We start from the raw sequence: 50,705 nt of genomic DNA, 5'->3' as shown, positions 1-50,705 counted from the left end.
CGGCTGGCCGGGTGAGGTCGCGGGACGGCTGGGGGAGGCTGCCGGGGCCGGCTGGCCGGGTGAGGTCGCGGGACGGCTGGGGGAGGCTGCCGGACGACTGGGACCCGCAAGCGTGCCGTTGGATACGGAGAGCCCGGTTATCGATACCCAGCGGCCCTTGGACCGCCAGGAGCGCTCCGCCGCAACTTCCACCTCTAGGGTATGGACGCCTGCCACTAGGGGGCGACTGGTCCACAGGGTGGTGTTCAGCCGTGACGGCCGGTAAAGGTCCACCCTGCTGCCCGGCCGCCCGTCCACACTGACCACGCCGATGCCATGGTTTGAGGCCTTGAATCCTCGCCAAGAAACGGTGCCCCCTCCGGGGCCGATCGTGAAAGTGAATGATGCCGTGGCACCCCGGGTGCGGGACGAGCGCTCGGAGGGCCCACCAGGCCACTTTCCCGAGTAGACGATCGACGAACTGCCGGAGTGGACGGCGGGAACGCCATCCGAGCGAGCCGGGGCGGCCGACGCAGGCGACAGGACGGCCCACCCCGCGACCATGGTCGCCACGGGCAGAACAACGCCGAGCAATGCCAACCATCGGCGATGTAGAACGCGATACACAACGGACTCCTGTCGCGCGGACGGCTGCCGACCAGGTGGATGGCCGTCCGCGGGCTTGAACTAGGGGGGTCAGCGGAGGGACAGGCGTCGGCCACGACGTGTTGCTCTGTGGCCGTGAGCCAACAGCGACGCTCGTCGCTACTTGATGTAACTGTCCCACAGCTCTGTGGTGATGACGACTATGCGGTCTGCAGAGCAGCCTGTCTAGCCTTGGCTCGGATTGCCGCCGCCCGGACGCGGCTGGCCGGCGTCACGCCCACCGCGGCGGCGATCCGTCGTCGCGATGCCGAGCTTGCCGCGCGCACTCGCGCGGAAGGGCGCCGCGTAACCACCGCGCGCTAGGCCGCTGGCTGCGTCAGCCCCGTTAAGGCGGCCGGCCGTCGACACCGCCACGGTCTGCGGCGAGGCCCGGCTGGACGGCAAGTACCTGCGGGGCACCTTCGACCCCGACCGCTCGGCCGAGACGTCGCGCTGGGCTAGCTAGCGGACGACGGAGCGGGCGTGCCCGTCCTGCTCGACGAGCCGCTCGCGCTGGGGGACGACGGTGTACTTCGGGTCCTTGGCCGACGCCATCCCGGCTTCGTAGACACCGAAGCGGGTCAGCAGCGATCCGGCCGCCAACAGCGCACCTGACGCAACGGCTCCCAGCCGGCGGCGGCCGGCCAGCAGGGTCAGCCCAGCCCCTGCCGCGGTGCACGTCCGCGCCGCCTTGAGGTACTTCCCCGCCTTGTCCTCCCGGTAGGGCTCGCTGACGATCCCGTGGTCGTGCTCCACCTTCTGCATCACCGCGAGCTCCACCGCCGCCCCGGCCACCGCCATCGCCCGCGACGGCGCCGCCTCCTCCACCGGCGCGAACACCATCGTCAGGCCGCCACCCGCGGCCAGCGCCGACCCGGCGAACACGAACGGCAGCTGCTTGCCCGGCTCCTTCCACGACGGCACCGCGGTGTTCGCGAACAGCACCGCGGTGTAGGTCGCCATCGGCGCACCGAACAGCGCCGCCACCGCGCCGCCGAACTGCTTCAGCCGCGGGAACCAGCCGAGCAGTTCCACCGCCGCCGTCGCCCCGGTCGCCGCGCTGAACGGCGCCAGGATCCACGACCCCACCGACAGCGGCGAGGTCGGCTTGAGCACCCGCAGCATGTTCAGGAACCGCTCCGGCCGACCCAGGTCGTGGATCAGCCAGCCCACCGACAGCACCGACCCGCCTCCGGACACCAGCCGCGACACCCGCGCCAGCACCGGGCGCCCGGTCAGCTCCGAGAACGCCCCCAGGATCGCCGACGTCCCCGCCGCCCCACCCAGGAACAGGTACAGCGGGACGTCGGGCGTCTTCCACACCGGCGCCTTGATCACCGGCCGCCCGTAGTAGGAGGAGAACTCGACGTCCTGCACGACGGGCGCCCCGTCGGCCGCCGCCGCGCGGAAGCCCACGCCGCCGCCCGATCCGTGGCCGTTCCCCCGGCGGCGGCGCCGCTTCTCCCGGTCGTGCGCCGCCGGGCCGTCGGCCCGCCGCCAGCCGGCTCCCGGGGACGCCGTCACTTCCGCCCCCGCGACCCGAGCACCGCCGTGCCGATCACGCCGACGATCATCGCCGCGGCAGCCCCCGCCGACTTCCACAGCGACGGCAGATCCCGGGTGGGCACCACCGGGTCCGGCGGCAACCCGTACACCTCGGGCTCGTCGAGCAGCAGGAAGAACGCCCCCGCTCCGCCGACGCCGTCGTTCTCGTCTCGCCCGTAGAGCCGGGCCGACTCGACGCCCTGCTCACGCAGCGTCGCCAGCCGTGCGTCGGCCCGCGCCTGCAGTTCGTCGAGGTTGCCGAACTGGATCGACTGGGTCGGGCACGCGGTGGCGCACGCCGGCATCAGCCCGTCCAGCGTCCGGTCGTAGCACAGGGTGCACTTGAACACCCGGCCGTCGCCCTCGCGCTTGTCGATCACCCCGTACGGGCAGGCCGGCACGCAGTACCCGCAGCCGTTGCAGATGTCGCCCTGGACGACGACCGTGCCGAACTCGGTGCGGAACAGCGCCCCGGTCGGGCAGACGTCCAGGCAACCCGCGTGCGTGCAGTGCTTGCACACGTCCGAGCTCATCAGCCAGCGCACCTCGCGGTCGGCCGACCGCCCGGTCTGCGGGTCGAACTCGGTCAGCGCCTCGGCGTTCAGCACCCCGGTGTAGGCCGGCGTCGTCCCGTCGGCCGGCAGGTCGCCGTCCGCGTGCCCGGGCGCCTGCGACTCGCCGAACCGCCCGGCACCGGGCGGCCCGACCTGCGGCATCGGCAGGTCGACCGGGCGACTCTGCTCGACGAACGCCACGTGCCGCCACGAGTTGGCGCCCAGCATCCCGGTGTTGTCGTAGGACATGCCCGACAGCCCCATGGCGTCGCGGACACCATCCGCGTCGTCCATCGGGAGCATGTTCCACTCCTTGCAGGCCACCTCGCAGGCCTTGCACCCGATGCACACCGAGGTGTCGGTGAAGAAGCCGATCCGCTGCGGGTGGTCGGCCTCGTAGCCGGCCTCGCCGCTGACGTCGGGCAGCGGCCCGAACAGCCGGTTCTGCCGATCCCGCCCGGAGAACACCGGGCTCGCCGAGCTGACCGAGGTCACGCCGGCTCCTTCCACGTCGCTGGCTGTACCGAGGTATATCCTCCGGGCATGCCCAAGGTCATGGTCTCGCTGCCGGCCGACCTGCTCGCCGACCTCGACCGCGAGGCGGCCCGGCGCGGCAGCACCCGCAGTGGGTTGCTCGCCGTCGCCGTCCGGCGGGAGCTCGACCAGCAGGACCCGGCCGAGTTGGACGCCCTGCTCGAGCGGGCCCGGGCCGCGATGCGGACGACCGGCCCGTTCGAGGCAGCCGATCTGGTGCGCGCCGAGCGCGACCGGTGATCCTGCTCGTCGACACCTCGGTCGCCCTCAAGTGGGTGCACGAGGAGGGCGAGTCCGAGGTCGAGCCCGCGCGGCGCCTGCTGACCGCCCATCGCGCCGGCACCGCCCGCGTGCTGCTCCTCGACCTCGCGGTCTACGAGTTCGGCAACGTGCTGCTGCGCGCGCTCCGGCAGCCCGCGGCGGTCGTCACCCAGCAGCTGGACCTGCTGCGCCGGCTGTGCGGCCCCCTGGTGCACCCCGCACCCTCGTGGCACGCCGAGGCCGCCGCGCTCGCGGAACAGCACGCCCTGACCTTCTACGACGCGAGCTGGGCCGCCGCCGCCCGGGCGCTCGGCTGCCCCCTCGTGAGCGCCGACCGTGCGCTGCTCGGCAGCGGCCTGGCCGTCACCCCGACCGACGCGGCCGCGCGGATATGAGGGGTGGCGGACGGCGTCGGACGTCACGTCGCGTCCTCCACCGGGGCCCGGCCACCGACCGGCACCAGCCCCGACTTCACCCCGGCCTTCCGGCGGTGCTCCTCGACGAAGTCGACCAGCGCCTGGCCCCGCGGACGGCGGCCCGGCCGGATGTCGCAGCTGGCCACCTTCGACTCCTGGATGTGCACGTTCGGGTCCATCACCACGGCCAGCAGGTCGTTGGCCGAGTCGCCGACCGACAGGCCCTGCTCCCCCCAGTGGTACGGGACGCCGATCTGGTGCACCCGCCGCCCGTCGCGCATCTTCAGCGGCCGCATCCGCTCGGTGACCAGCACCTTCGCCTCGACCGCCGTCCGGGCGGTGATCAGCGTCGCCCACTCGCCGTTCTCCAGCCCGCGCTCCTCGGCCAGCTGAGGGCTGACCTCGACGAAGAACTCCGGCTGCAGCTCCGACAGGTAGGGCAGCGTGCGGCTCATCCCGCCGGCGGTGTGGTGCTCGGTGAGCCGGTAGGTGGCGAAGACGAACGGGTACGCGTCGTCGGCGGACGTGTTGAGCCGGTTCCACGCGGCGTGGATCTCCTCGCGGGCCGGGTTCGCCTGCTGCTGGTACAGCAGGTTCTCCACGGGTGACTCGGCCGGCTCGTAGTGCGTCGGCATCGGGCCGTCGGCCAGGCCCGCCGGCACGTACAACCACGCCTTGCCGTCGCTCTGCATCACGAACGGGTCGGCGCCGCCCAGCGCGTCCTGCGCCTTGGCGTCGTCCGGCGGCACGTAGTCCGGGCGCTTGGTCCTCTCGAAGTCCGGCACGTCGGGCCCGGTCCACTCGCCGGCGTCCTCGTCCCAGTAGACGTACTTCTTCCGCTCGCTCCACGGCTTGCCGGAGGGGTCCGCGCTGGCGCGGTTGTAGAGGATCCGCCGGTCGGCCGGCCACGCCCAGCCCCACTCGTTGGCCACCCAGTCCTGCTCGCGGCCGGGCTTGCGCCGCGCCGACTGGTTGACCTCGTCGGCGTAGACGCCGGTGTAGATCCAGCAGCCGCCGGTGGTCGAGCCGTCGTCCTTCATCTCCAGGTAGCTGGACAGCGCCCTGCCGTCGCCGTCCCACCCGTTGATCTCCCGCAGCACCGCCTCGGCGTCGGGCTCGGCGTGCTCGCCGTGCTCCGGGTAGTCCCAGGTCAGGTCGAGGATCGGCCGGTCGCGCGGATCGGTGGAGCCAGCCAGCTTCTCCCGGATGCGCTTGCCCAGGTGGTAGTAGAACCACAGGTCGCTGCGGCAGTCGCCCGGCGGGTCGACGGCCTTGTGCCGCCACTGCAGCAGCCGCTGCGTCTGGGTGAAGGTGCCCTCCTTCTCCACGTGCGTCGCGGCGGGCACGAAGAAGACCTCGGTGGCGATCCGGTCGGTGACCAGCTCGCCGGTCTCGATCTCCGGCGCGGTCTTCCAGAACGTGGCCGACTCGATCATCTGCAGGTCGCGGACGACCAGCCACTCCAGGTTGGCCAGCGCGAACCGCTGCATCCGGCCGTTGGCGTGCCCGACGGTCGGGTTCTCCCCGACCAGGAAGTAGCCGGGCACCTTGCCCTGGATCATGTCGGCGCTGGTCTTGTACGTGCCGTGGTCGCCGGTCAGCCGCGGCAGGTAGCCGAACGCGAAGTCGTTCTCCGCCGTCGCCGCGTCGCCCCACCAGGCCTTGAGCAGGCTGACGGTGTAGGCGCGCATGTTGCCCCAGAACCCGCCGCGGCCCGCGCTCGAGGCGCAGAACCTGTCCAGGTCGAGGTGCTCGCGGGCGTGCGGCATCGGGATGTAGCCCGGCAGCAAGTTGAACAGCGTCGGGATGTCGGTCGACCCCTGGATGCTGGCGTGCCCGCGCAGCGCCAGGATGCCGCCGCCGGGCCGGCCCATGTTGCCGAGCAGGGCCTGCAGGATGGAGCAGGCGCGGATGTACTGGACGCCGACGGTGTGGTGGGTCCAGCCGACGGAGTAGACCCAGGACGTCGTCCGCTCGCGGTTGCTGTTGGCGGTGACCGTCCGCGCGACCTCGAGGAAGACCTCCGGCTCGATGCCGCAGATCTCGCCGACCATCTCCGGGGTGTAGCGGGCGAAGTGCCGCTTGAGGATCTGGTAGACGCAGCGCGGGTGCTGCAGGGTCGGGTCGGTCTCCGGCCGGCCCCGCAGGTTGGCCGAGCCCTGGCCGCCCTCGTACTGGTCGGCGTCCTTGATGTCCGAGGTCTCGCCGGCCTCGACCTCGCCGCTGCCCCGCTGGTCCTCACCGGCGTCGGGGGCACCCTCGGTCGGGTCGCCGTCCTCGGTCAGGTTGTCCTGCACCACGCCGTCCTCGGCCTGCCGGAACGCCGAGCCGCCCGGCAGGGTCGGCGAGCGCTGCCCGGACGCCGGGTTCACGGCGAAACCCTCGTACTGCCACGACGTCTCGTCGTACTGCCGCGTCTCCGGGTCGAAGCCGGAGAACAGCCCGTCGAGGTCCTCGGTGTCCCGGAAGTCCTCCCGCACGATCGCCGACGCGTTGGTGTACGCGACGACGTACTCGCGGAAGTCGAGCTCGTTCTGCAGGACGTGGTTGATCAGCCCGCCGAGGAAGGCGATGTCGGTGCCCGCCCGCAGCGGCACGTGCAGGTCGGCCACGGCCGACGTCCGGGTGAACCGTGGGTCGACGTGGATGACCTTCGCGCCCCGCTGCTTGGCCTCCATCACCCACTGGAAGCCGACCGGGTGGCACTCGGCCATGTTGGAACCCTCGATGACGATGCAGTCGGAGTTCACCAGGTCCTGCTGGAAGGTGGTCGCCCCACCGCGGCCGAACGAGGTCCCCAGACCGGGGACCGTGGCGGAGTGCTATATGCGCGCCTGGTTCTCGATCTGGATCGCGCCCAGGGCGCTGTAGAGCTTCTTCATGAGGTAGTTCTCCTCGTTGTCGAGGGTCGCCCCTCCGAGGCTCGCTATCCCCATGGTCCGGTTGACCTTCAGCCCGTCGTGCTTGTCCTGCCAGCCCTTGCGGCGGGCGTCGAGCACGCGGTCGGCGATCATGTCCATCGCCGTGTCGAGGTCGAGGTCCTCCCACTCCGTCCCGTACGGACGGCGGTACTTCACCGTGGTCACCCGGCTCGGGCTGGTCACCAGGCCCTTGGTCGCGCTGCCCTTCGGGCACAGCCGGCCACGGCTGATCGGCGAGTCGGGGTCGCCCTCGATCTGCACGATGCGTTCGTCCTTGACGTAGACCCGCTGACCGCAGCCGACGGCGCAGTAGGGGCAGACCGTCTGGACGACGCGGTCGGCGGTCGCCGTGCGCGCGGTGACCTTCTCCGTGCCCGTGCTGCGCGCGGCCGTGCCGCGGCCCAGCGGATCCGAGCCGGTCAGCTGCCGGTACACCGGCCAGGAGTCGAGCCAGGTCTTCACGATCAGCACTCTGCCACCGGGCCGGGGACCCGGCACGGCGACCGGGGCCGGTCGGCCGCGCGTGACCGGATCGTGACCGTCGGGACAGCCGCCACCGGTCGACCCGCAGGTCCGGACGGCGGACGGCGCGGACCCCGGCTCGGCGGACACCCGGCGGCGTCCCGCCCGTCCGGGTGACCCGCCGTCGCGGCGGCTCCAGCACCCGCACCACCGTCCCGAAGCATCCGAGGTGACCAGCGCCCCGCTCCGGCGGTCCGGAGCGCCCGCCGCCGCGCCCCGTCCCGGGCGTGGCGCGCGGCTCGCCGTCCCCGCCGGTGCCGTGCTCGTCGTCGCGGGCGGCCTGGCCGCGCTGGCCGCCCGGCTGCCCACGGCCGCCGGACCCGCCCTCGTCGGGGCGCTCGGCCTCGCGCTCGCGCTGGCCTGCTGGCGCGAGCGGCGGGTGGCCGCCGACCTGCGGCGCACCCGGACGCACTTCCGCTCGGTGCTCAAGGGCAGCCCCGACCCGGTGGTCATCCTCGACGACCGGGCGCGGGTCTCCTACGTCTCCCGCCGCGCGGCCCGGATGCTCGGCCGGGACCAGGCCGCGCTGGTGGGGCTGCCGGTGCAGTGCGCGGTCCACCCCGACGACCTCCCCACCCTCCGTGCCGCCGCCGCGGCGCCGGCCACCCGGGACGAGTCCGCCGTCCGCACCGTGCGGGTGCGGCACGCCGACGGCCGGTGGCTGCTGGTGCAGGCCACCGTCCGGGACCTGCGCGCCGACCCGGAGGCCGGCACGCTGGTGCTCTACTGCCGCGACGTCACCGCCCGCCCGCCGCTGCCGGGCCTGGACGGCGACCTGCTCGAGCTCTCGCTGGCCGACCCGGTCACCGGCCTGCCCAACCGCGCCGCGCTGGTGCGCCGGCTGGCCGCCGTGCAGCGCGTCGCCGGCCACCCCACCGCGCTCGTCCTCGTCGGGATCGAGGGCCTGGGCGCCCTGCCCGAGGACGACGCGGACGCCGCGCTGCGGGCGCTCGCGTCCCGGCTGGCCCGCTCGCTCCGCGGCGAGGACTGGCTGGCCCGGGGCAAGGACGGCGACTTCGTCGTCCTCGTCTACGGCACGGTGGCCGACGCCGAGGTCGTCGCCGCCCGCCTGGTCGCCGACGTCGGCCCGCTGGTCACCGCCACCGGCACCGTGCCGCTGACCGCCGTGGCCGGCGTGACCGCGCTGTCCCCCGGCGTCGACACCGGCGAGGCGCTGCGCCGTGGCGACCGGGCGCTGCGCAGCGCCCGCGCCGCCGGTCCGGGCGCGGTGCACCGCTACGACGACGCCCTCCGCAGCGCCGAGGACCGGCGCGCCACCCTCCGCGCCGACCTGGCGGGTGCACTGGCCCGCGGCGAGCTGCGGCTGGTGTTCCAGCCGGTCGTCGACGCCGTGCTGCAGCGCACGGTGTCGGTCGAGGCCCTGCTGCGCTGGCGGCACCCGGAGCTCGGGGAGGTCCCGCCGGCGGAGTTCGTGCCGCTGGCCGAGGAGTCCCCGCTGATCGCCGACCTCGGCCGCTGGGTGCTGCGCGAGGCGTGCGCCGCCGTGGCCGCACTGCCCGACGACGACCCCGCCGGGACCGGGCCGGCCGTCGCGGTCAACGTCTCCGCGCGGCACGTGCGCAGCGGCGAGCTGGTGCCCGACGTGCTGGCCGCCCTCGAGCGCAGCGGCCTGCCGCCCTCGCGGCTCGTCGTCGAGATCACCGAGTCGGTGCTGCTGGACGACGCGCACGTCGTCGACGACCTCGCCGCCCTGCGCACGCTCGGCGTCCGGATCGCCGTCGACGACTTCGGCACCGGCTGGTCGTCGCTGGCCTATCTGGCCGGTCTGCCCGTGGACGTGCTCAAGATGGACCAGCACTTCCTCGCCGGCGTCGAGAGCGACCCGCAGCGGCGGGCGTTGTGCCGCGCGGTGCTGCACCTGGGCGCCAGCCTGGGCCTGCCGGTGGTCGTCGAGGGCGTCACCACGCCCGCGGAGCTGGCCCTGCTGCGCGACATGGGGCACCGGTACCTGCAGGGCTACGTGTTCTCCCGGCCGTTCGAGGCCGACCAGCTCGCCGCGGGCGCCTGGCGCGCCTGCCTGCCCGCGGGCGCCCTCCGGTGAGCGCGCGGGTGCGACCGCCGCTCGTCCCGCGCGACGTCGGCCGGACGGTCCTGCTCGCGCTGCTCGGCCTGGCGCTCACCGTGCCGTCCAGCCCGGCCGACGGCACCGGCATGCAGTGGGACGACCTCGTCCTGGCCGCGGCCGCCGGCGCCACGGCCCGGTCGCTGTCCGCCCGGCTGCGGCGGATGGACGCGGCCGCCGCCCGCCCCTGGCGGCCACTGCTCGTCGGCGCCGTCCTGGTCTGCGTCGCACAGCTGCTGACCGGGCTCGCCCCGGGCCCGGCCATGGACGGCTTCGCCGTCGACGACGTCGTCCTGCTGACCGGCGCGAGCATGCCGCTGGTCACCTGCGCCGTGCTGGCCCGGCGGGTCCGCCGCACGCGCTGGGCCGCGCTGCTGGTCGACGGCGCCATGGTCACCGTGGCGCTGGTCGCGGTCACCGAGGTGCTGCGGACGCCGATCTCCGACCCCACCCGGGGAGCGGACGATCCCGGCGCCCTGGTGCTCGGCTACGGCGTCTACGCGGCGCTGGTCGTGGGCGGTGCGGGCGTGCTCTGCACCGTCTCGACCGCGGCGCTCCGCCGGTCGGCCACCACGATGATCACCGCCGTCGCCTGGCAGGCCACCGCGGCGGTGGCCGAGTCGCTCGCCGTCGTGACGTCGTCCCCGGCGTGGGTGGCGGCCTCCGGCGTCACCGTCGTGCTCGGGATGCAGACCGCCCTCCTCGCCGTGGGGCACGCGCCGCGGCACGGTGCCGACCCGGCCGCGGGCGCGACCGCGCGGGTCAACCCGGCCGGCATGGTGCTGGTCGTCGTCGCCCTGCTGGCCCTCCCGGTGGCGCTGGTCACCGCCCTCCTGCGCGGCGAGCCGCTGTCGGCCGGCGCGCAGATCGGTTGCGCGCTGGTCCTCGCGCTGGTCGGTGCGCGCGTGCTGCTGCGCATCCGGGAGCGGGGCCGCCTCGTCGACTACCTCGTCCGCAGCGAGGAGGACTTCCGCGACCTCGTCGAGGTCAGTTCCGACGGGATCGCGGTCGTGGACGGCGACCTCGCGGTGCGGTTCGCCTCGCCGACCGCGCGGGAACTGCTCGGGCTGCCCGAGGACCGGGCGGTCCGGCTCACCGACCTGGTGCGCGCCGACGACCGGGCCGCCGTGGCCGCCGCGCTGGTCGCCGGCGGGGAGGTCCACTTCCGGGTGGCCGGCTCCGGCCGCGAGGTGGAGGCCAGCGCGTCCGTGCGACCCGGCAGCGGGCGCCACCTGCTCCACCTGCGCGACGTGACCACCCGCCGCCGGCGCGAGCGGGAGCTGGAGCGGATGGCCTTCACCGACCACCTGACGGGCCTGCCCAACCGGGCGATGCTGTTCCAGGAGCTGGCCGCCGTCGCCGACGACGGCCGCTGCCTGCTCGCGCTCGACCTCGACGGCTTCAAGACGGTGAACGACGTCGCCGGCCACGAGGCCGGCGACCAGCTGCTGGTTGAGGTGGCGCGCCGGCTGCACACCGTCGTCCGGGACGACGACGTGGTCGCCCGGCTCGGCGGTGACGAGTTCGCCGTGGTGGTCGGCGGCACGCTCGACGAGTCGGTGGACGTCGCCGGCCGGGTGGTCGACGCCCTCGGGCTGCCGCACCGCGCCGGGGAGTGGACCTTCGCCGTCGGCGCCAGCGTCGGCGTGACCGTGCTGCGCCCCGGCGCCGGCCAGGTGGCCTTCCGCGAGGCCGACGCGGCCCTGCGGGCGGCCAAGCAGGCGGGCAAGGGCTGCGTGCGGGTGGCCGGAGACGGCGTGCGCGGCCCGGCGGCGAACGGACCCGACCTCGCGACGGCGCTGGCCGACGGCACCCTGGAGCTGCGCTACGACCCGGCCGAGGACGCCGGCGGCGCGACCGTGCTGGTCACCGCCGAACCGGTGTGGCAGCACGGCGTGCTGGGCCCCGTCGCCGCGTCGGAGCTGTGGGCCGCGGCCGAGCGGCAGGGCCGCACCCCCGACCTGCAGCGCTGGGTGCTGCGCACCGCGTGCGCGCAGGTAGCCGCGCTCGACGACGCGCTCGGCGTCGTGGTGGGCCTCGCGCCGGGCCACTGGTCCCCGGAGGGCCTGGCCGAGGAGGTGCGGACGGCGCTGGCCGCCGCCGGCCTCCCACCCGGCCGGCTCGTGCTCGCGCTCACCGAGGAGGTCCTGCTGACCTCGTCGGCCGCGCTCCTGCCCGAGCTGGTCGCGGTGCAGCGGACCGGCGTCCGGTTGTGCCTGGACGACTACGGCATGGGGCACAGCCTCTTCGCCCTGCTCGCCCGGATGCCGCTCGACGTGCTGCGGGTCGACCTCTCCGCGCTCGCCGTCCGCGACGACACCGAGCGCGGGCTGCGGGTGCTCACCGCGATCAGCCGGACGGCGGCGGAGTTCGATCTGGTGGTCGTCGCCGGTGGCATCGACACCGCAGCGGCCCGGTCGGCCGCCCTCGCCGCGGGGGTCGCGCTGGTGCAGCACCGCACGGGCGCCCGGCAGCTCACCCGCGGCGCCGTGGAGCGCTCGCTGTCGGGCCTCCCCCGCTGAGCTCCGCGGATCCCGGCGGGCGATCGGGGTTCACCCCCGGATCGCTCGGGGTTCACCCGGAACGGTGCTCCACGCGGTGGAACTGTCCCTCCCCGCGCCGATACTGGGCAGGTGACCGGGCTGGGCCTGCACTTCGTCGGCCACTCGACGGTGCGCGTCGAGCTGGCCGGCCGCACGGTGCTCACCGACCCGGTGCTGACCACCGGCATCGGCCCGCTGCGGCGGGTGGTCCCGCTGCCCGACCCGGCCGTCTGGGCGGGCGTCGACCTCGTCCTGATCAGCCACCTCCACGGCGACCACCTGCACCCGGCCTCGCTGCGGATGCTCGGCGCGCACACCCGCGTCGTCGTGCCTCGCGGGGCCGCGGCCTGGCTCCGCAGCCGCGGCTTCACCCGGGTCGACGAGCTCTCCCCGGGCGAGAGCCTCCTGGACGGCGACCTGCGGGTGACCGCCGTCCCCGCCGAGCACAGCGGGCACCGCTGGGGGCCGCGGCTGACCCACGGCCCCGCCACGGAGTCCGTCGGGCACCTGCTGCAGGGCGGGGGCTCGTCGGTGTACGTCAGCGGCGACACCGACCTGTTCGACGGCATGTCGGTGCTGGGCACCCGCGGCGTCGACGTCGCCCTGCTGCCGGTCTGGGGCTGGGGGCCCACCCTGGGGCCAGGTCACCTCGACCCGGTGCGCGCCGCCGAGGCGGTCGCCCGGGTGCAGCCGCGCGTCGCCGTCCCGGTGCACTGGGGCACGCTCGCCGTCGCCGGCACCCGGCTGCGCACCTCCCCGCTGCGGGCGCGGATGGCCCGGCTGCTGGCCGATCCGCCGCACGAGTTCGCGGCCGCGGTGGCCGGCCGCGGGCTGGCCACCCGGGTGGTCGTGGCCGATCCCGGCGAGCCGGTGCCGCTGGCCCCCGCCCTGGAGACGCCGTGAGCGCCGGCGTGCTAGCCGCGGGCTGGACCGAGGCGGCGTCGGTCGGCTACCCGGTGCTGTTCGGCGGGGTGCTGCTCGGCTCGATCGTGCCGGTGGTGCCGACGGGGGCGGTCGTCGGCGCCGCGGCGGCCTTCGCCACGACGTCCGACCGGCTCGCCCTGCCGCTGGTGCTCGCCGTCGCCATCGCGGCCGCCGTCCTCGGCGACCTGATCACCTTCGCGATCTGCCGGTTCGGCGGGCCGCGGGCGGTGCGCTGGGTGGCCCGCGGGCAGCACGCCGAGCGGATCGCGGAGGTCCGCGAGCAGTTCCGCCGGCACGGCTGGCAGATCATCGTGGCCGGCCGCCTGCTGCCCGCCGGGCGCATCCCGGTGCTGCTGGCCGCCGGTGCGCTCGACTACCCGTGGCGCCGCACGGTGCCCGCGGTGGGCCTCGCCGCGACGCTGTGGGCGCTCGCCTACGCCGCGCTCGGCATGCTCACCGGCGGCATCTTCGACTCCCCGCTCGTGGCCACGCTGCTGGCCACGCTGCTCGTCCTGCTCGTCGGTGCGCTGCTCAACCTCGCCGGCGGCCGGCGGCAGCGGCGGAGGGCCGCCACCGGCCGCGGCACCGACCACGGCATCGGCGACGGCACCGACCGCGGCACCGACCGTGGCACCGACCGCGGCACCGGCGACGGCACGGACGCCCGCGGGACGGACCGTCCCGTCCGCGGCGCGCCTCCCCGTGACGACCCAGCGGGCGCGGGAGGGCGCCGGGCGGGCTGCGAGCGGGCATGAGCGCGGCCGTCACCGCCGGCCGGGTGCTGCGCGCCGGTCGCAGCCTGGCCCGCGTCCTGCTCGTCTGGACCATCGCCACCGCGGCGCTGGTGGCCCTCGACCGCGGGCTGGCCGGCTTCGCGATGCGCTCCTGGTGGCAGCCGCCGGTCGCGGCGCTGCTGCTGGGGGTGCTCGCCGGCCTCATCTGGCCGCTGGTCATGCGGGTTGCGCTGCCCCTGGCGTTCTTCACCCTGGGCCTGGGCGGTTTCCTGCTGATGGGCGCCGGCGTGCTCGGCATCTTCACCGCCATCCCCGGTGTCGTGGTCACCAGCTTCGCCACGTCGGTCGCGGTCGCGCTCGCGATGTCGGCGGTCGCCGGGCTGGCGAGCAGCGCCCTCGCCGTCGACGAGGACGAGCTCTTCTTCCGCCGGGCCCGGCGCCGGGCGGCCCGCGGCGCGGAGCTGGAGCCCTGTCCGCCCGGCGTGCTGTTCCTGCAGATCGACGGGCTCGGCCACGAGACCGCGCGCCGCGCCGTCCGCGACGGCTCGCTGCCCACCCTCGCCGCCTGGCTGCGCTCCGGCAGCCACGTGCTCACCGGCTGGCACACCGACTGGAGCTCGCAGACCGGCGCCGCCGTGGTCGGCATCCTGCACGGTTCCAACCACGACGTGCCCGGGTTCCGCTGGTACGACAAGGAGCGCGACCGCGTCGTCCGGGTCTCGCACCCCGAGGACGCCGCCGCGATCGAGCGCCGCCACTCCGACGGGCGGGGGCTGCTCGCCGGCGACGGCGCCAGCCGCGGGAACCTGTTCACCGGCGACGCCCGCTACGTCAGCCTGACCATGAGCTCGCTGGCGCACGTGGTCCCGCGCACCTCGCGGCGGGCCCGGCGCGGCCGTGACCCGGTCGGCTCGGGCTACTACGCGTACTTCGCCAACCCGGTCAACGCGGTGCGCACCATCGGCGTCTCGTTCGTCGACATCGGCCGCGAGCTGGTGGCCGCGGCCCGGCAGCGGCGCGCCGACGTCCGGCCGAGGGTGCCCCGGGGCGGCATCTACCCGCTGGCCCGGCCCGGGACGACGGTCATCTCCCGCGACGTGGTGGTGTCGTCCCTGCTGGAGGACGTGCTGGCCGGCCGGCCGGTGGTCTACGCCGACTTCCTGGGCTACGACGAGGTGGCCCACCACTCCGGCGTCGAGCGCGCCGACGCCCTCGACGTGCTGCGCAGCATCGACCAGCAGATCGGCCGGCTGCACCGCGCCGCGTCGCTGGCGCCGCGCCGGTACCACCTGGTGTGCCTGTCCGACCACGGGCAGACCCAGGGGGAGACGTTCGCCGACCGCTTCGGCGAGACGGTCGAGGAGCTGGTCGGCCGGCTCTGCGGTGGCTCGGCCGCCGACCGGCGGTCCCGCACGGGGCCCCGGAGCAGCCGCCGCCCGGCCGAGGGCTGGCAGGTCGCCGCGGCCGCGGCCGGGGGCGGTGTGGTCGCCCGCCGGCTGCGGGCCCGGGTCGCCGGGGCGGCGCCGGCGGACGCTGCGGAACCGGCCGGCGCGCCGGGTGCCGTGCCGCGGGTCGCCCCGGGTGTGGTGGTCGTGGTGTCCGGCCACGTCGCGATGGTGTCGTTCCCCGACGTGCCGGGGCGGGTGCCGCTGGAGACCATCGAGCGGCACTGGCCCGAGCTGCTGCCCGCGCTCGTCGACCACCCCGGCGTCGGCTTCCTGCTCGTGCACTCGGCCGAGCACGGGCCGGTGGTGCTCGGCCGCGACGGGGTGCACCGGCTGGCCACCGGCGAGGTGCGGGGCGCCGATCCGCTGGCCGGCTACGGCCCGCACGCGGCGGCGGTGGTCGCCCGCGGCTCCACGTTCCCGCACTGCGCCGACGTCGTCATCAACAGCCGGTACGACCCCGACACCGACGAGGCGTCCCCGTTCGAGCCGCACGTCGGCTCGCACGGCGGCCTCGGCGGGCCGCAGCAGCGGGGCTTCCTGGTCCACCCCCGGTCGTTCGCCCCGCCGGGCGAGATCGTCGGCGCCGAGCAGCTGCACCGGGTGCTCCGCGGCTGGCTCACCGACCTCGGGCACCCGGAGCCCACCGGCGAGGGCGTCGAGCCCGGTCCGGACAGCCGCGCGGCCCTCGACCGCACGCCGAGCCCGGTCGGCTCGGAGGCCTGACCCCGCCCAGGTCGTCGTCCGCGGCGGTGATGGCGCAGGTCACCGCGCAGGTGGGTGGGGCGTGACGGTCAGGTGAACAGCACCGCGCCGCGTGGCGCGCGGCCCGCCGGCCGACCATGGTGGGCCGATGCGACCCGACGCCCGCGCCTGGTTCGAGCACCGCACGACGTCCGCCCCCTCCCTGGCCGGGATCCATCCCGCCCGGTTGCTGCGTGCCAAGCGGCGCGGCGGCCACCGCGTCTCCGTCGTCCTGCCCGCCCGGAACGAGGAGGCGACGGTCGGCCGGCTGGTCCGCGACCTGGCCGAGCACTGGGTGCGGCGCACCCCGCTGGTCGACGAGCTGCTCGTCGTCGACTCCGACTCCACCGACGGCACCGCCGCGGTCGCCCGGGCGGCCGGGGCCGAGGTCGTCGCCACCGCCGACGTGCTGCCGGCGCACGGCACCCGGCCGGGCAAGGGGGAAGCGCTGTGGAAGGGGCTGGCGGCCAGCACCGGCGACCTCGTCGTCTTCCTCGACGCCGACCTGCTCGGCGACGTGGCGCACTACGTGCCCGGGCTGCTCGGCCCGCTGCTCGCCGACCCGCAGGTGCAGTACGTCAAGGGCTGCTACACGCGGCCGCTGGAGCTGGCCGGCCAGAGCCGGCCGGCGGGCGGCGGCCGGGTCACCGAGCTGGCCGCCCGGCCGCTGCTCAACGCGCTGTGGCCCGAGCTCGCCGGCTTCGTGCAGCCGCTCGGCGGGGAGTACGCCGGGCGCCGGTCGGCGCTCGAGCAGGTCCCGTTCTTCTCCGGGTACGGCGTGGAGATCGGCCTGCTGGTCGACCTGCTCGACCTCGCCGGGCTGCCCGCGCTGGCGCAGGTCGACCTCGGCGAGCGCCGGCACACCTCCCAGACCGACGAGGCGCTCGGCGCGATGGCCGGGCAGGTGCTCGCGGCGGTGCTGGGCCGGCTGGAGTGCACCCGCGCCGGCGGCGGACGCGCCGGCGGTGGACGCGCCGGCGGTGGACGCGCCGGCGGTGGACGCGTCGAGCCCGGCGCGCTGCTCACCAGCTTCCGCCACGACGGCACGGGGTTCGTGCCGGCCAGCGTCGCCGTCGACGTCGACGAGCGGCCGCCGCTGGCGAGCGTGGCCGAGTACCGGGCCCGCTGGGCCGAGACCGCCGGCTGACGGAGGAGATCGGGCGGGTCACCGCGCCCGATCTCCTCCGTCAGGCCAGCGGGGTGTCGTCGAGGGCGGCGGTCAGGTCGGCCGGGGTGTCGAACAGCGCGATCGCGCCGGCCTCGCGCAGCTCGTCGTCCCCGAAACCGCCCGAGCGCACGACGATCGCCGGCATCCCGGCGTTGGCGGCCGCCTGCACGTCGAAGACCGAGTCGCCGATGACGACGCCGGCGGCGTCGGCCGGCTCGCCCAGCTTCGCCAACGCCACCTGGAGCAGGTCCGGCGCCGGCTTGGTCGACTCGACGTCGTCGGCGTCGGTCCACTCCTCGGCGACGTCGCGGGCGTCCAGCAGGTCGAGGTACTGCTCGACGTGCTGCGGCTTGCCGGAGCTGGCCAGCACGACCCGGTGCCCGCGTTCCCGCAGCGCCACCAGCAGCTCCCGTGCGCCGGGGAGCACGCTGATCTCCCCCAGCATCGGGTCGAACTCCTCGACCCAGCGGTCCCGCACCCGGTCGCCGATCCGCCGCTCGACGTCGTCCCCGCCGAGGGCGGCCACCAGCTGGTCACCGCCCATGCCGATCAGCCGGTGGATCCGCCAGACCGGGTACGTCTCGCCCAGCGACCGGAACGCGCGGTACCAGGCCACCGCGTGGTGGTAGTTGGTGTCGACGAGCGTGCCGTCGACGTCCACGACGGCGATCCGGGCGGTCGGCATGCGCGCAGGGCTGCCCACGCCGGAGCCGGACCAACCGCCGGAGGGGTGGACGGCGGCCGGGGCGGGCGTGCGGCACCATCGGCGGGTGCCTGCCGACTCCTCCATCGCGCCCGGCAGCGCCGCCGGACGCGGGCCAGCCGGCCGCACGGCCGCCGCACACGAGACCGCCGGACGCGCGGCCGCCGGTGATCCGGCGACGGTGACCTGCCCGGGGTGCGGTTCGGTCCTCGTGCCGGCCGCGCCGCCGGAGCGGCCGCACCCCGGGGCCGCACCGGCCTGCGCCCGGCTGTTCGAGGTGACGGTGCGCGGGCTCCGCGACGAGGCGGACGCCGACCCGGGCACGGCGGCCGTGGCCCAGCTCGCCGACGACGCCTACGACGCCCAGCACCCCGTCGCGGACGACCCCACGCGGCTGCGCGACGCGCTCGACGGTCTCGCCCGGCGGATCGCCGGCGGCGCCGCGGCCGAGCCCGGCGCCGCCGTCGGGAACGCGGACGCGCCCCCGGGATCGTGGCGGACGACGATCGCCGACGTCGCCGCCGACCTCGACGTCATCGACCTGCCGGTGCTCGTGGAGTCGTGGGCCCGCACGGTGCACCAGGACTGGACGGCGCAGCGCACGTCCGCCCGGTGACCGCGGCGGCCGCCGACGGGACGGATCAGAAGGTGGCCGCCTCCGCGACCGCGACCGCCGGCAGGTTGACCGCGGGTACGGCGGCGGCGCGGACGGACACCGCGGTGCTGCCGGACCCGTTCCCGGCCTGCACGATCGGCAGCAGGACGTCGTCCAGCACGTTCTCGACCCGCTCGGGCGCCATCGCGCCGTCGCCGACCGCGGTGTAGCGCTGCCACCAGAACGCCTCGAGCACCGAACCCAGCAGGGCCAGCCGGCCCGGCTCGACGCGCTCGCCCCGGCCGGCCGCACGCGCGCCGAGCTCCTCGACCGCGGCTGCGAGCGGTCGCACCAGCGCCGCATCCAGACCCTCGCGCAGCAGGTCGTCGTGCCGGGCGGCCCCGACCAGGCTGGCCGCCGCCCGCTCCTCGCGGTCCAGCGGTCGCGTCCAGCGCCGCACGAGGGCCGCCAGGTCGCCGCGCAGCGAGCCCTCGTCGTCGGGCGTCTCGACAAGCGAGAACCGGCCCACCGCGTGGTGGACGAGCGCCGCCATCGACGGCCAGCGGCGGTAGATCCCGGCCTTGCCGGCGCGTGCCCGCGCGGCGATGCGGTCGCTGTTGAGCCGGCTCCACCCCTCGTCCGCGAGGATGTCTACCGCCACGGACATCAGTTGCTCGGAGAGCTCGGCGCTCAGCGGACGTCCGGGTGTCCCGCTCACAACGGCTCCGTCCGGAAGGGGATGGCCAAGAGCACCCGCACATGATGGCGACTCACTGGACGGGCCACAACCATTCGGACGACCTTCTTTCCGTCACGCGCCCGCCGCGCTCTCCACCGGCACCCGGAGCGTGGCGCCGTCCTCGGAGAGCCGGCCCTCCGAGCGGGCGGTGGCGATCATCTGGTCCCACTGCGCCGCCCAGTCCTCAGCGGTGGCCCGCGGCTCGGCGGCGGCTCGCAGCGCGGCGACGTCCAGGTGGGCGGTGCCCGGTTCGCGCAGGCGACCGAGGCCGGCGTGCTCCAGCGACCGCGCCGCCTCCTCGTCGGTGACCGCCCCGAGCGCCAGGTGCACCGATCGGACGTCGTCCACGTCGACCACCCGCGCCTCGGGCCGCTCGTCGGTCCCCGTCAGCACCTCGACGATCACGTCGTCCTCCTCGGGATGTCGGAGCTCCTGGCCGACCCTAGAACGGCGCACCTGAAGCGGCCCGCCACGAGCGTGCGAGTGGTGGGGGGCACGGGGGTCCTACACGTGCCAGGGGAAGCGGCTGAAGTCGGCCGGCCGCTTCTCCAGGAAGGCGTCGCGGCCCTCGACCGCCTCCTCCGCCATGTAGGCCAGCCGGGTCGTCTCCCCGGCGAACAGCTGCTGACCGACCAGGCCGTCGTCGACCAGGTTGAACGAGTACTTCAGCATCCGCTGGGCGGTGGGGCTCTTGGCCACGATCCGCCGTCCCCAGTCGAGGGCGGTGCGCTCCAGCTCGGCGTGCGGGACCACCGCGTTGACCATGCCCATCCGGTGGGCGTCGGCCGCGGAGTACTCGGCGCCGAGGAAGAAGATCTCCCGCGCGAACTTCTGCCCCACCTGGCGGGCCAGGTAGGCAGAGCCGAACCCGCCGTCGAAGCTGCCGACGTCGGCGTCGGTCTGCTTGAACCGGGCGTGCTCGGCGCTGGCCAGCGTCAGATCGGAGACGACGTGCAGGCTGTGCCCGCCGCCGGCGGCCCAGCCCGGGACGACGCAGACGACCACCTTGGGCATGAAGCGGATGAGCCGCTGGGCCTCCAGCACGTGCAGCCGGCCGCTCGTCCGCCCCCGGTCGTGCTCGTAGCCGTACCGGCCGCGCACTCGCTGGTCGCCGCCGGAGCAGAAGGCCCAGCCGCCGTCCGCGGGGCTCGGGCCGTTGCCGGTGAGCAGCACGCAGCCGACGTCGGTGCTGAGCCGGGCGTGGTCCAGGACGGCGATCAGCTCGTCGACCGTCTGCGGCCGGAAGGCATTGCGGACGTCGGGACGGTCGAAGGCGATCCGGACGACGCCCGCGTCGACCGCCCGGTGGTAGGTGAGGTCACCGAGGTCGAACCCGGGGACGGGTGTCCACGCGGCGCTGTCGAACAGCTCGGAGACGTCGTCGCGGGCGGTCATGCGGCGAACCTTGCCAGGTCGGCGATCCGCCGGGTCAGGGGAGGTCCACGCCGGCGGCGACGTCGGAGACGGACGGCCGCCCGTCCACCGCCTCCGTCCCGCGAGACCCCGCCCTGCGACGCGTCCTACGGGGTCCGCGTCGCCGACTCGCCCCCGCGCTCGGACGGGGTCGTCCTCGTCGGCGTCGACGACGGTTCCTCCGACGTGCCGGACGTCCTGGCCGGCTCCGTCCCGCGCCCGTCCCCGGGCTCGGACGACCCGGTCGGCGTGGACGACGGTTTCGGTGACGTCGACGGCTCCGACGACGGCCCGGTCGGCGTGGACGACGGCTCCGACGACTTCGGTGACTTCGACGGGGTGGACGACGGCTCCGATGACTTCGGTGACTTCGACGGCGTGGACGACGGCTCCGACGGGGTCCTGGCCGGCTGACCGGGCTCGGTCGGAGTCCCGGACGGCTCGGAGGGTCCCGACGGATCCCCGGTCGGCTCTCCGGCATCCGGACCGGAGGTCGGGGAGCCCGACGGCGTCCCGTCGGTCGGCTCCGGGGTGACGGCCGGCGCGCCCTCCGTCGGCGTGGGCTCCGGGCCGGGCGGTCCCTCCGTCGGAGCGGCAGGGGCCTGCGGCGGGCGGTCGCCGGCCGGCCGCTCCGCGCCGTCGCCACGCCGTGCGGTGCGCTCCGCGGCGTCCGCCGTCCGCTGGGCCGGTCGGGCGACGGGAGCGCGCTCGGGGACGGCGATCTCGACCGGCGCAGCAGCGACGTCCCCACCGGGAGCGGGCGGCGGCGGGTCCGGCGCCGCAGGAACGGACGGCGACGGGCCGGCGGAGCCGGGCACCGAGTCGTCGGCCACCGCCTCTGCCCAGCGCAGGGAGAGGAACCCCGCCGGAGATCCTGGCTCCGGACCGGTCCCCGCCGCGGCCTCCCCGGCGGAGCGGAGCACCGCGGAGGGTGCCGGATCCGCGCCTCCCCAGGCCCACCACGCCACCGGCACGCCGGCCAGCAGGCCGGCACAGGCGAGGCCGGCCAGCCGGACGGCCGGAACCTGCGACCGGGCGTGCCGGCCGGCGCCGGAAGAGCTGCGCCGAGCGGTTCCGGGACCGCGGTGACGGGGGCGACGAGGCACGGTCGCCTCCTAGCAGACGCAGATCGGGGACCGGCCGAAGCTAGCGGTACCGGCGCGGATCGACAGCGCGTCCCGGCACCCCCGCTCGCCCCATGGCCCGGCCTCGGCGCGTCCTCACGGTTCGGCCGCAGGCGCTACCGCGTGTCGGCACGGTGTCAGCGCGTTCCGGCGGGCCCGTCCCGCACCGGCCGGGCGGCCGGCCCGGCACCCGACGTAGCGTCGTCCGGGTGCCGACCGTCCTTCCTCTGCGGGTCGGCACGCTGAACCTCTCCTCCGGACGCGACGGGGCCGGTCGTCCGATGGACGGCGACGCGATCTCCGCCGCGGTCGCCGGACTGGACGTCGACGTGCTGGCCCTGCAGGAGGTCGACGCCGCCCAGCCGCGGTCGCACGCGGTCGACCAGGCCGCGGCGGTCGGGGACGGCCTGGCCGGCGACTGGCGCATGGCGGCCACCGTCGCCGGCACCCCCGACCCGTTCCGCAGCTGGCAGCCGATCCGGCCGCCGCGGCTGCGCGGTCCGGGAACCCCGGCCGTCGCGCCGTCCTACGGCGTCGCCCTGGTCAGCCGGCGACCGGTGCGCCGCTGGTCGGTGCTCGCGCTCGGCGCCGGTCGTGCCCGCCTGCCGATGCAGGCACCCGATCCGGGCACCGGCCGGGTGCGTCGGTGGTGGTTCCCCGACGAACCCCGGGTCGCCGTCGCCGCGGAGCTCGACGGGCTGACCGTCGTCGCGACCCACCTCTCCTTCGCGCCGCACACGTCGGTGCGGCAGTTGCTGCGGCTGCGCCGCTGGGCCGCCCGGCTGCCCGGGCCGGTCGTGGTCGCCGGTGACCTCAACCTGCCCGGGGGCGTGCCCGCCCGGGTGCTCGGCGCGGTCGACCTCGTGCGGGCGGCGACCTTCCCCGGGCACGACCCGCGGGTGCAGCTGGACCACCTGCTGGCCGTCGGCGGTCGGCTGGCGCCCGACGACGCGACCGCCGTCCGCCTCCCCGTCGGCGACCACCGGGCGCTGTTCGCGACCGTCGCGCCGGCGTGAGCAGTTCGCGGGCGGACCGCGGCGGCCGGTCCCTCCCGCTGGTCAGCCGGTGGCGTCGGTGACGTCGAGGGCCTCGGCGACGTGGGCGGGGTCGGAGCGATCGGTGCGCTCGGCGACGAACGCACCACCGCCGGTGGTGTCGCGGGCGAGCAGCAGCGGGCGCAGCCGGTCCAGGGACGCGGCGAGGCCGGGGTGCAGCTCGACGTCGGTGAGCGCGGCCAGGGGCAGCCACGCCGCGCCGGCGCTCTCCCCGTCGAGCGTGAGGTCGCCGGCCTCGATGCGGCGCGCCGGGCGGGCCAGCACGGTGGTGTAGGCCCAGCCGCCGTGGTCGTCGATCGAGCGGGCGCCGAGCACGACGTCGGCGGCGGTCAGGCCGAGCTCCTCGCGCACCTCGCGCAGCGCCCCCGCCTCCGGCGGCTCGCCCACGTGCAGCGCCCCGCCGGGCGTCCCCCAGGTGCCACCGTGGTGCGACCAGGGAGCCCGGTGCTGGAGCAGCAACTCGGGCCCGTCGGCGGCGTCCCGGTGCAGCAGCAGCCCGGCCGCACCGGCAAGGCCCCAGTGCCGGTGCCCGAGCGCGCACGTCGTCCAGCTGTCGGTCGGGGAGCGCACGCCCTCCAGTGAACCCGTTGTCCGCGGACTTCGTGCTCTGCGTGCGCCTGGAACTCACAGCACGAGGTCCGCGGGGGGTGTCAGGAGCCCTGGCACTGCGCCCCGGAGGCGGCCCCGCCGGGGACCGGAACCCGTCGAAGCCCTCCGAAGCCGTCGGCCGCGCAGGAGGTCATCACCTCGCCGGGGGCACGTTCTGGTTGTGCCGGAAGACGTTCTCCGGATCGAGCCGGGCCTTGAGCGCCGCCAACCGTGCCCAGGTGGTCGAGGGGTAGGCCTCGCGCACCCGTCCGCCGCCCTCGTCCTCGAGGTGGTTGACGTAGGTGCCGCACGCCAGTCGGCGGGTCGCGGCCCAGGTGCGGCGGGCCCAGGCGGACTCCGGGCCCGGCTCCCCGGCGGCGTCCCAGACCCCGACGATCGTGGTCATGTGCGTGGCCGACCGGTGCGCGAACGCGGTCCTCGCGGGGCCCACGTCGGCGATCGCCCCACCCAGGCGGCGCACCAACACGTGGGACATCGGGTGCCTCCGCTGCGCCGCGGTCGCCACCAGCGCGTCGATCGCGGCGTCGTCCAGCTCGTCGAGGAAGTCGCTCTTCAGGTGCGAGCGCATACCCCACGGGGCGCTGGTGTCGACCGACTGCTGGAGCGCGCAGTAGGGCAGCACGCCCAGCATGTCGATCTCCGGGCGGCCGAGGGCGGACCGGATCGGCGAGAGCATCCGCTCGGCGTCCGCCGCGTCGCCGAACCAGGCCGCCGAGATGCCCGCCAGGGACCGGCCGCGCAGCTCCTCCGGGACGAACGGTGCCGGCGGTGCGGTGGCCTGGACGGCGACCAGCGACAGCTGGCGAGGCGCGGCGGCACCGAGGTCCCGGTAGAGCCGCAGCACCTCCGCCGCGCGCTCCCCGCGGTGGAAGACCACACCGCCGGGCACCGGCCCGACCGGATGCAGCGCGAAGGTGAACGAAGTGACGACGCCGAAGTTGCCGCCACCGCCGCGCAGTCCCCACATCAGCTCCGGGTCGGTGCGGTCGTCGACCCAGCGGATCTCCCCGGCGGCGGTCACCAGCTCGGCGGCGAGCAGGTTGTCGCACGCCAGGCCGTGCATCCGGCTCAGCCAGCCGATGCCGCCGCCGAGGGTGAGGCCCGCGACGCCGGTGTGCGAGATCTCCCCGCCCGGTGTGGCCAGGCCGTGCTGCTGCGCGGCCGCGTCGAACTCGGCCCAGGTGGCGCCGGGTCCGACGACCGCCGTCCGGGTGCCGGGGTCGACCCGCACCTCGCGCATCGCGGTGAGGTCGACGACGAGCCCCCCGTCGACCACCGACCAGCCCGGGATGCTGTGCCCGCCGCCCCGGACGGCGACGGCCAGGTCGTGCCGGCGGGCCAGCGCCAGCGCGGCGGCGACGTCGTCCGCGGACCCGCAGCGGGCGATGAAGGCAGGACGGCGGTCGATCGAGCCGTTGTAGACGCGGCGAGCGTCGTCGTAGCCGGGCGAGTCGGGAGTGAGCAGCGTGCCCGCGAAGGGGGCCGGGGCGAGTGCAGCCATGGTGTCCTCCTCGGTGCGCATCGGGTGCGCGCACCGACGGTGCGGCCCGGCGGGGCCGCCGATCCATCCCCTGCGTCAGGGGTTCCTGCCGGGAACGCCGGGCACCACACTTCTCGGCATGGACGCACGGCGTGCCCGGCATGCGGTGTCCGAGGTGGAACGGGTCTGCCGGACGGCGACGGACCCGACAGCCCTGCACCGGTCGGTCACCGCGGCGGTCGCCGGCGCGGTGCCCCACGACCGCTGGTGCGCGATGAGCTTCGACCCGGCCACGGCGCTGCCCACCGGCGGCTTCCACGAGGAAGGGCTGCCGCCCGCGCTGCTGCCCCGTCTGCTCGAGCTGGAGTTCGGCGGCGGACCCGACGTCGGGCGGCTGGCCGAGCTGGCCCGCGCCGAGCGCTCCGTCGTCCGCCTGTCGGAGGCGACCGGCCGCGCGCCGCAGCGCAGCGCCCGCTTCCGGGACGTGCTCGAACCAGCCGGGCTGCCGCACGAGGTCCGCGCCGTGCACCGCGACGGCCGCACCCCGTGGGGCGCGCTGATCCTGCTGCGCGGTTCGGACGTCGCCGATTTCACCGCCGCCGAGGCGGCGCTGGTCGGCAGCATCGGCTCGCACGTCGCCGAGGCCCTGCGCCGGGTGCAGCTGCTGGCGAGGGCGGGCGAAGGCGGCGACGACGGCCCCGGCGTGGTGCTCCTCGACGTCGGCGCGCGCCGGGTGGCGGTCATCAGCGGGTCGCCGGCCGCCCTGCAGCGGTTGGGGGACGTGGACGACGGCACGGCCGAGGGCCTGCCGCACGTCGTCACATCGCTCGTGCGCACGGCGGCGGGCGGTCCCGGCCGGGCCCGATGCCGGCTGCGCTCCCGCACCGGGCGCTGGCTCACCCTGCACGCCGAACGGCTGAGCGGCAGCACCGTGAGCCTGGTCGTGGAGCCGTCCCGGCCCGCCGACATCGCGGCCCTGCTCATCGATGCCTACCGGCTCACCGAGCGAGAGACCGAGGTCGTCGGCCTCGTCGTCCGCGGGTACAGCAACGCCGAGATCGCCGGGGCCCTGTGGTTGTCGCCGCACACCGTGGCCGACCACGTGAAGCACGTCTTCGAGAAGACCGGCGTCCACAGCCGGGTGGAGCTGACCAGCCGGCTGTTCTTCGACCACTACCTGCCGCGCGGCTGACGCGGAGCGCCGGCGCGCCTAGCGTGGCCGGGGTGGAGCGCTGGGACGTCGTCGTCATCGGCGGCGGGCCGGCCGGGGCGACCGCGGCGCTGTCGGCACTGCGTCGCGCCCCCTCGACCTCGGTGCTCGTGCTCGACCGCGCCGACTTCCCGCGCGACAAGGTGTGCGGGGACGGCCTCGCGCCCGAGGCGCTCGACGTCCTGGCCGGCCTCGGTCTCGACCCCGCCGCCCTGACCGCCGGCTTCCGGCCGGTGCCGCGGCTGCGGCTGACCGGGCCGTCCGGGGCGGGCGCCGAGCGGGCGATGCACCGCCCGGCGGCCGTCGTCCCCCGTGAGCTCTTCGACGCCCGGCTGCTCGACGCCGCGCTCGCCGCCGGCGCCGTGTTCCGGCGGCGGGCGGTCCGCCGGGTCGAGCCGGGCGCCGACCGGGTGCTCGTCGACGGCGCGCTGTCCGCGGGGGTGGTGATCGGCGCCGACGGGGCGGAGTCCGTCGTCCGGCGGGCGCTGGGCGTGCGGACCAACCGCGCCGACCAGCTCGCGGTCGCCATCCGCGGCTACGCGCCGGTGCCGCGCGGGCTCGACGGCGTGCAGGTGGTCACCACGACGGCGCAGCGCTGGCCGGCCTACGCGTGGTCGTTCCCGCTGGGCGACGGGCGGGCCAACGTCGGCTACGGCGAGCTCGTCTCCGGCGGGGTGACCCGCACGCAGCTGGTGGAGGGGCTGCACCGGCTGCTGCCCGGCGTCGCGCCCGAGCGGCTGCGGGCGCACCGCCTGCCGCTGTCGAGCGGCCGGCCGCGCCAGCCCGACGGCCGGGTGCTGCTCGCCGGTGACGCGGCCGCACTGATCAACCCGCTCACCGGCGAGGGGATCTTCTACGCCGTGCTCTCCGGTGCGCTGGCGGGAGAGGCCGCGGCGCACGGGGCGCGGGCGGGTGCCGTGCACCGGCGCCTGCTCGGGCGGCGACTCGGTGGCACGCTGCGGCACCTGACCGTCGCCTCGCAGCTGTCCCGGGTGCCGCGGGTCATGGACGCCGCCGTCCGCGCCGCGGCCGCCGACCAGCGCGTCTTCGACGACGTCGTCCGACTCGGGCTGGCCGACGGCCGGCTGACCGCGCGGGCCCTCGCTGCGGCGGTCCGTACGCTTCGCTGACGCCGACGAGGACGGCTCCGGGGAGGGGCATGGGCAGCGGGGCAGCGCCGACCGACCGGCCGGACGGCGGGATCGGGGGCGACCCGGACGTCGAGGCCGCCGCGCTCCGCGCCGTCGCCCGGACCCGCGCCCTGGGCATGCACTTCTACGGGCACGTCCTCGGCATCACCGCCCGCCGGCCGCCGGGCGCGCCGCCGCACCCCTGGCTGGAGCCGGACGCCGCGGTCACGCCTGGACCGGTCCCGCCGGTGTCGGTGGCCGCGATCGCCGACCTGGCCATGGGCTCCGCCGTGCGGGCCGAGGTCGGTGCCGGACGCCGCCTCGGGACGGTCACCATGGCGCTGCACCACCTCGCCCCGGACGTGCGCGCCCCGGTGACCCCGGCCGCCTCGGTGGTGTCGCTGGACGCCGACCGGCGCCACGCCCTGGCCCGGTGCGAGCTCACCGACGCCTCCGGCGCGGTCGTGGCCGCCGCGCAGGGCTGGTTCATGGCCCTGCCGGTGCCCGGGGGCGCGCGCCTGCCGCTGCTCCCCTGGGAACGTGACGAGCCGCCGGACCCACCCGTGCCCGCGTGGGATGCGCTCCGTCCGGACGAGCGGGCCGCGGTCGAGGCCACCCTGCGGGCCGGCGCGCGCGCCCGCGCCCGGGGGACGTCGGTCAGCGCCGAGCTCACCGCGCCGACGTGGGAGGCGGGCACGGCGGAGGGCACGGCACGCGGCCGCCTGCGGATCGGTCCCGCGCTGACCAACCGGGTGGGGCACGTGCAGGGCGGAGCGCTCTACGGCATCGGCCTGGCCGCCGCGGCCCGCGCGGTGGGCCCGGCGGCGGGACCACCCGACGGTTCCCGCGAGCCGGCCGACGGCCCCCGCCCCGACCCGGCCGACGGGTACTGGCAGTTCCTCCGCCCCGGCGACGGGGACGAGCTCGTCGCGGAGGCGTCGGTCACCCGCCGGGGCCGCAGCGCCGCCTTCGCCGCCGTGACCGTCACGGTCGACGGCGTCCCCGTCGGCACCGGCTCGTTCGCCTTCCGGCCGCCGTCGGCCCCGGGCTGACCGCCGTGCCGGGGCGCGCCAGCCGCCCCGTCACCCCCGGCCGGCGGCGCGGTACCAGCGGGGCGAGGTCGACAGCGGCGGGCCGAAGGCCGCCCGCAGCACGAGCAGCGACGGCCCGCCGGAGGCGATGCCGTCCGCGACCGCCGCGCCGAGCCCGCCGACGGTCACCTCCCGCGCCGGGACGCCGAACGCGGTCGCCAGGGCCACGAAGTCGGGCGTGGCCAGGTCGCAGCCCAGCGGCTGCTCGCCGTCCTTGGTGAAGTCGTAGCGGAGCATCCCGTAGCCGCCGTCGTCGACGAGGACGACGGTCACCGGCAGCCGCTCCTGCGCGGCCGTGGCCAGCTCCCCGCAGGCGAACAGGAACCCGCCGTCGCCGACCAGCGCCACGGTGGGCCGGCGCGACAGCGCCGCGCCGAGCGCCGCCGGGAAGCCGAAACCGAGCGTGCCCCAGCCGACCGGGTAGGCCAGCCCGCGGGCGCCGCCCACCCGACCGAAGGCGCCGTACCAGTAGCCGGCGACGCACATGTCGGCCACGACCACGGCGTTCGACGGCAGGCCCGACTCCAGCGCCTCGAGGAACTCCGTCTCCTGGCCGGCGTACGTGGACCGCCCCTCCGGGCGGTGCCACCACGGCGACCGGCGCCGGGCCGGCAGCGCGTCGAGCACGGCCAGCAGCGCGGCGGCGGCGTCGGCGGCCACCCACACGTCGGGCGGGTAGGTCACCGGCTCGGCGACGTCGACGGTGACCAGCGTCGGGGGGCGCGGCTGCCGGAAGCCCTGCGTGTTCATGGCGTCGAGGTCGCTGCCGACGACGAGCACGCAGTCGGCGGCGTCCCACAGCGCGCCGGCCTCCGGCGCGTGCGGGGGGAGCGGCACGAGGCACGGCGCGGACGGCGCGAGCAGCCCGCGGCCGCCGAACGAGGTCAGCACGGGGGCGCCGATCCGCTCGGCGACGAGACGGACCAGTCCGCCCGCCTTCGCGGCGGTCGCCCCGCCCCCGGCCCAGACCAGCGGGCGCCGGGCCTCGAGCAGCGCGCCCACCGCGTCGTCCACCAGCACGGTGGACGACGGCCCGACCGGCACCGGCGCCTCGAACCAGCCGTCGACCTCCGCTCGCAGCAGGTCGGTGGGCACCTCCAGGTAGACCGGACGGCGCGGCGCGGCCATCGCGAGCCGGCCCGCGCGCAGCACCTCGGCGAACAGGTCCTCGGCCCGCTCGACGTGCACGACCTCCTTCGTGACCGGGCGGAAGAAGGACGCCTGGTCGGTGCACTCGTGCAGCACCCCCCGGTACTGCCCCGGCACGCGCTGGGCGGTCGGGATGTCGGTGGCGATCACCAGGACCGGCGAGTGGCACGACCACGCCTCACCGGTCGCGGTCACCGCGTTCGCTGCTCCGGGCCCCGTCGTCGTCAGCGCCACCCCGAGCCGCCCGGTGGCCCGCGCCCAGCCGTCGGCGGCGTAGGCGGCGGTCTGCTCGTGCCGCACGCCGACCAGCCGGACACCGCTGCCCGCGAAGGCCCGCCACGCGGCCAGGTTGTGCACCCCCGGCAACCCGAAGACGACCTCGACCCCGAGTTGCTCCAGCGCCGCGACCAGCGCCTCCCCACCCGTCGGCATGCTCCCGCCTCATCCACGTCGGCGCCCCGTCCGGCATCGGACTCGGCCGGGCGGCCCGCCGGCCGGACGGGGAGTCCGACCGCCTCGGGATCCGGGGCTCGGCGCGGAGGCTAGCCTGACCGGGCCCCGTTCCGGCACCGGATGCCGGACGAACCGCCGGACGCGCGGTTCTCAGGCGACGACGCCGCGGTCCGCTGGTCATGCGCCCCCTGACCCGGTCGTCGGCTCGGCGTCCTGCAACCTGCACGGCCCGCGCCGCCGCCCGCCCCGCGCCGACCCTTCGCCGGGGCGTCGCACCCCCGTAACGCGGAGGGCAGCCCGCCCGTCACCCGGGGGCAGCACGCTGGCGTCGTCCCGGACCCGTCCGCGCACCGACGGGTCGTGCGACGAGGAGGGACCGCCGTGACCGTCACCGCCCCGCACCCGATCGCGCTGGCCGACCGCGGCGCCCGGCGGCTCAGGGTCGCCGGCGCGCTCGCCGGAGTCGGCGTCCGCACCGCGCTGCACCGCGGCAATCCGCGCGCGCGGCAGCGGGCGCAGGTGCTCGCGGCGGCCCGGGTCCTCACCGCGCTCGGCGTGCGGGTCCGGGTCGTGCCGCCGGACGTGGCGTGGCCGCGCACCGGCGGCTCCCTGGCGGTCGACGGGACGGCGGGCCGGCTGGGCGCCCTGGCCACGCTGACCGCCGTCCCCCGGGGCGTCGACGGGTGGGCCGACCTGGCCGACCGCGCCTTCGCCGAACGCGCCCCGGCCGTCCGGCCGCCCGTGACGGGCACGGCGCTGCCCGTGGCGATCCGCTGGCTGGGCCCGGACGGCGCCCCGCTGTCCCCGCACCGCGTGCCGGACGGCCCGGCCGACGCGGCGGCGGCGTCGGGCCTGGTGGTCGAGGTGCGGCTGCTGCCCGCGGTCGACGCCCCGGCTCCCGGGCCGACCGGGACGGGTCCCGGGCCGGCCGGGACGGGTCCCGGGCCGGCCGGGGTGGTCAGCGCAGGGCCGTGACGACCGAGCTGCCCGTCGCGCCGAACGGCTCGACCACGAACCCGAGGTTGGTGAGGACGTCGGCGACAGCGGCGTTCATGCAGCGTCGCACCGTGGCATCGGCCGCGGCGCCCCGCAGCTGGTGCAGGCTCATCCGGTCGTGGGCGTGCCAGCTGACCAGGACGCCGCCGAGCGCCAGCTCGGGCATCAGGCAGACACCACCGGCCGGGTGGCCCTGCGCCGTGCCGTGCAGCGGCAGCCCCGCCTCGACCAGCGTCGCGGCGACCTCCACCACCAGCGTGGTCAGCGGGTCGGTGTCGGACAGCAGCGCGTCCCAGTCGGCCGGGAGCCGGTCGAGCTGACCCCCCAGCTCGGTGAGCCACGCCCGCTCCTCGGGCGCGAGCCGCGGGGTCACGCCGCCGTCGGCGCTCCGGGCGCCGTGCACCGCGATCGCCGGCAGCCCGTCGGCCAGGGCGGCCCAGTCGGCGTCGGTCCGGTCGGCGAACGGGCCGGCGAGCACCCGCGCGGACTCGTCGACCAGCCACCACCCGTGCCCTCCGGCGGGGGGTGCCGGGGCGGGACGGACGGCGAGACCCACCGACCCGGCCCGCGGCTGGTCGGTGGGAGCGCCGGCCGACCGGCGGGCGCGGGCGCTGCCGGCGGGGTGGGCGCCGGAGCGGCTCGGAGCCGGGCGTCGGCGCTGGCCGGCGCCGTTGCGCTCGAACTCGTAGCGGGCCGTCGAGCTGGCGCCCAGGGCGACCACCAGAGCGGTCAGCACGAAGAAGCCCAGCACCGCCGCCGCCGGCCAGCCCACGGTCGCACCCAAGGTCACGCGTCGACTCCTCAGCACCCTCGCCCGCGGCGGGAAGTACCGCGGGGAGCACGAAGCTAGGGCTCCGGGGGCGCGGACCCGGCCGGTTCCGAGGAGGGTCCGTCCGCCTCGTCACCGGATCGTTGCGGCGGGCCCGGTCCGCGGTCGACGACCCGCCCCGCGGAACCCCGGCTTGTCGACAAGCCGCACGCTGACCAGCGGAAACGCCGCCAAGCGGGGTGAGGTCGTCCCTCCTGCCGACGCGACGCGACGGCGTGTCGGGCGCCCCGGACGGCGGGTTCCGGGACGCGGGCCACCCTCCGGTCCGCGGGAGGCGGTCCGTGCAGGCATGATCGGACCGTGCGACGTACCGGTACGGCCGGGCCGGGCAGGCCGAGGTGAGCGACTCCGCGGACGTGCGGGCGGTCCTGGCCGCGGAGGACCGCCGCTACCGGGCGATGCAGGACGGCGATCTGACGACGCTCGACGAGTTGTGCGCCGACGGGCTGAGCTACGCCCACTCCAGCGGCGCCCGGGACACCAAGGCCCAGTACCTGGAGAAGGTCCGGTCCGGCTACTACGTCTACCGGCGCATCGATCACCCGGTCGAACGCGTCGACGTCGTGGGCGACACCGCCATCGTGGTCGGCAGGATGACGGCCGACCTCGAGGTCCGGGGCACGCCCAAGACGATCGACAACCTCGCGCTCGCGGTCTGGACGAGGGCGTCCGGGAACTGGGAGCTGCTGGCCTACGCCCCGACGGCCCTGCCCGGCTGACGCCCCGACGGCCCTGCCCGGTCGACGCCGCCGTGGCCGCTCCCGGGCCGGGCGGCTCAGGACCGGCGCTGCAGCACGAAGTCGTAGCGCGCCTCGACCCAGGGCTCCGACGACGTGCCGCCGTCCGGGGTCTCGCCGGGCGGCCGGTGCTCGAACCGGACCACCAGCTCCTGCTTCGTGCCGAAGACGACGTCGCTGTCCAGGTAGTCCGCACCCTCCTGGAACAGGTGGGTGATCAGCGGCTCGTAGCCCGGCACGTCGAGCAGGAAGTGGATGTGCGCCGGCCGGAAGTGGCTGATCTCCGTCCGCCCGATGAGGTCACCGACCGGTCCGTCCATCGGGATGGTGTACCCCTTCGGCGCGATCGTCCGCACGCAGTACGTGCCGTCCTCGCGGGAGGTGTACTTGGCCCGCAGCCGGGCCTCGTCGACCTCGCCCAGCTGCGCCTCGTAGACGCCCTCGTCGTCGGCCTGCCAGACGTCGAGCACCGCATCCGGCACGGGCTTGCCGTCCAGGTCCCGCACCGTGCCGTGCACGAACAGCGGCTGGCCCGGCAGCCCGTCGGACATGTCCCCGCCGAAGCCCAGCTCCGGGGAACCCGCGATGTGGAAGGGACCGAGGACCGTGGCGGGGGTCGCCGCCGGGTCCAGCCGGTGGTTCATCTGGACGACGAGCATGGACAACCCGAGGACGTCGGAGGCCAGCACGAACTCCAGCCGCTTGTCGTCGCTGATCTGCCCCGTGCGGGTCAGCCACTGCATCGCGGCCATCCACTCGGCCTCGGTCAGCCGCACCTCGCGGGCGAAGTCGTGCAGATGCCGCACCAGCGCGGTCATCAGCTCGGCGAGCCGCGGATCGCGCGCCGTGGCCCAGCGCTCGACGGCGAGGTCGGTGATGTTGTCCTCGGTGACCAGCTGCACGGTCTCCTCCTAGCGGGCCGGGCGGGCGACGGGCGACGTCCGCCTGCGTGGTGCGGTCAGGGGGTCAGGACCAGCCGACCCCCGGTCTCCCCGGCAGCCTGCCGGCGCCAGGCATCGGCGACCTCGGCCAGCGGCAGCACCTGGTGGGCCACGCGGAGCCGGCCCCGCGCGGCGTGCTCCGCGAGGGCCGCCAGAGCGCCGTCGCGCTGGTCCCGGGTCAGGACGTTGTTCGTGTAGCCGAGCACGTCGGCCGCGCGGCCGCGCAGGACGGCCGAGGAGAACTCGGCGAGGTCACCGGACGAGCCGCCGAGGTTGACCAGCCGGCCGCCCGTCGCGAGCACGCGGGAGGCCGCGGTCGCCGCCGTCCCGAAGACCGGGTCGACGACGACGTCGACGTCGCCGCCCAGGGCGTCCCGGAAGCGGACCGTGAGCTCGTCGACGTCGCCCGCGAGCTCGACGACCTCGTCGGCCCCCGCCCGTCGCGCACGCTCCCGGGCCTCCGGCGAACGGGCCACCGCCACGACCCGGCCGGCGCCCAGCAGCTTCGCGGCGCCGACGGCCGCCTGGCCCACCGCGCCACCGGCCCCGAGGACCAGCACCCGCTCCCCCGGCCGGAGCCGGCCCCGCGCGGTGAGGCACATCCACGCGGCGACACCGGACATCCCCAGGGCCGCCAGCTCCGCGTCAGGCACGTCGGCGGAGAGCAGGACCAGGTCCGCCTCGGGGACCGCGCACAGCTCCGCGAGGCTGCCGTCGCCGGGGGCCATCCCGGCGCGGGTCGCGAAGAAGACCCGGGCGCCCTCCGGCAGCACGGCGGAGCGCTCGACGACCCCGACGCCCTGCACCCCGGGCACGTAGGGCGTGGCCGGCCGGCCGAAGTACGACGTCCCCGACGCGCAGAGCAGGTCCAGCGGCGCGATCGGCGCCGCGGTGACCCGGACCAGCGCGTGCCCGGGCGGGGGCTCCGGTGCCGGGTGCTCGCGGTAGCCGGGGGTCTGCCCCGGTGCCTGCAGGACGGCGGCGCGCACGAGCTCACCCCCCCGGGTCGACGTAGACGGCGTTGCGGTCGACGGCGAGATAGGCGTCCATGCCGATCGGCCGGCGCCGCTCCTCGGCGAGCTGGCCGAGCAGCCCCGCCGCCCGGGCCAGCAGGGCGAAGCCGCGCAGCAGCTCGACGGGCAGCCCGAGGTCGGCCAGCGCGGCGCCGCAGACCCCGGCCCCGTTGAGCGGCAGCCGCCGGCCGAGGACCTGCTCGTGCACGCGGCCGATCGCCTCGAACAACCGCAGGTGCGGCCCGCGCAGCCCCTCCTCCTCGGCGATCCGGAGGAGCACGGCGGTCCGCGGGTCACGCTCCTTGTGCACCGGGTGCCCCAGGCCGGGCACGAAGCGCCCGGCGGTGCGCGACTCGCCCACCGCCCGGACGGCGAGGGCGTCCCAGCCGGCGTCGTCCGCGGGCAGCTCGCCCTCCTGCCGCTCGAGCACCTCGTGCAGGTAAGTGCCGCAGTCCTCGGTCACGCCGAGGAACCGGGAACCGCCCCCGAGCAGGCCCGCGGCGAGCGCGCCCTGCAGGGAGTCCGGCGCCGAGAGGTACGTGAGCCGGGCCGCGATCGCCGTCGGCGTGAACCCGTGGTCGGCCAGGGCCACCAACACCGCCTCGAAGACGCGGGTCTCCGAGGGGGTGGGGCGGCGCAGCGCCACGAGCCAGAAGGCCAGCTCACCGAAGCCGACCGACCCCATCAGGTCGGCGGCCAGGTCGCGGCCCAGCAACCGGATGTCGTCGGCCGTGGACGTGCCCAGCGACGTCGGGAACGACAGCCCGTCGCCCGCCGCGCTCATGCCGACCGCTCCTCGCCGGCCGGCTCCGCCAGCCACCGGCGCACCTCCGCGCCGTGCTCGTCCAGCGCCGGCGGAGGGAGGCGGTACTCGGCGGCCGTGGCGGAGAAGGAGATCGGGTTGCGCACCGAAGGGACGGCGGCAGCGCCCTGCCCCACGGTGACCACCGGGTCCAGACCCACCTCGTCGGCGAAGGCCACGCCCTGGTCGATGGTGTTGATCGGCCCGCAGGGGACGCCGGCGGCGATGATCTCGTGGAACCAGTCGAGCTTGGACCGGGTGCGCAGCCGCTCCACCAGCAGCGGGCGCAGCTCGTCGCGGTTGGCGGTGCGGTCCTCGTTGCGCCGGAAGCGGGGGTCGTCGACCAGCTCCGGCACGCCGAGGACCTCGCACAGCCGGCGGAACTGCCCGTCGTTGCCGGCCGTCACGATCAGCTCGCCGTCGGCGCACGGCAGCGGCTCGTACGGGAAGAGGCTCGGATGGCTGTTGCCCATGCGGAAGGGCACCACCCCGCCGGCCACGAAGGCGCTGGTCTGGTTCACCAGCCCCGAGAGCGCGGAGGAGAGCAGGTTGACCTCGACGTGCTGACCCCGGCCGGTCTCGTGCCGGTGGTTCAGCGCCGAGAGGACGCCGATCGTCGCGTGCAGCCCCGCCATGACGTCGAAGAGCGCCACGCCGGCGCGGTACGGCTCGCCGCCGGGATCCCCGGTGAGGCTCATGAACCCGGAGATCGCCTGCACGATGAGGTCGTAGCCGGGCAGCGACCGCCCTCCGGGAGCGCTGCCGAAGCCGCTGATCGAGGCGTAGACCACGCCCGGGTTCCCGGCCGCCACGCTGTCGTAGTCCAGTCCGAAGCGGGCCAGTCCCCCGGGTTTGAAGTTCTCGACGAGCACGTCGGCCCGGCGGGCGAGCTCGCGGGCGAGCCCGGCGTCCGCGGCGTCCTTCAGGTCGAGCGCGACCGAGCGCTTGTTGCGGTTGACCCCGAGGTAGTAGGTGGCCACGCCGTCCCGGACGGGGGGCTGCCAGGTGCGGGTGTCGTCCCCTCCCGGCCCCTCGACCTTGACGACCTCGGCCCCCAGGTCGGCCAGCAGCATGGTGGCGTAGGGGCCCGCCAGGATGCGGGAGAAGTCGGCCACGAGCAGTCCCGCCAGCGGTCCCCGCCCCGGCGCCGCGCCGGGGAGCCCAGGTCCAGAGGTCATCGATCCCCATTCGCTCGCGTCGGCCCCACCCGCTCGCGCCGATGATGGCCGCTCTGCGGACGCATGTCCGTGCCGGAGTCTGGACGGCCAGCGGGCCCGCGTCAACCTCGAACGGCCGCGTCCATCCGTCGTCCCGGATGGCCTTGACACGCCGTCCGTGGCGGCTCCACAGTGTCGGCGCGACGCTGCCGACCGCCCGGCGGACGACCGTCCGAAGTCCGGGTGGCTGTCGAGGAGGACCGCATGAGCCTGACCGACACCCCCGTCGACCCGCAGGCGCACGCCGCCGCCGGACCCCCGGTCGCCGGCCGTCCGCTCGTGTTCCGCGGAGGGACCGTCCTGACGATGGACGACGCCGCCACGGTCCTCCGGGACGCCGACGTGCTCGTCGTCGACGACCGGATCGCCGCGGTCGGCCCCGCCCTCGAGGCGCCGGACGGCACGCAGGAGATCGACGCCCGGGGCGGCATCGTGATGCCCGGCATGATCGACACCCACCGGCACATGTGGCAGACGGCCATGCGGGGCTACGGCGCCGACTGGACGCTGACCCAGTACTTCGTCTGGTACTACCTCGAGCACGGCAAGAAGTTCCGGCCCCAGGACATCGCCGCCGGCAACCGGCTGGCGGCCATCGAGTCGCTGGACGCCGGCGTGACCACCACGGTCGACTGGTCGCACAACCTGCACACCGTCGACCACGGCGAGGCCGCCCTCGAGGCGCTGCGCTCGGTGCCCGGCCGGTTCGTCCTCGCCTACGGCAACATCCAGGCCGGCCCGTGGGAGTGGACCGCCGACCCCGCAGTCCGCTCGCTCCTGGAGCGACTGCGGGACGCCGCCGACGACCGGATGGGCGTGCAGGTCGCCTTCGACGTCACCGGCGACCCGAGCTTCCCCGAGCGGGCCGCGTTCGAGGTCGCCCGCGAGCTGGGCATCCCGGTGACGACGCACGCCGGCGTCTGGGGCGCCACCAACGACGACGGCATCCGGCTCATGCACGAGAACGGGTTCATGACCCCGGACACCGTCTACGTGCACGCCTCGACCCTCACCCGGGACAGCTACCAGCGGATCGCCGCCACCGGGGGCTCCATCTCGGTGGCGACCGAGTCCGAGTGCAGCGCGGGCCAGGGGCACGCGCCCACCGAGCAGGTCCTCCAGTACCGGATCCCGGTGTCGCTGTCGATGGACACCAGCGTGTGGTGGAGCGGCGACATGTTCTCGGCGATGCGGGCGACGCTCAACGCCGACCGCATGGCCGAGCACATGGACGCCCACCTCAAGGGCGAGACGATCACCCACCTGCGGCTGCGGGCGCAGCACGTGGTCGAGTGGTGCACCCGGGGCGGCGCGCACGCTCTCGGCCGCGACGACCTGGGCAGCCTGCAGGAAGGCAAGAAGGCCGACGTCGTGCTGATCAAGAACGACACCTCGCCGGTGTCGTTCCCGCTGCTCAACCCCTACGGCCACGTCGCCTTCCAGGCGCAGCGGGGCGACGTGCACACGGTGGTGGTCGACGGCCGGGTGGTGAAGTACGACGGCGCGCTGGTCGGCATCGACCTGGCCGCCGTGCGCCGGGAGGTCGAGTCGACGGTCGAGTACCTGCGGTCGGAGCTCGGCGAGGAGGCCTGGCAGCAGGGCATGTTCCCCGAGCGGCCGGACGCCGAGGCCGAGATCCTGGAGAACCCGTACCAGTACACCGACTACAAGGACGAGTCCAAGCGCGCCGGCGGGGAGGAGCGGGTCCTCGGCCGATGAGGACTCGGCGGACCCGCGCCGCGGGCCGGCCGGCGGCGCGGGTCGTCCCCGGGCAGCGGCGGCGGAGGTGTGATGGCGGGGCGCGGCGCGGGACCTGACTTCGTGGAGGCCCTGGCCCGGGGACTGGACGTCCTGGCCTGCTTCGACGTCGACCACCGCAGCATGTCGCTGACGGAGGTGGCCACCGCCGCCGGGCTGGCCCGGCCCACCGCCCGGCGGCTGCTGCTCACCCTCGAGGAGCTCGGCTTCGTCCGGTCGTCCGGTGGCGCGTTCTCGCTCACCCCGAAGGTGCTCAGCCTCGGCATGGCCTACATCGGCGCGCTCGGCCTGTGGGACATCGCCCGCCCGCACCTCGAGGCACTGGTCGCCCGCACCGGGGAGTCGTCCTCGATGGCCCAGCTCGACGGCTCGGACATCGTCTACGTCGCGCGGGTGTCGGTGCCCAAGCTGATCGCCCTGAGAGTGGAGATCGGCACGCGTTTCCCCGCCGTCCAGACGTCCCAGGGCAAGGTGCTCCTGGCCGCGCTGCCCCCCGACGAGCTGGCGGCCACGCTCGCCCTGCCCAGCCGCGCCGGGCTGCCGCCCTTCATCGGCCGCTCCGCCGAGCGGTTGCGGGACGAGCTCACCGAGGTCCGGGCACGTGGCTGGGCCCTGGCCGACCAGGAGCTGGCGCCCGGGGTGCGGTCGATCGCCGCGCCGGTCCGCGACAGCACGGGCGTCGTCCGGGCGGCCATGAACGTCACCGTGCACGCGGCCGAGACCTCGACCGATGACCTGCTGCGGAAGCACCTTCCGCTGCTGTTGCGCACCGCCGGTGACGTCAGCGCGGAATGGGCGCTGTGGCAGTCGCGGCCGCACGTGTCGGCCGGCCGCCCGACCGGGAACGGCTCGGCCACGGCATGACCCGCCGACCGGCCGCCGACCGGCCGCTGGGCCGCCGTCCCCGGCCCGCGCCGACACCCGCGAGACCTTCGAGCCGCAGGAGGAGACCGATGCCCAGCCAGCTGCCGGCCTTTCCCACGTCGATCGTCGGGAGCCTCCCCCAGCCGGACTGGCTGATCGACCGGGATCGGTTGGCGCACCGTCTTCCGCCGCGGGTCCGGGCCAGGGAGCTGTGGCGGATCCCCGCCGAGCACCTGGCCGAGGCCCAGGACGACGCCACGCTGCTGGCGATCCTGTCGCAGGAGAGCGCCGGCCTGGACATCCTGACCGATGGGGAGATCCGCCGGGAGTCGTACTCGAACCACTTCGCGACGGCGCTCGACGGGGTCGACGTCGACAACCCCGGCACGGTGCCGGGGCGCTCGGGACAGCCCAACCCGGTGCCCCGCGTCGTCGGTGAGATCTCCCGCCCCGGCCCCGTCGAGGTCGACGACGTCCGGTTCCTCCGCGCGCACACGGACCGGACGGTCAAGGTCACGGTGCCCGGGCCGTTCACGATGTCGCTGCAGGCCCAGAACGACCACTACCCCGACGCGCGCAGCCTCGCGCTGGCCTACGCCGAGGTCGTCCGCGAGGAGATCGCCGACCTCTTCGCCGCCGGGGCCGACATCGTGCAGGTCGACGAGCCCTGGCTGCAGGCGCGTCCCGAGGCGGCCCGCCAGTACGGTGCCGAGGCGCTGACGCGTGCGCTGGAGGGTGCCGCGGGGATCACGGCCGTGCACATCTGCTTCGGCTACGCCGCGATCGTCCACGAGCGCCCGCAGGGCTACTCGTTCCTCGCGGAGCTGGCCGACACCCCCGTCGACCAGGTCTCCGTGGAGACCGCGCAGTCGCGGCTGGATCCGGCGAGCCTGCGGCCGCTGCGGGGCAAGGGCGTCGTCCTCGGCGTCCTCGACCTGTCGACCCCCGAGGTCGAGACACCGGCGACGGTGGCCGAGCGGGTCCGCCGAGCACTCGACGACGTCAACCCGGACACGCTCGTGCTGTCCAGCGACTGCGGGCTGAAGTACCTCCCCCGTGCCTCGGCCGAGGGCAAGATGCGCTCCCTCGTCGCCGCCGCGGAGTTGCTGCGGCAGGAGCTGTAGGACGCCCCGGGGGGCACACCCGGAGCGAGGGCGGCCTCCGGTCCGATCCGCGCCGAGACCCCGCGGATCGCTGGTCCGGGCTGTGCCGGTGCCTGTGCCGTCACGACGCGGAGGGCGTGGGATTCGAACCCACGAGGAGCGGTGAACTCCTAGCGGTTTTCAAGACCGCCGCACTAGGCCACTATGCGAGCCCTCCTAGCAGGCCACATCCCATGCTACGGAGTCCCCTCGCTGGATCTACTGGGCTCCCTAGGTTCTGGCCGGTCGTGAGGCGGGAGCGACCGGAGGTCTTCTTCGGCGCGGCCGCAACACGTCAGCCAAGCCGGTGCGGCTCGATGTCCGTCCCCGGCGGCGGCCCGGGCCGGCGAGGCGGAGCGGAGCAGCGCCTCGGGGTCGAGGTAGATCGAGGCTCAGCGCCGGCGACGGGCCGCGAGGACGGCGACGAGCACCGCGCCCGCGGCCAGCGCGACCGCGCGCACCTCGCGGCGGCCGACCCGCAGCACTCCGGGCACGTGCAACCGGGCGCGCCGCGTGCCGAGGGCCACCGCCCCGGTGGTCGACCCCACGTCGGCGCCCAGCGTCACGACCGGGCCGTCCGGGCCCTCGACGTGCGCGGTGAGGCCGTGCGCGGCCAGGGAATCGGCCATCCGGGCGAGGTCCGCCCGGCCGGGCGGCCGCCCGGTCCGGGCCGCGGCGGCGTCCCGGACCGCGGCCAGGGCACCGCGGACGTCGTCGGCGACCACGTGCACGTGCGAGCCGCCGTCCGCTCGGACGTGCACGGGCGTCCCGTCGACCTCGATCGACAGGTCGGCGGTCACGCCGAGGGCGCGCCCGCCCTCGGGGCTCATCCCCTGCCGGCGTTCTCGGCGGTCGTGATGCGCAGCGTGCCGTGCAGCCGCCAGACCGCCCGCGGAGCATCGGGACCGGTCTCGCGCGGCACCTCGACCACCATGTCGACGAACTCGTAGTTGATCGCCGCACCCTTGCCGGTGAGGTAGGTCCACATCTCCTTGCCGAGGTCGGCGAAGCTCGTCGCCTCGTGCGCCTTGATGTCGCGCGAACCGGTCGCAGCGTCGGTGCTGCTCATGGTCATGGGTTCCCCCGTGGTCTCCGTGCCGGCACGGGTCGGCCGGCTCGGGGTCAGCATGCGCAGCGGGCGCACCGGGCGCCACTCGGCGCCACTCGTCGGTGGCCGGCCGCGGGTGCGGGTCGGCGGTCGCGCAGAATGCTGAGCCGGGCGGTCGTCGGCATCCGGGGAGGTCGGGCATGGCCTCCGGGACGACGACGGCGGGCTCGCCCGTGCGGCGCCGGCTGCACCTGCTCGCACCCGCCGCCGCCCTGACCCTCGTCGCGCTCTGCCTGCGCGGGCCGTTCGCCGCGGTCGGCCCGCTGCTCGGCGAGCTCGGCGCCGAGCTCGCCGTCCCGGTCCCGACGCTGGCCGTGCTGGCCGCGGTGCCGCTGGTGTGCTTCGGCGTGCTGTCACCGCTCGCCCCCGTGCTGGCGACCCGCATCGGCCTGCACAGCGCTGTGGTGGCGGGCATGGTGCTGCTCGCCGCCGGCGTCGCCCTCCGCCTGGCCGGCGTGGCCGGGCTGTTCGCCGGCACGGTGCTGCTCGGCGTCGGCACCGCGGTGGCCAACGTGCTGCTGCCCGCCGTGGCCCGCGCGGAGTACGGGGCGCGTGCGGCCGCCGTGGTGGGCCTGGTCACCGCCTCGATGGCGACGTCCGCGGCGCTCGGCACCGGGCTGGCGCAGCCGCTGACCGGCCTCGCCGGCAGCGCCGTGGTCGGGCTGGCGCTGTGGCTGGTGCCGGTGCTGGTCGCCGGCCTGGCCGTCGCCGCCCTGGCCCGGGCCCGGCGGGGCGCGGCCGGGGACCTGCCGGCGCGCCCCGGCCGCCGCGGCATCCTCCGCGACCGCGTGGCGGTGGCCGTGACCCTCTTCCTCGGCCTCCAGTCCCTGTCGTTCTACGCGATGCTCACCTGGCTGCCCGAGGTGCTCGAGGTCGAGGCGGGCCTCTCGGCCGTGGCCGCCGGCGGGTACACGGCGGCGGCCGCGGTGCTCGGCGGGCCGGCGTCCCTCGTCGTCCCGATGCTGGCGACCCGCCGCCCGGGGCAGGGGGTGTGGGTGTTCCTGACGACGGCGCCCATCGCCGCCGGCGTCGCGGGCCTGCTGGTCGCGCCGTCCGCGGCGCCGCTGCTGTGGGCGCTGCTGTGGGGGCTGGGCACCGGCACGGCCTTCCCGTTGGCCATGACGCTGGTGTTGGTGCGCAGCCGCGACGTCGCGCAGACCGGGCGGCTGTCGGCGGCCGCGCAGAGCGTCGGCTACCTGCTCGCGGCCACCGGCCCGGTGGCCCTCGGCGTGCTGGCCGACGTCACCGGCGGGTGGACGGCGGGGCTGGTCCTGCTGCTGGCGATGGTGGTGGGGCAGACGGCGGCGGGCTGGGCCGCCGCCCGCCCGCGCCTGCTCGGCGAGCACGCCTGACGCCGTCGGTCGGGGAACCGCGACCCCCGGTCCCGCGACCGCTCACTCGGCGGGCACGGTGCCGGCCTTCTCCCCCTCCGGCACCTCGCGGCCGACCACGCCGTGCAGGTGGCACGCGGCGAGCTGGCCGGGCGCACCGGCCGGCTGCAGCGCGGGGTCGACGTCGTCGCACGGCTCGAAGACGTACGGGCAGCGGGTGCGGAACCGGCATCCGCTGGGCACGGCCGCCGGCGACGGCACGTCACCGGTGAGGACGACGCGCTCGCGGGACCGCTCGACCGACGGGTGCGGCACCGGCACCGCCGACAGCAGCGCCTGCGTGTATGGCATCTGCGGCTCGCGGCCGACCGCGGCGGCCGGCCCGAGCTCGACGATCCGGCCCAGGTACATCACCGCGATCCGGTCGGAGATGTGCCGGACCGCGGACAGGTCGTGCGAGATGAACAACAGCGTGAGCCCGAGCTGCCGCTGCAGCCGGCGCAGCAGGTTGAGCACCTGGGCCTGCACGCTGACGTCGAGCGACGCGATGGCCTCGTCGCACACCAGGAAGTCGGGCTCGCCGGCCAGCGCGCGGGCGATGCCGACCCGCTGCCGCTGCCCACCGGAGAACTCGTGCGGGTAGCGGCCGGACACCGCCGGGTCCAGGCCGACCAGCTCCAGCAGCTCCCCCACCCGGGCGGCCCGCTCCCGCCGTCCGGGGCGCAGGCCGTGCACCTCCAGCGGCTCGGCCACGGTCTGCGCCACGGTGCGGCGCGGGTCGAGGGAGGCGAACGGGTCCTGGAAGACCATGCCGGCGCGGCGGCGCAGCGCGCGCAGCTGCCGGCGGCCCAGCGCGGTGACGTCGGTGCCGTCGAACTCGACCCGGCCACCGGTGGGCTCGACCAGCCGCAGCAGCGCGTTGCCCAGCGTCGACTTGCCGCAGCCGGACTCGCCGACCAGGCCGAGCGTCTCGCCGCGGCGGATGTCGAGGTCGACGCCGTCCACGGCCCGCACCGCCCCGACCTGCCGGCGGCGCACACCGGAGCCCCGGATCGGGAAATGCACCTCCAGCCCGCGGGCGGAGACCAGGACGTCGTCGTCCAGCCGGCCGCTCACGGTGCTCTCCCGGCGGCCGCCGCCCCGCTGCCGCGCGCCGGCGCCTCGTCCTCGCCGCACCAGGTCGCCGCCCGGTGCGGCGGCTCGCGGCGGTCATGGCCGTGACCGCCGCGGAGGACGGGGGCGAGGGGCGGCTGCTCGGTCTCGCACCGCGGATCACCGCGCACCGGGCAGCGCGGCCAGAAGACGCACCCCTCGGGCAGGTCGGTCGGCGGCGGCGGGGTGCCGGGCACGGTCGCCAGCTCGCCGTCGTCGCGGTCCAGCGCCAGGTCGGGCAGCGCGCCGAGGAGGCCGCGCGTGTAGGGGTGCGCGGGCCGCTCCAGGACGTCGTCGGCCGTGCCGTCCTCCACGCAGCGCCCGCCGTACATGACCAGCACCCGGTCGGCGATGCCGGCGACGACGCCGAGGTCGTGGGTGATCCACACGACGCCGGTGCCGTGGTCGCGCTGCAGCCGCTCGACCAGCTCGAGGATCTGCGCCTGCACGGTCACGTCGAGCGCGGTGGTCGCCTCGTCGGCGATCAGCAGGGACGGCGAGTTCGACAGCGCGATCGCGATCATCACCCGCTGCCGCATGCCGCCCGACAGCTCGTGCGGATAGCGGTCGAGCGCCCGGCGCGGATCGGGCAGGCCCACCTCGCCGAGCAGCTCGGCGGCCCGGTCGCGGGCGGCCGGCCTGGGCACGTCGGCGTGCGCCCGGATGCCCTCGACCAGCTGACGCCCGACGGTGAGCACCGGGTTGAGCGAGGTCATCGGGTCCTGGAACACCATGCCGACGCCGGCGCCGCGGATCCGGCGCAGCCGGTCGTCGGGCAGGGTCAGCAGGTCCTCGCCGCGCAGCAGCGCCCGCCCGGTCACCGTCGCCGACCGGGTGGGCAGCAGCCCGAGCAGGGCGAGCACCGAGACGCTCTTGCCGCTGCCCGATTCCCCCACCACGGCCACCGTCTCGCCCTCGCCGACGGTGTAGCTGAGCCCGTTGACCACCGCCGCGGGACCGCGCGGCGTCCGCAGCCGCACGCACAGGTCGTCGACCTCGAGCAGCGGCGCCGTCACCGACCGCCCCCGCCCATCAGCGTGCGCTGCCGCGGGTCGAGCACGTCGCGCAGCCCGTCGCCGAGCAGGTTGAAGCACAGCACGGTCAGGAAGATGGCCATGCCGGGGAAGAACGCGATCCACCAGGCGAGCTCGATGTAGCCGCGGCCCTCGGCGAGCATCAACCCCCACGACGGGTTCGGCGGCTGGGTGCCCAGGCCGAGGAACGACAGCGCCGCCTCGGCGAGCACCGCGAACGCCAGGCTGATCGAGGTCTGCACGATGATCGGCGGGGCGGCGTTGGGCAGCACGTGCCGGGTGAGCAGCCGGAGGTCCCCGGCTCCGACGGAGCGGGAGGCGCGCACGTACACCTCCTCCCGGACGCCGAGCACGCTGGCCCGGGTCACCCGGGCGAAGATCGGCACGTAGACGACGGCGATGGCCAGCGCGGTGTTGCCCGAGCCGGGCCCGCGGACGGCGAGCACGGCGATCGCGAGCAGCACGGCCGGGAAGGCGAACAGCATGTCCATGACCCGCATCAGGACGTCGTCCACCCACCGGCCGTAGAAGCCGGCCAGCAGCCCGATGGTGCTGCCGACCACGAGCGCGATGAGCACGGCCAGGAAGCCCACCCGCAGCGACACCGAGGCGCCCAGGATGATCCGGCTCAGGACGTCGCGGCCCAGGTCGTCGGTGCCGAACGGGTGCTCGAGGCCCGGCGGCTGCAGCCGGCCGGCCACGTCGATCTCGTTGGCGCCCTGCGGGGCCAGCGGCTCGTCGAAGACCGCGACCAGCACGATCAGCAGCAGCAGGACGGCGGCGACGGCGGCCGTGGGGTTGCCGGCCAGCAACCGCAGCGTCTCCCGCCACCGCGGTCGGGCGGGCCGCAGCGTCGCCGTCCGCCCGCCCGCCGGGCCCGGCGAGCCGCCCGGCGCCTCGGACGGCGTCTCGGCCGGCGTCTCGGACGGCGTCTCGGCCGGTGGCGTGCCGCCCGGCGGCGGCCCGGGGGTCGGCTGGACGCTCACCTGCGGATCCTCGGGTCGATGGCGGTGTAGAGCAGGTCGACCAGCAGGTTGATCACCAGGAACACCAGCGCGAACAGCAGGATGGCGCCCTGCAGCACCGGGTAGTCGCGGGCCTGCACCGATTGGAGCGCCAGCTGGCCGAGGCCGGGCCAGGCGAAGACGATCTCCACCACCACCACGCCGGAGAGCAGGTAGGCCAGCTGCACGCCGGTCACCGTGACCAGCGGCAGCAGGGCGTTGCGCAGCACGTGCCAGGTGAGCACCTGCCGCCGGGGCAGGCCCTTGGCCTCCGCCGTCCGCACGTGGTCGGAACCCAGCGCCTCCAGGACGCTGCTCCGCACGAACCGGGTGATCACCGAGCCGGACACCACCCCGGTGACCACCGCCGGCATGATCAACCGCTGCAACCAGCCGAGCGGGTCCTCGCCGAGCGGAACGTAGCCGCCCGTCGGCAGCCAGCCCAGGGTGCCGGCGAAGACCAGGATGAGCACGATGCCCATCCAGAAGTCCGGCACCGAGATGCCGAACTGGCTGAACACCGTGGCGGCCCGGTCGACGACGGTCCGCGGGCGCAGCGCCGAGACGGTGCCGAGCGGGACGGCGATCAGCAGCGCGACCAGCAGCGAGGCGAACGCCAGGGTCACCGTGGCCGGCAGCCGCTCGAGGATCAGCAGGGTCACCGGGTCGCCGCTGCGGAAGCTGACCCCGAGGTCACCGGTCAGCGCCCGGCCGGCCCAGCCGAAGAACTGCTGCACCAGCGGCTGGTCCAGGCCGGAGCGGGCGAGCAACGCGTCGTAGGTGGCCTGGTCGAAGCGGGTGCCGAGGGCCAACCGCACCGGGTCGCCCGGCACGAGGTGCACCAGGGCGAACACGATCACGCTCACCCCGGCGAGCACCACGGCCGACTGGCCGGTGCGGCGCAGCAGGTACCCGGTCACGGCGCGGACCCCGTCCGGCGGGGCCTCACCCGGCGAGCCGCCAGGTCACGGCAGCTGGACGCTCTCGAAGTTGATCGCCTTGTCCGCGCGGATCTGGTAGCCCTGCAGACCCGGCGTCCAGGCCTGCACCACGTCGGGGTTGTAGAGGTACACGTACGAGGCGTCGTCGACGATCAGCTGCGCCGCCTGGTCGTAGATCTGCTTGCGGGCGTCCTGGTCGGTCTCGGCCGCGCCCTCCTGCAGCAGCCGGTCGACCTCCGGGTTGCTGTAGCCCTGGTAGTTGTTGGACCCGTCGGTGATGTGCTGCTCCTGGTAGTAGGCGGCCGGGTCGAGGTTGCCCAGCCAGCCGAGCAGGAAGGCGTCGAAGTCGCCGTCGCCCTGGCGCGAGAGCCAGGTGGCGAAGTCCTCGTTCTGCACCTCGACGGTGATCCCGATCGGCTCCAGCTGGCTGGCGATCACCTGCGCGGCGGTGACCGTCTCGGGGAACTCGTCGGTCACCATCAGCCCCATGGTGAGCGGCGTCTGGACGCCGGCCCCCTCGAGCAGCTGCCGGGCGGCCTCAGGATCGGCCTGGTACGGCGCGTAGTCGTAGTAGAAGAAGCTGTCCTCGGGGATCGCCGTTTGGTTGGCCCGGGCGGCACCGAACTTGGCCGCCTCGGCGACCGCCTCGCGGTCGATCGCGGTGGCGATCGCCCGGCGGACGTCCCGGTTGCCCCACGGCTCCCGGTCGTAGTTCATCGACAGGTACCAGTAGTCGACGCTGGGCGTGGCGGCCAGCTCCACGGCCTGCTCGCCCTCCAGCGCCTGGATCTGCTGCGGCGGCACGTTGTCGGTCCACTGCACCTCGCCGTTCTGCAGCGCGGTCAGCGCGGCGGCCGGCTCGGTGATGTAGCGGAACTCGACGCCGTCGACCGTGACGTCGCCGCCCCAGTAGTCGGGGTAGGCGGTGAGCACCGTGCTGCTCGCGTCGGAGCTCTCGAGCTGGAACGGCCCGGTGCCGACGGCCTCGATGGTCAGGTCGAGCTCGTCGGCCGCCCCCTCCGGGATGATCGACATGCCCTTGAAGGCGCCGATCCGCTCGAGCAGGTTCGGCGTCTGCTGGCCGAGCGTCATGACCACGGTCTGCGGACCGTCGGCCTCGATCGACTCCACCGTGGCGAACCGGTAGGCGTTGGACAGGTCCTCGTCGATGATCCGGTTGTACGAGTAGACGACGTCGGCGGAGTCGAACTCGCTGCCGTCGTGGAACGTGACGCCCTCGCGGAGGGTGAACGTCCAGGTCAGGCCGTCCTCGCTGGTCTCCCAGCTCTCGGCCAGGCTCGGCTCCATCGTCAGGTCCTCGGCGTTCGGCACGACGAGGGTGTCGTAGACGTTCTCGAGCACCTGGAAGCTCGGGTACGCCGTGGTCACGTGCGGGTCGAGCTGGTCCGGCTGGGCGGCGACCGCGGCGACGAGCGTGTTCTCGCCCCCGCCACCGCCTCCCCCGCCCGTACCGGTGTCGACGCCCTCACCCCCCGAGCAGGCGCTGACGGCGAGCGCGCCGGCAGCGGTCAGGGCGAGCAGTCGGGTGGAGCGCACGGGTTCGTCCTCCGGCGTCGGCAGCAGCTAGCCCCTCGACCCTTCCGGTCCGCGCGCCGGGTCGCCACCTCAACGCCGACGTTCCGGTGATCGTTGCCGCATCGAGATCCGACCGTCACACGACCGTCGGTTGACGTACCCGTCGGTCGACGTGGAGGAGGTACGTCGCGGTCACCGCGACGGATCTCCTCCCTCAGCGGGGGCGGACGGTGCCGAGGAGGTGCTCGGCGCCGGTGTCGGCGTTGCGGACGGCGAGGTCCCAGCCGCCGCCGACCTCCGCCGTGGCCAGCGTGACCGTGGAGGGCAGGAAGAGCGGCTTGCGGAATGCCACGTCGACGCTCGCCGCCGCGGGCAGCCGGCCCTCCAGGGCCGCCAGCGCCCGGGCGGCGACCCACATGCCGTGCGCGATCGCCCGCTTGAACCCGAAGGCCTTGGCGGTCAGCCCGGACAGGTGGATGGGGTTCACGTCGCCGGAGACCTTCGCGTAGCGGCGTCCGGTGTCGCCGTCGACCAGCCAGCGGATGGTGCCGTCGGGCACGTCGCCGACCTCGACCGTGACCTCGGCCTCCGGCGCGCCGTCCGGCGGCGTCGCCCCCCGCGCGAGGTAGGTCGACCGGCCGCGCCACACCTCGGCCCCGTCGGCGGAGACCGATGCGCACAGGTCGACGGTGGCACCCGACCGGTGCCGGGCGAACCGCTCGGCCCACACCTCCAGGTCCAGCGCCTCACCGGTGCCGATCGGCCGCAGCGCGTCGATGCGGTTGCGCACGTGCACGAGGCCGGGCAGCGCCAGCGGGAAGGCCCGGTCGCTCATCAGCGCGACCTGCAGCGGGAAGGCCAGCACGTGCGGGAACGTCGGCGGCAGGACGTCGGACAGCCCGAACCCGCAGACCCGGGCGTACCCGGCCAGCTGCTGCTGGTCGGCCCGGACGCCGGTGCGCGCCAGCCGGGTGGTGGGCAGGTCGCCGCCGCGGCCGCGCGCGGTCACCGCGGCGCGGGCGAACAGCGCCGGCAGCGACGGCGCGGACGCCAGCTCGGTGCGGCCCGCCGCATCGCCGGGAGCAGCCGAACCCATCACGCCCCCAGGAACGACTGGCCGCAGACCCGCACGACCTGCCCGTTGACCCCCGTCGATTCCGGCTGGGCCAGCCAGGCGACGGTCTCGGCGACGTCGACCGGCAGCCCGCCCTGCTGCAGGGAGTTGATCCGGGAGCCGATCTCGCGGGTGCCGAAGGGCATCCGCGCGGTCATCTCGGTGACGATGAAGCCGGGCGCGACGGCGTTGATGGTCGCGCCGCGCTCGGCGAGGGCCGGCGCCCAGGCGCGCACCATGCCGATGACCCCCGCCTTGGAGGCCGCGTAGTTGGTCTGCCCGCGGTTGCCGGCGATGCCGGACTGGGAGCTGACGCAGACCACCCGCCCGCCGGGCCGGAGCAGGCCGTCGGCGTCGAGCAGCGCCTGCGTGAGGTCGAGCTGGGCCTGCAGGTTGACCGCCATGACCGCGTTCCAGCGGGCGGCGTCCATGTTGACCAGCAGCTTGTCGCGGGTGATGCCGGCGTTGTGGACGACGACGTCGACCCCGCCGTGCCGCTCCCGCAGGTGGCCGACCAGCCGCTCGGGGGCGTCGGGCGCGGTGATGTCGAGCTGCAACGCCGTCCCGCCGACCTCGTTGGCGACGCCGGCGAGCGCCTGGCCGGCGGCCGGCAGGTCGACCACGACCACGTGCGCGCCGTCGCGGGCCAGCACCCGGGCGATGGCCGCGCCGATGCCCCGGGCCGCGCCGGTGACGACGGCGACCTTGCCGGCGAGCGGGCGGTCGTCGTCCTGCCCGTCGGTGGCGCCCGCGGCCGTCAGGGTGACCACCTGGCCGTCCACGTACGCCGACCGGCCGGACAGGAAGAACCGCACCGGGCCGGCGAGCCCGCCCTCGGCGCCGTCCGGCACGAGCAGCAGGTTGGCCGTCGCGCCGCCGCGCAGCTCCTTGGCGGTGGAACGGACCAGTCCTTCCAGCGCCTGCCGGGCCGCGGCCTGCGCCGGGTCGGCGGCCTCCGACGGCGGCTCGGCGAGCACCAGCACCCGGCCGGACGGCGCGAGCCGCCGCAGCGCGGGGGCGAGGAAGTCGTGCGCGGCGGCCAGGTCGGCCGGCGTCCGCAGGCCCGTGGCGTCGAGCAGGACGGCGGCCGTTCGCTCCCCGTCGGTGCCGCCGTCGGCGGTCACCGGCGACAGGAGGGTCACGCCGGCGTCCTTCAGGACGGCGGTCAGCGGATCGCGCAGCCGGCCCTCCCCCGCCGTGCCGACCACCGCGGGGCCGGGCAGCAGCGGAGCGCCGGGCTCGTGGCGGCGCAGCACGGCCGGGCGGGGCAGCCCGAGCCGCTTGGTCAGCGTGGCGCCCACGCCGGAGTTGGTGAAGTCGCGGTACCAGTCGCTCACGATGAGGTCGTCCTCCGGGATCGGTTGCGTCACGGGAGCATCGGGGGTGCCATCTCGGCCGAGATGGCGGGACGGCGGGG

Annotated in this window: 43 protein-coding genes, 1 tRNA gene and 1 pseudogene; 20 read left to right on the top strand and 25 right to left on the bottom strand. The window is 75.9% G+C overall.

Annotated elements, in window-relative coordinates; genetic code table 11:
* Window positions 1–1,086: 1,086 nt before the first annotated feature.
* Together nrfD and OF117_RS14925 are read right to left on the bottom strand one after the other, a co-directional pair.
* Window positions 1,087–2,148: an NrfD/PsrC family molybdoenzyme membrane anchor subunit gene (nrfD, locus tag OF117_RS14930; protein WP_263553632.1), complete on the bottom strand. Its 1,062-nt coding sequence runs from the start codon at window positions 2,146–2,148 to the stop codon at window positions 1,087–1,089.
* Window positions 2,145–3,218: a 4Fe-4S dicluster domain-containing protein gene (locus tag OF117_RS14925; RefSeq protein ID WP_263553631.1), complete on the bottom strand. Its 1,074-nt coding sequence runs from the start codon at window positions 3,216–3,218 to the stop codon at window positions 2,145–2,147. Before OF117_RS14925 ends, nrfD begins: the two co-directional genes overlap by 4 nt.
* 48 nt (window positions 3,219–3,266) lie before the next feature.
* On the opposite strand from OF117_RS14925, the gene OF117_RS14920 reads away from it, so the two are divergent.
* Window positions 3,267–3,497 (top strand): type II toxin-antitoxin system HicB family antitoxin, encoded by a 231-nt coding sequence (locus OF117_RS14920; RefSeq protein WP_263553630.1) that lies wholly within the window; start codon window positions 3,267–3,269, stop codon window positions 3,495–3,497.
* Complete coding sequence (locus OF117_RS14915; protein WP_263553629.1) at window positions 3,494–3,913, top strand: type II toxin-antitoxin system VapC family toxin; 420 nt, start codon at window positions 3,494–3,496, stop codon at window positions 3,911–3,913. The genes OF117_RS14920 and OF117_RS14915 overlap by 4 nt, the downstream gene beginning before the upstream one ends.
* Window positions 3,914–3,936: 23 nt before the next feature.
* On the opposite strand, the pseudogene fdh reads toward OF117_RS14915, so the two are convergent.
* Window positions 3,937–7,323 (bottom strand): annotated as a pseudogene (gene fdh / locus OF117_RS14910) (formate dehydrogenase).
* Window positions 7,324–7,546: 223 nt separating this feature from the next.
* On the opposite strand from fdh, the gene OF117_RS14905 reads away from it, so the two are divergent.
* From OF117_RS14905 to OF117_RS14880, 6 genes are all read left to right on the top strand, one after another.
* On the top strand, window positions 7,547–9,439 hold the full coding sequence (locus tag OF117_RS14905; protein WP_263553628.1) for a putative bifunctional diguanylate cyclase/phosphodiesterase: 1,893 nt from the start codon (window positions 7,547–7,549) through the stop codon (window positions 9,437–9,439).
* Window positions 9,436–11,982 (top strand): diguanylate cyclase domain-containing protein, encoded by a 2,547-nt coding sequence (locus OF117_RS14900; RefSeq protein ID WP_263553627.1) that lies wholly within the window; start codon window positions 9,436–9,438, stop codon window positions 11,980–11,982. Before OF117_RS14905 ends, OF117_RS14900 begins: the two co-directional genes overlap by 4 nt.
* Before the next feature lie 111 nt (window positions 11,983–12,093).
* Window positions 12,094–12,906 (top strand): MBL fold metallo-hydrolase, encoded by an 813-nt coding sequence (locus OF117_RS14895; RefSeq protein ID WP_263553626.1) that lies wholly within the window; start codon window positions 12,094–12,096, stop codon window positions 12,904–12,906.
* Entirely contained in the window at window positions 12,903–13,682 is a 780-nt protein-coding gene (locus OF117_RS14890) for a DedA family protein (protein ID WP_263553625.1), read from the top strand. The genes OF117_RS14895 and OF117_RS14890 overlap by 4 nt, the downstream gene beginning before the upstream one ends.
* Window positions 13,679–15,832, top strand: a complete 2,154-nt coding sequence (locus tag OF117_RS14885; protein ID WP_263553624.1) for a phage holin family protein — start codon at window positions 13,679–13,681, stop codon at window positions 15,830–15,832. The genes OF117_RS14890 and OF117_RS14885 overlap by 4 nt, the downstream gene beginning before the upstream one ends.
* Before the next feature lie 127 nt (window positions 15,833–15,959).
* A complete protein-coding gene (locus OF117_RS14880; RefSeq protein WP_263553623.1) occupies window positions 15,960–16,997 on the top strand; it encodes a glucosyl-3-phosphoglycerate synthase in 1,038 nt (345 codons plus the stop codon).
* 40 nt (window positions 16,998–17,037) lie between these two features.
* On the opposite strand, the gene OF117_RS14875 is transcribed toward OF117_RS14880, so the two are convergent.
* A complete protein-coding gene (locus tag OF117_RS14875; RefSeq protein WP_263553622.1) occupies window positions 17,038–17,703 on the bottom strand; it encodes an HAD family hydrolase in 666 nt (221 codons plus the stop codon).
* Window positions 17,704–17,788: 85 nt separating this feature from the next.
* Here OF117_RS14875 and OF117_RS14870 point away from each other — a divergent pair, with 85 nt between their 5' ends.
* Complete coding sequence (locus OF117_RS14870; protein WP_263553621.1) at window positions 17,789–18,337, top strand: DUF5946 family protein; 549 nt, start codon at window positions 17,789–17,791, stop codon at window positions 18,335–18,337.
* 25 nt (window positions 18,338–18,362) lie between these two features.
* Here the strand turns inward: OF117_RS14870 and OF117_RS14865 are convergent, their stop codons facing one another.
* From OF117_RS14865 to OF117_RS14855, 3 genes are all read right to left on the bottom strand, one after another.
* Window positions 18,363–19,034, bottom strand: coding sequence for a TetR-like C-terminal domain-containing protein (locus OF117_RS14865; RefSeq protein ID WP_263553620.1), 672 nt, complete (start codon window positions 19,032–19,034; stop codon window positions 18,363–18,365).
* Between the two features lie 93 nt (window positions 19,035–19,127).
* A complete protein-coding gene (locus tag OF117_RS14860) occupies window positions 19,128–19,460 on the bottom strand; it encodes a hypothetical protein (RefSeq protein WP_263553619.1) in 333 nt (110 codons plus the stop codon).
* Between the two features lie 99 nt (window positions 19,461–19,559).
* Window positions 19,560–20,450, bottom strand: coding sequence for a 1,4-dihydroxy-2-naphthoyl-CoA synthase (locus OF117_RS14855; RefSeq protein WP_263553618.1), 891 nt, complete (start codon window positions 20,448–20,450; stop codon window positions 19,560–19,562).
* A 204-nt stretch (window positions 20,451–20,654) separates the two neighbouring features.
* Here OF117_RS14855 and OF117_RS14850 point away from each other — a divergent pair, with 204 nt between their 5' ends.
* Together OF117_RS14850 and OF117_RS14845 are read left to right on the top strand one after the other, a co-directional pair.
* Complete coding sequence (locus OF117_RS14850) at window positions 20,655–20,882, top strand: hypothetical protein (protein ID WP_263553617.1); 228 nt, start codon at window positions 20,655–20,657, stop codon at window positions 20,880–20,882.
* A gap of 919 nt (window positions 20,883–21,801) precedes the next feature.
* Complete coding sequence (locus OF117_RS14845) at window positions 21,802–22,608, top strand: endonuclease/exonuclease/phosphatase family protein (RefSeq protein ID WP_263553616.1); 807 nt, start codon at window positions 21,802–21,804, stop codon at window positions 22,606–22,608.
* A gap of 42 nt (window positions 22,609–22,650) precedes the next feature.
* On the opposite strand, the gene OF117_RS14840 is transcribed toward OF117_RS14845, so the two are convergent.
* Together OF117_RS14840 and OF117_RS14835 are read right to left on the bottom strand one after the other, a co-directional pair.
* Window positions 22,651–23,217, bottom strand: coding sequence for an NUDIX domain-containing protein (locus OF117_RS14840; RefSeq protein ID WP_263553615.1), 567 nt, complete (start codon window positions 23,215–23,217; stop codon window positions 22,651–22,653).
* Window positions 23,218–23,389: 172 nt separating this feature from the next.
* On the bottom strand, window positions 23,390–24,757 hold the full coding sequence (locus OF117_RS14835; RefSeq protein ID WP_263553614.1) for an FAD-binding oxidoreductase: 1,368 nt from the start codon (window positions 24,755–24,757) through the stop codon (window positions 23,390–23,392).
* Window positions 24,758–24,875: 118 nt separating this feature from the next.
* On the opposite strand from OF117_RS14835, the gene OF117_RS14830 reads away from it, so the two are divergent.
* Genes OF117_RS14830 through OF117_RS14820 form a run of 3 tightly spaced genes read left to right on the top strand, consistent with a single transcriptional unit; the run spans window position 24,876 to window position 28,128 of the window.
* Entirely contained in the window at window positions 24,876–25,928 is a 1,053-nt protein-coding gene (locus tag OF117_RS14830; RefSeq protein ID WP_263553613.1) for a helix-turn-helix transcriptional regulator, read from the top strand.
* A 32-nt stretch (window positions 25,929–25,960) separates the two neighbouring features.
* The gene (locus tag OF117_RS14825; RefSeq protein WP_263553612.1) at window positions 25,961–27,076 is read left to right on the top strand and encodes an NAD(P)/FAD-dependent oxidoreductase; all 1,116 of its coding nucleotides are present in this window, start codon (window positions 25,961–25,963) and stop codon (window positions 27,074–27,076) included.
* 29 nt (window positions 27,077–27,105) lie between these two features.
* Complete coding sequence (locus tag OF117_RS14820; RefSeq protein ID WP_263553611.1) at window positions 27,106–28,128, top strand: acyl-CoA thioesterase domain-containing protein; 1,023 nt, start codon at window positions 27,106–27,108, stop codon at window positions 28,126–28,128.
* Between the two features lie 30 nt (window positions 28,129–28,158).
* On the opposite strand, the gene OF117_RS14815 is transcribed toward OF117_RS14820, so the two are convergent.
* Window positions 28,159–29,748 (bottom strand): thiamine pyrophosphate-binding protein, encoded by a 1,590-nt coding sequence (locus OF117_RS14815; protein ID WP_263553610.1) that lies wholly within the window; start codon window positions 29,746–29,748, stop codon window positions 28,159–28,161.
* Between the two features lie 402 nt (window positions 29,749–30,150).
* Here OF117_RS14815 and OF117_RS14810 point away from each other — a divergent pair, with 402 nt between their 5' ends.
* Entirely contained in the window at window positions 30,151–30,744 is a 594-nt protein-coding gene (locus tag OF117_RS14810; protein ID WP_263553609.1) for a hypothetical protein, read from the top strand.
* Here OF117_RS14810 and OF117_RS14805 read toward each other — a convergent pair.
* The gene (locus OF117_RS14805; RefSeq protein ID WP_263553608.1) at window positions 30,728–31,555 is read right to left on the bottom strand and encodes a hypothetical protein; all 828 of its coding nucleotides are present in this window, start codon (window positions 31,553–31,555) and stop codon (window positions 30,728–30,730) included. The two genes, OF117_RS14810 and OF117_RS14805, sit on opposite strands and share 17 nt — an antisense overlap.
* A gap of 377 nt (window positions 31,556–31,932) precedes the next feature.
* Between OF117_RS14805 and OF117_RS14800 the strand changes: the two genes are divergently transcribed.
* The gene (locus tag OF117_RS14800; RefSeq protein ID WP_263553607.1) at window positions 31,933–32,313 is read left to right on the top strand and encodes a nuclear transport factor 2 family protein; all 381 of its coding nucleotides are present in this window, start codon (window positions 31,933–31,935) and stop codon (window positions 32,311–32,313) included.
* Window positions 32,314–32,369: 56 nt separating this feature from the next.
* On the opposite strand, the gene OF117_RS14795 is transcribed toward OF117_RS14800, so the two are convergent.
* From OF117_RS14795 to OF117_RS14780, 4 genes are read right to left on the bottom strand one after another with little or no spacing between them, the layout of a single operon-like run.
* Entirely contained in the window at window positions 32,370–33,233 is an 864-nt protein-coding gene (locus OF117_RS14795) for a dioxygenase (protein WP_263553606.1), read from the bottom strand.
* A gap of 56 nt (window positions 33,234–33,289) precedes the next feature.
* The gene (locus OF117_RS14790; RefSeq protein WP_263553605.1) at window positions 33,290–34,261 is read right to left on the bottom strand and encodes a zinc-binding alcohol dehydrogenase family protein; all 972 of its coding nucleotides are present in this window, start codon (window positions 34,259–34,261) and stop codon (window positions 33,290–33,292) included.
* Window positions 34,262–34,265: 4 nt separating this feature from the next.
* Entirely contained in the window at window positions 34,266–35,069 is an 804-nt protein-coding gene (locus OF117_RS14785; protein WP_263553604.1) for a citryl-CoA lyase, read from the bottom strand.
* A complete protein-coding gene (locus OF117_RS14780) occupies window positions 35,066–36,265 on the bottom strand; it encodes a CaiB/BaiF CoA transferase family protein (protein WP_263553603.1) in 1,200 nt (399 codons plus the stop codon). Before OF117_RS14780 ends, OF117_RS14785 begins: the two co-directional genes overlap by 4 nt.
* Before the next feature lie 243 nt (window positions 36,266–36,508).
* Here OF117_RS14780 and OF117_RS14775 point away from each other — a divergent pair, with 243 nt between their 5' ends.
* The 3 genes from OF117_RS14775 to OF117_RS14765 all read left to right on the top strand — a co-directional run bounded on the left by OF117_RS14775 (window position 36,509) and on the right by OF117_RS14765 (window position 40,050).
* The gene (locus tag OF117_RS14775) at window positions 36,509–38,023 is read left to right on the top strand and encodes an amidohydrolase family protein (RefSeq protein ID WP_263553602.1); all 1,515 of its coding nucleotides are present in this window, start codon (window positions 36,509–36,511) and stop codon (window positions 38,021–38,023) included.
* 72 nt (window positions 38,024–38,095) lie between these two features.
* Window positions 38,096–38,926: an IclR family transcriptional regulator C-terminal domain-containing protein gene (locus tag OF117_RS14770; protein WP_263553601.1), complete on the top strand. Its 831-nt coding sequence runs from the start codon at window positions 38,096–38,098 to the stop codon at window positions 38,924–38,926.
* An 89-nt stretch (window positions 38,927–39,015) separates the two neighbouring features.
* Complete coding sequence (locus tag OF117_RS14765) at window positions 39,016–40,050, top strand: uroporphyrinogen decarboxylase family protein (RefSeq protein ID WP_263553600.1); 1,035 nt, start codon at window positions 39,016–39,018, stop codon at window positions 40,048–40,050.
* 108 nt (window positions 40,051–40,158) lie between these two features.
* On the opposite strand, the gene OF117_RS14760 is transcribed toward OF117_RS14765, so the two are convergent.
* From OF117_RS14760 to OF117_RS14750, 3 genes are all read right to left on the bottom strand, one after another.
* Window positions 40,159–40,246, bottom strand: a tRNA-Ser gene (locus OF117_RS14760).
* Window positions 40,247–40,460: 214 nt separating this feature from the next.
* Entirely contained in the window at window positions 40,461–40,898 is a 438-nt protein-coding gene (locus tag OF117_RS14755) for a hypothetical protein (protein WP_263553599.1), read from the bottom strand.
* Window positions 40,895–41,137, bottom strand: coding sequence for a hypothetical protein (locus tag OF117_RS14750; RefSeq protein ID WP_263553598.1), 243 nt, complete (start codon window positions 41,135–41,137; stop codon window positions 40,895–40,897). The genes OF117_RS14755 and OF117_RS14750 overlap by 4 nt, the downstream gene beginning before the upstream one ends.
* Before the next feature lie 179 nt (window positions 41,138–41,316).
* Between OF117_RS14750 and OF117_RS14745 the strand changes: the two genes are divergently transcribed.
* On the top strand, window positions 41,317–42,528 hold the full coding sequence (locus OF117_RS14745; protein ID WP_263553597.1) for an MFS transporter: 1,212 nt from the start codon (window positions 41,317–41,319) through the stop codon (window positions 42,526–42,528).
* A gap of 42 nt (window positions 42,529–42,570) precedes the next feature.
* On the opposite strand, the gene OF117_RS14740 is transcribed toward OF117_RS14745, so the two are convergent.
* From OF117_RS14740 to OF117_RS14710, 7 genes are all read right to left on the bottom strand, one after another.
* On the bottom strand, window positions 42,571–43,623 hold the full coding sequence (locus OF117_RS14740) for an ABC transporter ATP-binding protein (protein ID WP_263553596.1): 1,053 nt from the start codon (window positions 43,621–43,623) through the stop codon (window positions 42,571–42,573).
* Window positions 43,620–44,675, bottom strand: a complete 1,056-nt coding sequence (locus OF117_RS14735; protein WP_263553595.1) for an ABC transporter ATP-binding protein — start codon at window positions 44,673–44,675, stop codon at window positions 43,620–43,622. Before OF117_RS14735 ends, OF117_RS14740 begins: the two co-directional genes overlap by 4 nt.
* Entirely contained in the window at window positions 44,672–45,679 is a 1,008-nt protein-coding gene (locus OF117_RS14730) for an ABC transporter permease (protein WP_263553594.1), read from the bottom strand. Before OF117_RS14730 ends, OF117_RS14735 begins: the two co-directional genes overlap by 4 nt.
* A complete protein-coding gene (locus OF117_RS14725; protein ID WP_263553593.1) occupies window positions 45,676–46,617 on the bottom strand; it encodes an ABC transporter permease in 942 nt (313 codons plus the stop codon). The genes OF117_RS14730 and OF117_RS14725 overlap by 4 nt, the downstream gene beginning before the upstream one ends.
* Before the next feature lie 45 nt (window positions 46,618–46,662).
* Window positions 46,663–48,195, bottom strand: a complete 1,533-nt coding sequence (locus tag OF117_RS14720) for an ABC transporter substrate-binding protein (protein WP_263553592.1) — start codon at window positions 48,193–48,195, stop codon at window positions 46,663–46,665.
* Between the two features lie 193 nt (window positions 48,196–48,388).
* Window positions 48,389–49,270, bottom strand: a complete 882-nt coding sequence (locus OF117_RS14715; RefSeq protein WP_263553591.1) for a MaoC/PaaZ C-terminal domain-containing protein — start codon at window positions 49,268–49,270, stop codon at window positions 48,389–48,391.
* Window positions 49,270–50,658: a 3-oxoacyl-ACP reductase gene (locus tag OF117_RS14710; protein WP_263553590.1), complete on the bottom strand. Its 1,389-nt coding sequence runs from the start codon at window positions 50,656–50,658 to the stop codon at window positions 49,270–49,272. Before OF117_RS14710 ends, OF117_RS14715 begins: the two co-directional genes overlap by 1 nt.
* Window positions 50,659–50,705 lie beyond the last annotated feature (47 nt).

This window comes from Geodermatophilus sp. YIM 151500, from assembly GCF_025716945.1.
Taxonomy (GTDB): Bacteria; Actinomycetota; Actinomycetes; order Mycobacteriales; family Geodermatophilaceae; genus YIM-151500.
This window is presented reverse-complemented; position numbering and strand designations above follow the sequence as displayed.

Coding starts and splice junctions, on each gene's coding strand:
- OF117_RS14920 (WP_263553630.1), top strand. CDS start 3,267: ATGCCCAAGGTCATGGTCTCGCTGCCGGCCGACCTGCTCGCCGACCTC.
- OF117_RS14885 (WP_263553624.1), top strand. CDS start 13,679: ATGAGCGCGGCCGTCACCGCCGGCCGGGTGCTGCGCGCCGGTCGCAGC.
- OF117_RS14880 (WP_263553623.1), top strand. CDS start 15,960: ATGCGACCCGACGCCCGCGCCTGGTTCGAGCACCGCACGACGTCCGCC.
- OF117_RS14875 (WP_263553622.1), bottom strand. CDS start 17,703: ATGCCGACCGCCCGGATCGCCGTCGTGGACGTCGACGGCACGCTCGTC.
- OF117_RS14855 (WP_263553618.1), bottom strand. CDS start 20,450: ATGACCGCCCGCGACGACGTCTCCGAGCTGTTCGACAGCGCCGCGTGG.
- OF117_RS14835 (WP_263553614.1), bottom strand. CDS start 24,757: ATGGCTGCACTCGCCCCGGCCCCCTTCGCGGGCACGCTGCTCACTCCC.
- OF117_RS14830 (WP_263553613.1), top strand. CDS start 24,876: ATGGACGCACGGCGTGCCCGGCATGCGGTGTCCGAGGTGGAACGGGTC.
- OF117_RS14820 (WP_263553611.1), top strand. CDS start 27,106: ATGGGCAGCGGGGCAGCGCCGACCGACCGGCCGGACGGCGGGATCGGG.
- OF117_RS14815 (WP_263553610.1), bottom strand. CDS start 29,748: ATGCCGACGGGTGGGGAGGCGCTGGTCGCGGCGCTGGAGCAACTCGGG.
- OF117_RS14785 (WP_263553604.1), bottom strand. CDS start 35,069: ATGAGCGCGGCGGGCGACGGGCTGTCGTTCCCGACGTCGCTGGGCACG.
- OF117_RS14780 (WP_263553603.1), bottom strand. CDS start 36,265: ATGACCTCTGGACCTGGGCTCCCCGGCGCGGCGCCGGGGCGGGGACCG.
- OF117_RS14775 (WP_263553602.1), top strand. CDS start 36,509: ATGAGCCTGACCGACACCCCCGTCGACCCGCAGGCGCACGCCGCCGCC.
- OF117_RS14770 (WP_263553601.1), top strand. CDS start 38,096: ATGGCGGGGCGCGGCGCGGGACCTGACTTCGTGGAGGCCCTGGCCCGG.
- OF117_RS14765 (WP_263553600.1), top strand. CDS start 39,016: ATGCCCAGCCAGCTGCCGGCCTTTCCCACGTCGATCGTCGGGAGCCTC.
- OF117_RS14755 (WP_263553599.1), bottom strand. CDS start 40,898: ATGAGCCCCGAGGGCGGGCGCGCCCTCGGCGTGACCGCCGACCTGTCG.
- OF117_RS14750 (WP_263553598.1), bottom strand. CDS start 41,137: ATGAGCAGCACCGACGCTGCGACCGGTTCGCGCGACATCAAGGCGCAC.
- OF117_RS14745 (WP_263553597.1), top strand. CDS start 41,317: ATGGCCTCCGGGACGACGACGGCGGGCTCGCCCGTGCGGCGCCGGCTG.
- OF117_RS14715 (WP_263553591.1), bottom strand. CDS start 49,270: ATGGGTTCGGCTGCTCCCGGCGATGCGGCGGGCCGCACCGAGCTGGCG.